Origin of the sequence: uncultured Helicobacter sp., from assembly GCF_937893305.1 — a bacterium.
Classification (GTDB): domain Bacteria; phylum Campylobacterota; class Campylobacteria; order Campylobacterales; family Helicobacteraceae; genus Helicobacter_D.
In genome coordinates this window covers 1-57671 of record NZ_CALBGN010000020.1, presented here as the reverse complement: position 1 = coordinate 57671, position 57671 = coordinate 1, and the positions used below count along the sequence as shown (strand labels likewise).

General features: G+C 35.0%; 55 protein-coding genes (1 of these 55 running past the window's edge). 30 read left to right on the top strand and 25 right to left on the bottom strand.

Features of this window, described 5'->3' with window-relative positions; translation table 11 throughout:
* The 7 genes from Q0358_RS07825 to Q0358_RS07795 all read left to right on the top strand — a co-directional run.
* On the top strand, positions 1-611 hold the 3' portion of the coding sequence (locus Q0358_RS07825; RefSeq protein WP_299549830.1) for a HAMP domain-containing sensor histidine kinase. It extends 1003 nt beyond the left edge of the window; the window shows 611 of its 1614 coding nt (coding positions 1004-1614); the start codon falls outside the window, past its left edge; it ends in the stop codon at positions 609-611.
* Positions 608-1279: a response regulator gene (locus tag Q0358_RS07820; RefSeq protein ID WP_299549827.1), complete on the top strand. Its 672-nt coding sequence runs from the start codon at positions 608-610 to the stop codon at positions 1277-1279. The genes Q0358_RS07825 and Q0358_RS07820 overlap by 4 nt, the downstream gene beginning before the upstream one ends.
* A 47-nt stretch (positions 1280-1326) precedes the next feature.
* Entirely contained in the window at positions 1327-3072 is a 1746-nt protein-coding gene (locus tag Q0358_RS07815; RefSeq protein WP_299549824.1) for a DNA polymerase III subunit gamma/tau, read from the top strand.
* Entirely contained in the window at positions 3063-3470 is a 408-nt protein-coding gene (gene tsaE, locus Q0358_RS07810; RefSeq protein WP_299549820.1) for a tRNA (adenosine(37)-N6)-threonylcarbamoyltransferase complex ATPase subunit type 1 TsaE, read from the top strand. Before Q0358_RS07815 ends, tsaE begins: the two co-directional genes overlap by 10 nt.
* Positions 3470-4192: an LPS export ABC transporter ATP-binding protein gene (gene lptB, locus Q0358_RS07805; protein ID WP_299549817.1), complete on the top strand. Its 723-nt coding sequence runs from the start codon at positions 3470-3472 to the stop codon at positions 4190-4192. Before tsaE ends, lptB begins: the two co-directional genes overlap by 1 nt.
* On the top strand, positions 4189-5508 hold the full coding sequence (locus Q0358_RS07800) for an RNA polymerase factor sigma-54 (RefSeq protein ID WP_299549814.1): 1320 nt from the start codon (positions 4189-4191) through the stop codon (positions 5506-5508). The genes lptB and Q0358_RS07800 overlap by 4 nt, the downstream gene beginning before the upstream one ends.
* An 84-nt stretch (positions 5509-5592) precedes the next feature.
* Positions 5593-6015, top strand: a complete 423-nt coding sequence (locus tag Q0358_RS07795; protein WP_299549811.1) for a DUF1104 domain-containing protein — start codon at positions 5593-5595, stop codon at positions 6013-6015.
* 4 nt (positions 6016-6019) lie between these two features.
* Here Q0358_RS07795 and Q0358_RS07790 read toward each other — a convergent pair whose 3' ends face one another.
* The 7 genes from Q0358_RS07790 to recA are packed head-to-tail and all read right to left on the bottom strand — an operon-like array spanning position 6020 to position 11776.
* Positions 6020-6883 (bottom strand): MqnA/MqnD/SBP family protein, encoded by an 864-nt coding sequence (locus tag Q0358_RS07790; protein WP_299549808.1) that lies wholly within the window; start codon positions 6881-6883, stop codon positions 6020-6022.
* 2 nt (positions 6884-6885) lie between these two features.
* Positions 6886-7953 (bottom strand): lipopolysaccharide heptosyltransferase II, encoded by a 1068-nt coding sequence (gene waaF / locus Q0358_RS07785; RefSeq protein WP_299549805.1) that lies wholly within the window; start codon positions 7951-7953, stop codon positions 6886-6888.
* The gene (locus tag Q0358_RS07780; protein ID WP_299549802.1) at positions 7950-8441 is read right to left on the bottom strand and encodes a shikimate kinase; all 492 of its coding nucleotides are present in this window, start codon (positions 8439-8441) and stop codon (positions 7950-7952) included. Before Q0358_RS07780 ends, waaF begins: the two co-directional genes overlap by 4 nt.
* Positions 8428-9219 carry an AMIN domain-containing protein gene (locus Q0358_RS07775; RefSeq protein WP_299549799.1) on the bottom strand — a complete coding sequence of 264 codons (792 nt, stop codon included), beginning with the start codon at positions 9217-9219 and terminating at the stop codon, positions 8428-8430. Before Q0358_RS07775 ends, Q0358_RS07780 begins: the two co-directional genes overlap by 14 nt.
* Positions 9216-9461, bottom strand: coding sequence for a hypothetical protein (locus Q0358_RS07770; RefSeq protein ID WP_299549796.1), 246 nt, complete (start codon positions 9459-9461; stop codon positions 9216-9218). The genes Q0358_RS07775 and Q0358_RS07770 overlap by 4 nt, the downstream gene beginning before the upstream one ends.
* On the bottom strand, positions 9461-10732 hold the full coding sequence (gene eno, locus Q0358_RS07765) for a phosphopyruvate hydratase (RefSeq protein ID WP_299549793.1): 1272 nt from the start codon (positions 10730-10732) through the stop codon (positions 9461-9463). Before eno ends, Q0358_RS07770 begins: the two co-directional genes overlap by 1 nt.
* A gap of 12 nt (positions 10733-10744) precedes the next feature.
* Positions 10745-11776, bottom strand: coding sequence for a recombinase RecA (gene recA, locus Q0358_RS07760; protein WP_299549790.1), 1032 nt, complete (start codon positions 11774-11776; stop codon positions 10745-10747).
* Positions 11777-11936: 160 nt separating this feature from the next.
* Here recA and Q0358_RS07755 point away from each other — a divergent pair, with 160 nt between their 5' ends.
* Genes Q0358_RS07755 through Q0358_RS07735 form a run of 5 tightly spaced genes read left to right on the top strand, consistent with a single transcriptional unit; the run spans position 11937 to position 16185 of the window.
* Positions 11937-12350, top strand: a complete 414-nt coding sequence (locus Q0358_RS07755) for a hypothetical protein (RefSeq protein WP_299549787.1) — start codon at positions 11937-11939, stop codon at positions 12348-12350.
* Between the two features lie 9 nt (positions 12351-12359).
* Complete coding sequence (gene fliN / locus Q0358_RS07750; protein WP_299549784.1) at positions 12360-12719, top strand: flagellar motor switch protein FliN; 360 nt, start codon at positions 12360-12362, stop codon at positions 12717-12719.
* On the top strand, positions 12716-13204 hold the full coding sequence (locus Q0358_RS07745; protein ID WP_299549781.1) for a hypothetical protein: 489 nt from the start codon (positions 12716-12718) through the stop codon (positions 13202-13204). The genes fliN and Q0358_RS07745 overlap by 4 nt, the downstream gene beginning before the upstream one ends.
* The gene (locus tag Q0358_RS07740; protein WP_299549778.1) at positions 13194-14057 is read left to right on the top strand and encodes a TonB family protein; all 864 of its coding nucleotides are present in this window, start codon (positions 13194-13196) and stop codon (positions 14055-14057) included. Before Q0358_RS07745 ends, Q0358_RS07740 begins: the two co-directional genes overlap by 11 nt.
* A gap of 28 nt (positions 14058-14085) precedes the next feature.
* Positions 14086-16185 (top strand): UvrD-helicase domain-containing protein, encoded by a 2100-nt coding sequence (locus Q0358_RS07735; RefSeq protein ID WP_299549775.1) that lies wholly within the window; start codon positions 14086-14088, stop codon positions 16183-16185.
* 69 nt (positions 16186-16254) lie between these two features.
* On the opposite strand, the gene Q0358_RS07730 is transcribed toward Q0358_RS07735, so the two are convergent.
* From Q0358_RS07730 to Q0358_RS07705, 6 genes are all read right to left on the bottom strand, one after another.
* Positions 16255-17058, bottom strand: a complete 804-nt coding sequence (locus Q0358_RS07730) for a hypothetical protein (protein WP_299549772.1) — start codon at positions 17056-17058, stop codon at positions 16255-16257.
* Entirely contained in the window at positions 17051-18592 is a 1542-nt protein-coding gene (locus Q0358_RS07725) for a hypothetical protein (protein ID WP_299549769.1), read from the bottom strand. Before Q0358_RS07725 ends, Q0358_RS07730 begins: the two co-directional genes overlap by 8 nt.
* Before the next feature lie 9 nt (positions 18593-18601).
* On the bottom strand, positions 18602-19999 hold the full coding sequence (locus tag Q0358_RS07720; protein ID WP_299549766.1) for an OmpA family protein: 1398 nt from the start codon (positions 19997-19999) through the stop codon (positions 18602-18604).
* 76 nt (positions 20000-20075) lie between these two features.
* Positions 20076-22691, bottom strand: a complete 2616-nt coding sequence (locus Q0358_RS07715) for a calcium-translocating P-type ATPase, PMCA-type (protein ID WP_299549763.1) — start codon at positions 22689-22691, stop codon at positions 20076-20078.
* Positions 22692-22724: 33 nt separating this feature from the next.
* Positions 22725-24008, bottom strand: a complete 1284-nt coding sequence (locus Q0358_RS07710; RefSeq protein ID WP_299549760.1) for a coproporphyrinogen III oxidase family protein — start codon at positions 24006-24008, stop codon at positions 22725-22727.
* A 120-nt stretch (positions 24009-24128) separates the two neighbouring features.
* Positions 24129-24335, bottom strand: a complete 207-nt coding sequence (locus Q0358_RS07705) for a hypothetical protein (RefSeq protein WP_299549757.1) — start codon at positions 24333-24335, stop codon at positions 24129-24131.
* A 166-nt stretch (positions 24336-24501) separates the two neighbouring features.
* Between Q0358_RS07705 and Q0358_RS07700 the strand changes: the two genes are divergently transcribed.
* From Q0358_RS07700 to htpG, 8 genes are all read left to right on the top strand, one after another.
* Positions 24502-27033 carry an AsmA-like C-terminal region-containing protein gene (locus Q0358_RS07700; RefSeq protein WP_299549754.1) on the top strand — a complete coding sequence of 844 codons (2532 nt, stop codon included), beginning with the start codon at positions 24502-24504 and terminating at the stop codon, positions 27031-27033.
* A gap of 9 nt (positions 27034-27042) precedes the next feature.
* A complete protein-coding gene (locus Q0358_RS07695) occupies positions 27043-27795 on the top strand; it encodes an exodeoxyribonuclease III (protein WP_299549751.1) in 753 nt (250 codons plus the stop codon).
* Entirely contained in the window at positions 27788-28228 is a 441-nt protein-coding gene (gene ybeY, locus Q0358_RS07690; protein WP_299549748.1) for an rRNA maturation RNase YbeY, read from the top strand. The genes Q0358_RS07695 and ybeY overlap by 8 nt, the downstream gene beginning before the upstream one ends.
* Before the next feature lie 14 nt (positions 28229-28242).
* Complete coding sequence (locus Q0358_RS07685) at positions 28243-28824, top strand: metal-dependent hydrolase (RefSeq protein ID WP_299549745.1); 582 nt, start codon at positions 28243-28245, stop codon at positions 28822-28824.
* Between the two features lie 9 nt (positions 28825-28833).
* Positions 28834-29496, top strand: coding sequence for a response regulator transcription factor (locus Q0358_RS07680; protein ID WP_299549742.1), 663 nt, complete (start codon positions 28834-28836; stop codon positions 29494-29496).
* Between the two features lies 1 nt (position 29497).
* Positions 29498-30775: a HAMP domain-containing sensor histidine kinase gene (locus tag Q0358_RS07675; protein WP_299549739.1), complete on the top strand. Its 1278-nt coding sequence runs from the start codon at positions 29498-29500 to the stop codon at positions 30773-30775.
* Between the two features lie 120 nt (positions 30776-30895).
* Complete coding sequence (gene flgE, locus Q0358_RS07670) at positions 30896-33172, top strand: flagellar hook protein FlgE (RefSeq protein WP_299549736.1); 2277 nt, start codon at positions 30896-30898, stop codon at positions 33170-33172.
* Between the two features lie 257 nt (positions 33173-33429).
* Complete coding sequence (gene htpG / locus Q0358_RS07665; RefSeq protein ID WP_299550044.1) at positions 33430-35322, top strand: molecular chaperone HtpG; 1893 nt, start codon at positions 33430-33432, stop codon at positions 35320-35322.
* 57 nt (positions 35323-35379) lie between these two features.
* On the opposite strand, the gene corA is transcribed toward htpG, so the two are convergent.
* From corA to Q0358_RS07640, 5 genes are all read right to left on the bottom strand, one after another.
* Positions 35380-36336, bottom strand: a complete 957-nt coding sequence (corA, locus tag Q0358_RS07660) for a magnesium/cobalt transporter CorA (RefSeq protein ID WP_299549733.1) — start codon at positions 36334-36336, stop codon at positions 35380-35382.
* 77 nt (positions 36337-36413) lie between these two features.
* A complete protein-coding gene (locus Q0358_RS07655) occupies positions 36414-37622 on the bottom strand; it encodes a phosphoglycerate kinase (protein WP_299549730.1) in 1209 nt (402 codons plus the stop codon).
* Between the two features lie 67 nt (positions 37623-37689).
* Positions 37690-38700, bottom strand: a complete 1011-nt coding sequence (locus Q0358_RS07650) for an ATP-binding protein (protein WP_299549727.1) — start codon at positions 38698-38700, stop codon at positions 37690-37692.
* Positions 38701-38702: 2 nt separating this feature from the next.
* Positions 38703-39026, bottom strand: coding sequence for a rod-binding protein (locus Q0358_RS07645; protein ID WP_299549724.1), 324 nt, complete (start codon positions 39024-39026; stop codon positions 38703-38705).
* A 10-nt stretch (positions 39027-39036) separates the two neighbouring features.
* Positions 39037-40119, bottom strand: a complete 1083-nt coding sequence (locus tag Q0358_RS07640; protein ID WP_299549722.1) for a flagellar basal body P-ring protein FlgI — start codon at positions 40117-40119, stop codon at positions 39037-39039.
* 146 nt (positions 40120-40265) lie between these two features.
* Here Q0358_RS07640 and Q0358_RS07635 point away from each other — a divergent pair, with 146 nt between their 5' ends.
* The 6 genes from Q0358_RS07635 (at position 40266) to Q0358_RS07610 (ending at position 45014) form a co-directional block, all read left to right on the top strand.
* Positions 40266-40886 carry a hypothetical protein gene (locus Q0358_RS07635; protein ID WP_299549719.1) on the top strand — a complete coding sequence of 207 codons (621 nt, stop codon included), beginning with the start codon at positions 40266-40268 and terminating at the stop codon, positions 40884-40886.
* An 18-nt stretch (positions 40887-40904) separates the two neighbouring features.
* Positions 40905-41738 (top strand): site-specific DNA-methyltransferase, encoded by an 834-nt coding sequence (locus Q0358_RS07630; RefSeq protein WP_299549716.1) that lies wholly within the window; start codon positions 40905-40907, stop codon positions 41736-41738.
* A 64-nt stretch (positions 41739-41802) separates the two neighbouring features.
* On the top strand, positions 41803-42150 hold the full coding sequence (locus tag Q0358_RS07625; protein WP_299549713.1) for a hypothetical protein: 348 nt from the start codon (positions 41803-41805) through the stop codon (positions 42148-42150).
* 9 nt (positions 42151-42159) lie between these two features.
* A complete protein-coding gene (locus Q0358_RS07620) occupies positions 42160-42828 on the top strand; it encodes a response regulator transcription factor (protein WP_299549710.1) in 669 nt (222 codons plus the stop codon).
* Entirely contained in the window at positions 42819-44075 is a 1257-nt protein-coding gene (locus Q0358_RS07615) for an ATP-binding protein (protein ID WP_299549707.1), read from the top strand. Before Q0358_RS07620 ends, Q0358_RS07615 begins: the two co-directional genes overlap by 10 nt.
* Positions 44076-45014 (top strand): phosphatase, encoded by a 939-nt coding sequence (locus tag Q0358_RS07610; RefSeq protein WP_299549704.1) that lies wholly within the window; start codon positions 44076-44078, stop codon positions 45012-45014.
* On the opposite strand, the gene Q0358_RS07605 is transcribed toward Q0358_RS07610, so the two are convergent.
* From Q0358_RS07605 to Q0358_RS07575, 7 genes are all read right to left on the bottom strand, one after another.
* A complete protein-coding gene (locus Q0358_RS07605) occupies positions 45004-45888 on the bottom strand; it encodes a DMT family transporter (protein ID WP_299549701.1) in 885 nt (294 codons plus the stop codon). The two genes, Q0358_RS07610 and Q0358_RS07605, sit on opposite strands and share 11 nt — an antisense overlap.
* Positions 45879-47354, bottom strand: a complete 1476-nt coding sequence (locus Q0358_RS07600) for a sugar phosphate nucleotidyltransferase (protein ID WP_299549698.1) — start codon at positions 47352-47354, stop codon at positions 45879-45881. Before Q0358_RS07600 ends, Q0358_RS07605 begins: the two co-directional genes overlap by 10 nt.
* Positions 47351-48469, bottom strand: a complete 1119-nt coding sequence (locus Q0358_RS07595; RefSeq protein WP_299549695.1) for a CDP-glycerol glycerophosphotransferase family protein — start codon at positions 48467-48469, stop codon at positions 47351-47353. Before Q0358_RS07595 ends, Q0358_RS07600 begins: the two co-directional genes overlap by 4 nt.
* Entirely contained in the window at positions 48466-48963 is a 498-nt protein-coding gene (locus Q0358_RS07590) for a hypothetical protein (RefSeq protein WP_101313106.1), read from the bottom strand. Before Q0358_RS07590 ends, Q0358_RS07595 begins: the two co-directional genes overlap by 4 nt.
* Entirely contained in the window at positions 48960-50945 is a 1986-nt protein-coding gene (locus Q0358_RS07585) for a motility associated factor glycosyltransferase family protein (protein WP_299549688.1), read from the bottom strand. Before Q0358_RS07585 ends, Q0358_RS07590 begins: the two co-directional genes overlap by 4 nt.
* A 67-nt stretch (positions 50946-51012) precedes the next feature.
* A complete protein-coding gene (locus tag Q0358_RS07580) occupies positions 51013-52590 on the bottom strand; it encodes a flagellin B (RefSeq protein ID WP_299549684.1) in 1578 nt (525 codons plus the stop codon).
* A 73-nt stretch (positions 52591-52663) separates the two neighbouring features.
* The gene (locus tag Q0358_RS07575; protein WP_299549681.1) at positions 52664-53332 is read right to left on the bottom strand and encodes a class I SAM-dependent methyltransferase; all 669 of its coding nucleotides are present in this window, start codon (positions 53330-53332) and stop codon (positions 52664-52666) included.
* A 123-nt stretch (positions 53333-53455) separates the two neighbouring features.
* Here Q0358_RS07575 and Q0358_RS07570 point away from each other — a divergent pair, with 123 nt between their 5' ends.
* From Q0358_RS07570 to Q0358_RS07555, 4 genes are all read left to right on the top strand, one after another.
* On the top strand, positions 53456-53611 hold the full coding sequence (locus Q0358_RS07570) for a hypothetical protein (protein ID WP_299549678.1): 156 nt from the start codon (positions 53456-53458) through the stop codon (positions 53609-53611).
* Between the two features lie 10 nt (positions 53612-53621).
* Positions 53622-54767 (top strand): radical SAM protein, encoded by a 1146-nt coding sequence (locus Q0358_RS07565; protein ID WP_299549675.1) that lies wholly within the window; start codon positions 53622-53624, stop codon positions 54765-54767.
* Between the two features lie 72 nt (positions 54768-54839).
* On the top strand, positions 54840-56912 hold the full coding sequence (locus tag Q0358_RS07560) for a hypothetical protein (RefSeq protein ID WP_299549672.1): 2073 nt from the start codon (positions 54840-54842) through the stop codon (positions 56910-56912).
* Between the two features lie 23 nt (positions 56913-56935).
* Positions 56936-57671: class I SAM-dependent methyltransferase (locus tag Q0358_RS07555; RefSeq protein WP_299549670.1), on the top strand; the 736-nt coding region annotated here is incomplete at its 3' end.

The following is a 57671-nucleotide window of genomic DNA, read 5'->3' as shown; positions in this document are numbered from 1 at the left end:
AAGATTTTAGAAATTTTTTTAATTCTGCAAGCGAAAAAGAACCTTTTAATTTAAAAGAAAATATTTACGATTCCATCTCTTTGGTGGATACATTTTTAAAACAAAATGAAATCGAAATTCTTGTAGATTGTGCAGAAGATATTATGCTTTGTGGTTATAAAAGTGCATTTTCTCAAGTGTTATTAAACTTGATAAAAAATTCTGAAGATGTTTTAAAGGCGCGTGAAGTTGTGTCAGCAAAGATTAGAATCGTTGTAGAAGTTTTGCGGGAGAGTGAAGATAAAGACAATCCTATAAAAGAATGTGTTAGGATTCTATTTATGGATAATGGTGGCGGAATCAAGCTTGATGATATTCAAAAGGTTTTTGAACCCTATTTTACAACAAAGCATAAATCTGTAGGTACAGGAATTGGGCTATATATGTCTAAGCAAATCATAGAAAAACAAATGCAAGGAAGTATTGAAGTGCGTAATGTGCGTTATGATGACGCGTTTAATATTGTGTGTAATGGCGGAGAGTGTGTGCAAGATTGCAAGTTAAAAGATGGCACTTGTGGAGCGCAGTTTATGATTACAATTCCATTAGAAACACAAAAGGAGCAAGCGTGATTAGTAAAAATGATGAAAAAATTTTAAAACACCTTAAGATTTTGTATGTTGAAGATGAAGAAGATATTTTAAAATTTGCTTCAATGGTGCTTGAAGATTATGTAGATAAGCTTTTTGTGGCGCGTAATGGCAAAGATGCTTTAGAGATTTTAAAGCAAGAAAATATTGATTTAGTAATTACTGATATTTTAATGCCAAAGTTAAATGGTATTGATCTGATTAAAGAAATTCGTAAAAATCCACTTTTAGAAGTTGCAATTATTGTGGTTACTGCACACACAGAAACGCATTATTTATTGGATTGTATTGAGTTGCGTGTTGATGGTTATATTTTAAAGCCTATTGATGTAGAAGAACTTTTAAGGACGATTTTGCGTTCTATTTTGCCAAAGTTTCAAGCTAGTGAAATTAAAATGCAAAATGCGCTTTTAAATGCAATTTCTATTTTTGTAGGGGGCAAAAAAATTGAGATTATTAAGTATCTTATTGAGCATAGTGATGATGAAAATATTTTCTATGGCTCTTATGAAGATATTGTTCAAGAAGTAGGTGTAAGTAAGCCCACGGTTGTAAAGACTTTTCGTCAGCTCATTGATACGGGATTGCTTGTGCGTTTAAAAAACAAAATTTATAAGTTTCAATCTGACATCACGCCTTATAAAGAGTGATTAAAATATAATTAATGTAAAATTGCGCTTTTAATTTAGGATAGGATATGGAACAACAAGCATTAGCCTTAAAATATCGCCCAATGGACTTTGATGAGCTTGTGGGACAAGAAGCAGTTAGTCGCACGCTCTCTTTAGCATTAGATAGTAAGCGTTTATCGCATGCTTATTTGTTTTCTGGGTTGCGTGGGAGCGGGAAAACTTCTAGTGCTAGGATTTTTGCTAGGGCTTTGCAATGTGATAATGGTCCTAGATCTAAGCCTTGTGGCACTTGTCCAAATTGTTTGGCTGCAAATCCACACAAAATGAGCCATATTGATATTATGGAGCTTGATGGTGCGTCAAATCGTAAAATTGATGATATTAGAGATTTGATTGAACAAACAAAATATCATCCAAATATGGGGCGTTTTAAGATTTTTATTATTGATGAAGTGCATATGCTAACGCGTGAAGCCTTTAACGCATTATTAAAAACACTAGAGGAACCCCCAGAGTATGTGAAGTTTATCCTAGCAACAACAGATCCATTAAAGCTGCCTGCTACGATTTTGAGCAGAACGCAACACTTTCGTTTTAAGCGTATTTCTGATAAAAGTATTTTTGAGCATTTAAAAAAAATTTTGCAAAATGAGCAAATCCCTTATCAAGAAGAAGCGCTTGGAATGTTAATAAGAAGTGGGGCAGGTTCTTTGCGTGATACGCTAACTTTGCTTGATCAAGCCATTATTTATTCAAGCTATAATGTAACTTCTGAAGTGTGTGCAAATATGCTAGGGCTTATTAATGCGGAGAATTTGAATAAGTTTTTTGAAGGGATTTTTACGCAAGATAGAGAAGCATTACTTAAAACCTTAGAAGGCTTTTTTGAATATGAATGTGGAATGCTCTTAGATGAGATGAGTATTTTTCTTAAAGAGAAGCTTTTAAAAGGAGATGATTCTCGCTATTCTAGCTTGCTTGTAGATCGCTTTTTTAGGATTATCACGCAGGCAAAAGAATTGTTATTTTTAGGTTCTGATAATGAATTTGTGCTAACTTTAAGTGCATTTAAAATGCTTGAGGCATTACAAATTGAAAGCATTGATCTTGCTATTAAACATTTAGAAAAAGGCTTTTTTGAGAATTTGCCAAAACTTCAAAATCCACAACAAGATTCACAAGAGCAAAAATTGGAATCCAAAATGGAGGTTTTGCCAAAACAAGAAGCGTTAGAACAGGAATTAGAAAAAGTTGAGCAAGCATTGCCAAATACAGAATCTAAAAATTTAGATTCTAATACCATACAACAAGATTCTCCGCAAAAACACGCAATTGATCTTTTTGAACTTGTGAAAAAAAAGATTTTTGCGCATAATTATGATTTAGGAGAGATTTTTGCTAAAGATGTGCGTTTTGTGAGCTTTGAAGATCCTGTGCTAACTTGGGAAACGCTTGCTGCAGGCAAAAATAGAGAGCGTTTAATTGGAGCATATAGCATTATTAAACATTATGTTTTTGAGATTTTTGGTATGCAAACACAAATTAAAAATATTAGCAAACCACAACAAGAGAATAAAGAAGAGCCACAAGAGTTGGAATCCAAAACGCCGCAGTTTGAAAAAATCCAAGAAAAAACACAAGAAATTTCACAAAAGTTGGAATCTAAGCATTTAGATTCCGCATCACAAGTGCAAAGAGAAGTTACGCAAGCCTTACAATCTCCGCTTTTGCAAAGCGCACAAGAATTGCTAGAAATTAAGCAAGTTAATGTGCGACCGCTAAATTACACAGAAGGTGCAAAATGGAACTAATCTTAGCACAAAATGAGATTTCTCAATTCTTAGATATTCTAAATTTGCCAAAAAATCGTGGAATCTATTTGTTAAATGGCACTTTAGCAAGCGGTAAAACAACACTTGTCAAAGAAATGGTAAAGACACTTGGAGTAAAGGTAGATGTAACTTCTCCTACTTATCTAACGGCTTTGGAATATGGAGAAGGAGTGTATCATTATGATATTTATCAAAAGGACCTAGATACACTCTTTGCTCTTGGGTTTTTAGAAGAAATTGAAAAAGAAGGTTGGCATTTTGTAGAATGGGGAGATGAAAATTTAGCTAAAATTCTAAAAGACATTGGCTTGCCCTTTCGGCAAATTTCTATAATGTTGCAAGGGAATAAACGCAAATATAGCATAGAGGAACATTAATGCACACATTAGAAGCAAAGCAGTTAAGTAAAATCATCAAAAAAACACAAATTCTTAAAGAGATTTCTATTCGTGTGCAAAGTGGTGAAGTCGTAGGACTTTTAGGTCCAAATGGTGCAGGTAAAACTACAACTTTTTATATTATTTGTGGGCTTTTAGAAGCAACAGGGGGAAGTGTTAGCTTTGATGGTAAGGATATTACTAGGCTTAGTTTGCATAAACGCGCGCAACTTGGAATCGGGTATTTACCACAAGAATCTAGTGTTTTTAAGGATTTAAGTGTAGAAGAAAATTTACGCATTGCCGCTGAAGTGTGTTTTGATGGAGAAAAAGCACAGGATAAGCGCATTGAAGAGCTTTTGGAGGAATTTAATATTGAGCCTATTAGAAGCCGTAAAGGTGTGAATTTAAGCGGGGGAGAGCGGCGCAGGGTTGAAATTGCGCGCGCATTGGTCAAAAAGCCAAAGTTTATTCTGCTTGATGAGCCATTTGCTGGGGTTGATCCTATTGCTGTGCTTGATATTCAGAATATTATTAAAAAGCTGCTAAGTTTTGGAATTGGTGTGTTAATTACAGATCATAATGTTCGTGAAACATTAAGCGTGTGTGATAGAGCGTATGTGATTAATAAAGGCACACTTCTTGCAAGCGGTGATGCAAGTGCGATTTATCAAAACGAGCTTGTGCGCAGACATTATTTAGGCGAGCATTTTAAAGTATGAAACTAAGAACCCAAACTTCTGCAACACTCAAGGCAAAACTCTCATCAACACTAAAGAGTTGGTTACCGATATTGCAAAGTGGAATGGGCGAGCTAGAAGAAACGCTAAATAGTTTTGGAGTGGAAAATCCATATTTTGAAGTAAAATCTGGAATTTCTGATTCTTTCAGTGCGCAAAGTGCCACATACAAAAAGCAACACAAAGAAAAAATGCGTGGAGCTAAAGGAGAAAGTGTTGATGGTATTGAGCAATTTTGCATTCAGGAAGAAAGTTTAGAAGTTGTGCTTTTACATCAAATTGAACCTCCTTTGTTCCCCACGAAAAATTCTCAAGAAATTGCTAAAAAGATTGTAGAAAATTTAGATAATGAAGGGTATTTTGATGGTGATTGCATAAGCATTGCTAAAGAATGTTCTAAAGAGCTAAACACAGAAATTCAGGCTAGTGAAGTAGAGAAAATTCGCTTGCGTTTTGCATATTTAGAGCCACCAGGAATTGGCGCTCTTGATGTTATGGAGTCTTTTAGATTCCAACTTGATTATTTAGATGTGTCAAGCGATGTGTATGGATTGTGTTTAGAAATCTTAGATAACCTGCAAGAACATACAAAATTTAAAAAAAAACCTTTATATCCTAAAGCAATGCGTATTATTCAAGGTTTTAAAAATCCACCTGCTTTGGATTTTTTTCAAAAAGAAGTTGCTGTAATACCGGATATTTTAGTGTTAGAAGACAAAAATAATATCCAAGTGCAAATTAATGATAGATATTATCCTAGCATTCTTATTCAAAAGCAAGAAAAAGATGATAAAAATAGTCTAAAAGACGCTTTTGTAAAAACAAAAATCAAAGAAGCGCGTGATCTTGTAGATGCACTTGAGATGCGTAAAGCAACTTTGTATAAAATTGGCTTAATGATTGTAGAGTATCAATATGAGTTTTTTAAAGGCGGAGAGATAAAACCCATGACGCTAAAGGATTTAGCAGAGGAATTTGGACACGCTCCAAGCACGATTTCAAGAGCGATTTCTAATAAATATTTAGAATGCGCACGCGGAATCTTTCCGCTTAAAAACTTTTTTGCAACTGCTATTGATGAGGAGACTTCAAATACCGCTATTAAAGACTTTGTAGCGGAGCTTATTCGTAATGAAAACAAACAAAAACCACTAAGTGATAGTAAGATTTTAAAACTTGCAACAGAGAAGTTTAAGATTACAATGGTGCGTCGCACAATCGCAAAATACCGATCTCAACTTAATATTGCAAGCTCAAGCGATCGCAAAAAACTCTATAAAATGCAAGTAGAGAACTAAACTTCACATTAACTTCATAGAGACTTTAGATATGCTTTAGACTTTAGGGCTAAAATTTTGCTATCTTAATTTTAAGGAGATATTATGAAAAAGTTAGTTGCTATCGCCCTTGTGGGTGCATTAGGTTTGAGTGCTTTTGGGGCAGATTTTTCTAAAGTTAGTGATGAAAAATTAATTGAAATGTCTGGAAGTGTTGCGCCAAAAGATTATCCTGATTACAAAATGGAAGTGTTTAAACGCACACAGGAAATGAAAGTTAAAGATGCGGAAATTTTTAATGAAAGATTGCGAGAACAAAGACATAATATATACGATACAATGAGTCTAAAAGAACGCCGAGAATATCGTGATGCAATTCGTATAGAAACACAAAAACGTATTGATGCTATGAGTGTTAAAGAAGCGCGTGAAAAAGGCTTATTAAAAGGACATCATCGCATTTATAGGGATCATAGAGATGGTTATCATAAGGGATTTAGAGACTGCGCACCTTGCCCTAGGAGATAGGTATTTAAGAATTGCGGAAGTCCGCGTATTCTAATGGGATTAAGCAGTCTTCTGCATTTAGAATTTGCGTGTAGAGCTTATAATCATAACCGATTTTAAAAAGTGTATTAATCGCATTAAGTTGTATTGGGCTAAGGGTTATGGAATCTTGATTTGCATAAAGGTTTAAATAGGTTTCAAGCTTTTTAGAATCCACGCGAATAAGATTGCGATCTTGTAGCATTTGTGATAAAAGAGGTTTGTTTTTTAAAGCAATTTCTACGGCTTTTGTTAGCATTTGTTCGCAAAGAATCGCAACACTTAACGGTAAGGATCTGCGGATACACATTCCTCCAAGAGGTAGGGGTAAATCTTGCTTGTTAAGCTCTTGCCAAATCTCCCAAATCTCTCTTTCTACTTCTAAACTTTCATCATATTGTAAAATAGATTCGTGAATTAAAACTCCTGCATCAACTTCATCATTTAAGACAGCCTTTTCAATTTCTAAGAAATTTTTATAAACGATTCTAGCATCTGGATATGCGATTTTAAAAAGCATTGCATTTGTTGTGTGTGCGCCACTTAGAGCAACTTTAAAATTGCGCTTCAAGCGTTTTGTTTTTTTCTTAATGAGTTTTGGACCATAGCCACTGCCAAAGCTAATTCCTGTTCTTAGCAAGCTTTGTTCTTGAAACAACAAAGGATACACGCCAAAAGAAATAGCAGAAATATCAAATGTGCCTTGCAAAGCTTTTTCATTAAGTGTTTGAATATCTAAGGCAAGGTTTTTAAAGGTAAGATCTTCATGGCTAACCCAACCAAACGCAATGGCATAATACATAAACAAATCATCAGCATCAGGGGAATGTCCTATTTGTAATACACGCATATTTACTCCTTGTGTGGGGTTTGATTTAAACTTATTAGAGATTGAATTGCTAAAATCACTAGCTCTGGCGTTAGGGAACGCATACATTTATGATAATCTTTGGAATCTTTTAAGAGTGGGCAGGTGCGTTGCATACAAGGCATACAAGGGAGCTTTTGTCCTAGAGTTTCTAAAGAAATTATTGTTGCTTTTGGAGCATAAAATGGAGCAGTTTCTTTTGAGTTTGTTGGACCAAAAAGAGCTAAAGTTGGAATTCCTAATGCTGCTGCTATGTGCATAGGTCCGCTATCATTAGTAAGCAACAAATCTAAATGTGAAAAATACGCCATAAGCTGTGGGATTGTAGTTTGTCCGCTTAAATTTAAAAGGGAATTGCTACTTTGTAAATCTTTTGGCAAATAATTTAGAATAGCTGTATTAATGGGTGCTTCACTCTCTATCCCAAAGAGTAAAATTTTGTAATTTTGTTCTAATAAATATTCTATACATTTTGCAAAATATGCTTCTCCCCAGCGTTTTGCTACACCAAATGCTGCTCCAGCGTTGATACCTGCGATTTTAGAGTTTGTAAAAGTGTTTGGAAGTGCAATGTTTGTAGGATTTGGTTGTAAATAAAGTTGTGTTTTAATTGTTGTTATTTGTTTTTTAAAGTGTTGGATTGCTTGGATAGCAAGTGTGGCAAAACGCATTGCTTCGTGCGTGTTTTTAGGCTTTTTAGGGCGAGAATGTAGCAAAAAACTTCGTAATTCTGCTGCAAAACCTATGCGAAATTTTGCACCATTAAAGAGAAGAAATAAGGCGGAGAGAAAGTTGTTTTGAAAAGTTAGCGCAAGATTGCAAGGTGGAATCTCTTTTGCAAGTTTATAGAGATTTAGAATTCTAAAACCACTCTTTTTGCTTGTGTCTTCTAGCGTGGTAACATTAGAGTAATGCGCAAAAAGTGCTATGCTAGCCTTGCTCCCAACAAAATAAAAATGTGCGTCTTTAAAATTTACAAATAGCATTTCAAGCGCATAAGTTGCCATTACGGCATCACCTAGCCAATTTGGAAGTCTAATTAAAATTTTCATAAGAAACTTAGGATCTCTTGTGTGATGTTTTGCACGCTTTGGTTTGCATTGATGCAATAATGTGCTGAATTTTTGTAAGCTTCTAAGCGTGCATTATAGAGTTTAAAGGCGGAATCTTTATCTTTAAAAAGTGGGCGTTTAGCAATTTCTTCAGCATTTAAACGCGTAAAAATTCTCTCAAAATCAAGATGCAAAAAAAACACTTTTCCCATTTTTTTCACATCACAAAACATCGGCATTCCACCACCTGTGGCAATAATAGTGTGTTGAAAGTTTTGTGCGACAAAGGAGCAAAATTTAGATTCTAACTCTCTAAAATATGCCTCACCTTTTGTTGTAAAAATTTCTGTAATGCTTAGGTTTTCTTGGTAAGAAATTAGTAAATCACTATCTAGTGCAAATGCTTCATTTGCTTGGCATAAAGCCTTAGCAATCGTGCTTTTGCCACTCCCCATAAAACCAATTAACACGCAGTTAGTAGAGTTCAATGTTGTAGTTTCCTGTTTTTGTGTCTTTAGTGAGATTATATTTGTATTGCCCATCTAAATTTAGTGTGATACGATAAAAGTCTAAATGTGTATCTAAGCTAACTTGTGGAATTGTTGGAATCTTTGGATAAAAAGAAACTTTAAGAGGTTTTTTACCTGGGGCTTTAAAGTCTAAAATTAAGCGTGTAGGAGAAGCAAGAGTAAAATCTCTAAGTAATGTTAGATGTGTGTTTAAAGAAACGCTATTTTTGGTGATTTCAAAATCAAAAAAATCTTCTAGGTTAAAATTTTCTTTTTCTGGAATATTTGGAGTTTTTGGCTGAACCTCTTGACTTAAAACTAAAGGAAAATGCCAATCAATATCGCCTTCTAATTCTTTTTCTAAAGTTGTGATAGAGCCATTTAGATTTTGGTATTCTAGTGTGATTTTTTTGATTTTTCTAGCAGTTGATGGCAAGATGAGTTCAGTTTTTGTAAATAAATCAAGTTGTGGAGCGTTTGTAATTTGTCCGCTATCTTTTGGCGTAATAATGGGCGTGAAAGGATCGCGCACTTTTTTTGTTGCATTGCTTTCTTGCGTGTTTGTGAGTGCTTTTGGGGCTAGATTTTCCATAATACCAGTAGGTTCTGTGGAGGCTTTATCAGGCGTTGGCTTTTGTGTAGAGTTTGTATCGTTGCTAATACTAAGCTCTGGGATTTTAGGCAGTGCATCTTGTGATTGTGTTTGTGCGTTTAAGAGTGTTAGGGCAAGGGTTAATATTAGGGTTAAACATTTCATTTCGGCTCCAATCCTTTTAATTCAAAAAGTTCCTTTTGTAAGGCGGCGTTTTCATGCATTAGGCGATTGACCTCTTGGCGCATTTGCGCTTCTTTTTGGTTGATTTTAAGCAACACACTAAAGGAGTTATTCCCAAAAAGTAAATTGCCAATATACACACCTATAATACAAATTAGCAAAATAAAGCTAAAAAAGGGTAAAAGCTTGTAAAATCCACCCTTTTTAAACTCTAGAGATTCCATTATTTAAAGAGTTGTTTTCCTAGATATACAGGCGCGTTAAGCTCGCTTTCAATAGCTAAAAGGCGATTGTATTTTGCCATTCTCTCACTTCTTGCAGTAGATCCTGTTTTAATCTCTCCTGTGTTTAAAGCAACAGCAAAATCTGCAATAAAACTATCTTCGCTCTCACCGCTTCTGTGACTCATAATGCAAGCATAGCGATTTCTTTGTGCTAGGCGGATTGTTTGCATTGTTTGACTGATTGTTCCAATTTGATTAGGTTTAATTAGCACCGCATTTGCAATGTTTTTGTCAATACCTTGTGCAAGGATTTTTGCATTTGTAACAAATAAATCATCTCCTACAAGTTGCACTTTATGTCCTAGTTTTTGCGTGAGTTTCTCCCAACCGCTCCAATCATCTTCGCTTAATCCATCTTCAATGGAAACAATAGGGTATTTAGCAATGAGTTTTTCATAATATTCAATGAGTTCTTCCGCACTTAGTTCTCGGTTTTCTCCTTTTAGACAATAGATTCCTTTGTCATTTACAAACTCGCTGCTTGCTACATCAAGTGCGATTGCAATTTGATCTCCTTCTTTGTATCCTGCTTTTTTGACCGCTTCTAAAATCACTTGGATAGGTTCTTCATTGTTTTTAAGATTTGGTGCAAATCCTCCTTCATCTCCGATACTTGTGATGTGTTTAGAGTCTTTTAGGATTTTTTTAAGATGTTGATAAATTTCAGCACTTGCGCGCATTGCTTCACTAAAGCTATCAAAACCTACAGGCATAATCATATATTCTTGAAAATCCACCGTGTTATCTGCGTGGCTACCACCATTAATGATATTTAGCATAGGCACAGGGAGAGTTAAAGCGTTTGCTCCACCTAAATAACGATATAAAGGGATATTTAAACTTTGTGCTGCTGCTCTTGCAACTGCCATTGAAACGCCTAATGTCGCATTTGCTCCCAGATTTGAGAAGTTTTCTGTGCCATCTAGAGCAATTAAAAGATTGTCAATTGCTGCTTGATCGTAGGGGCTTAAGCCGATGATTTCTTCTGCGATTTTTGTTTGAACATTTTCGCACGCTTTTAAAACACCTTTTCCTAAGAAACGCTCATCTCCATCTCTTAGTTCCAATGCTTCTCTTTTGCCTGTGCTTGCACCGCTTGGGACAATTGCGCTTGCAACGCTACCATCACTTAAAAGTGCTGTTGCTTTAATGGTTGGATTACCACGACTATCTAAAACTTCTTGTGCATTAATATCATCAATATAGATCATAATTTTTTCCTTTTATTCTTCTGTGTTGTCATCATTAGATAAATCATCAGTAATAGAGATAGAAGCTTTGATTTTTTCTTCAATCTCTTGTGCGATTTCTGGATTTTCTTTTAAAAATACTTTGGCGTTTTCTTTGCCTTGTCCTAGTTTTTTATCGCCATAACTTAACCAAGCTCCGCTTTTATCTACAATATCAAGTTTAACACCATAATCAATTAGTTCACCTTCCTTGCTAATCCCTTCACCAAACATAATATCAAATTCTGCTCCCCTAAAGGGTGGCGCAACTTTGTTTTTTACAACTTTTGCTTTTACGCGATTCCCAATATTTTGTTCTCCTTGCTTTAAAGCAGCGATTCTGCGCACATCAACTCTAACGCTTGCATAAAATTTTAATGCATTACCACCTGTTGTTGTCTCTGGGCTTCCATAGCCCATTACGCCAATTTTCATACGGATTTGGTTGATAAAAATCACTGTGGTATTCATTTTGTGGATCACACCTGTAACTTTACGGAGGGCTTGGCTCATTAAGCGTGCTTGAAGCCCTACATGTTGATCTCCCATATCGCCATCAATTTCGCTTTTTGGAGTGAGAGCTGCCACAGAGTCAATGACGATTAAATCCACGCCACCGCTTCTTGTAAGAGTTTCTAGAATTTCTAGTGCTTGTTCGCCAAAATCTGGTTGAGAAACAAGTAAATTTTCTACATCTACACCTAAACGCTTTGCATAAGTTACATCAAGCGCGTGTTCAGCGTCAATGAATGCACAAATCCCACCTGCTTTTTGACATTCTGCAACAATTTGTAAAGCAAGCGTTGTTTTTCCAGAGCTTTCTGGTCCATACACTTCAATAATCCTGCCTTTTGGGATTCCACCTATGCCTAGAGCAATATCTAATCCTAAAGAGCCTGTGCTAATAGCATCAATTTTTTCTACTGGCTTATCGCCAAGTCTTATAAGTGCGCCTTTACCAAAGGCTTTATCAATTTGTTTTATGGCAAGTTCAATTGCTTTTTGCTTGTTTTCATCTAAAGCCATTTCTTCTCCTAAAAATAAAAATTTTATTCTAGCTAAATAACATTAAAAAAAATACAATAATGTGGAATTTTTACCAAACATATAGATAAAGATTAAATAACTCACATAAAGATTAATAAATTTTAGCTATAATGCAAAATTTTACAAAAAGAGGGATATTATGAAATTAATTATTCAAAGAGCGTTTGTGCAGGTTCTTGAAGATACAATAGGCGCAATTCCATTGCGTATTGAGAGTAAGCTTTTAAAAGGTTATCTTTCAAATATTGATATTGCTTTTGAAGATGGCACGCGCAATACCATCACTTTTGTGAGCTCTAAGGAGTTTTTGGAGTCTTTGGGGACTGGTTTGTTTGGAGAGAACGTTTCTAGTGATTTAGAATTGCGTGATTTATCCCAAGAGTTAGCAAATCTAACCATAGGTTTAGCAAAGGTTTTAGCGGTAAAAGAAAATGTTAATTTTAATATAGCAACACCGCGTGTTTTTGGACTAGGTGAGTTTCAAAACGCACATTGTGAGAGTTTAAATTTCGCATTAAATGGCGCACCTTGTTCGTTGTTTATGCATACATAAAGGAGGAATATGCCAGCAGATGAATTTACGCTTGCAAAAATCCAAGCACCAAAGCAAGAGGATTTAGCGCGCTATTTAGAAGGGATTATGGAGAATTATGGCGGGCTTTTGGATATGGAGGTTGTGTTTCGCTCCGAGCTTGGCTCTACTAAAGTCCCACTTTCAGAAATTTTGCAATTTGAGAAAGGTTCTATTATTGATTTACAAAAGCCAGCTGGAGAGAGTGTTGAGATTTTTATTAATGGGCGGATTATTGGTAAGGGTGAGGTTATGGTCTATGAAAAAAATCTTGCAATCCGTGTCAATGAAATTTTAGACTCTAATGCAATTATTTATTATCTTACGCGCGAGAGTATTAGCACAGTATGAGAATTTTTATTGTCCTTGTTTTGTTTTTTGGAGTTTTTGTTTTTGGGAGTGCTGGAGATAATGCACCTAAGGAGAATTTAAGTTTTTTACAAGAACAAAAGTTGGAATCTAAAAATGAATTCCCCTTTGAAATGGGGCAGTCTCCACTTGCAGGGATTAGCGGGTTTCAATATTTTGGCGTGATTTTGATTTTATTAGGTTTGCTTGCCTTTTTATGGGTGGTGAAAAACCGCTTAAACTCTCCAAAAATTAAGGCGCGCACAAGTCCATTGAAGTTTTTTGATAAGGACGCTAGTGTTGAAGAAGTTCAGGTGCAATCTGTAACAACACTTAGTGTGCAGAGCAAGTTGATTGTTTTTGAAGCATATAATAAGCGATATTTAGTGATTTTAAACTCCAATGAAACAACGCTCATTGATTCTTATGAGATAAAAAATGTCTTTAAGGATATGTTAGAACAAGACAATACAAATAATGCGAAATAATTTAATTGCCCTTTTTCTTTCTTTACTGATTCACTTTCTTTTATTTGCGCTGCTTTTTTTGCGCTTTGAAGCAAAGCTTGAAAATGTCTATAATCCTCCACCTATGGGGAGTGAACAGGGTGAGCGTGTGAGTTTGAAGCGTTTTAGATTCCAAAGTGCGCAAAAGTTAGAATCTCAAACAAATACACAAGAATCACAAGAAAGTGTAGAGTCCAAAAAGAGCATAGAAACTAATATGGAATCTAAAACACGAGAAATCAAAAAAGAGATTTCACAACAAAAAATTCACATTAAAGAAACAAAAAAGGATTCCATACAGATCAAACAGTCAAGCAAAACTTCTTCTAAAATTCCTAAAGAATCCAAAGTTGCTAAAGACTCTAAAACATCCAAAGAATCCAAAGCGTTCAAATTTTCTAAAGCTTCTAAAGAATCTAGCAAATCTTCAAGCTCTAGTGCGCTAGAAAAAAGCCTTTCGTCGCCTTCTATTTATGATTTTGGAGTAAGCGAACAAACACAACAAATCAAAGACTTATACGGGATAGAATTTGGCTCTTTAAGTCCAAATGCGCAAAAGTTTATTAAAAGTAACCTAGACAAAATTGGAAAAATCACTCAACGCTATTTAAGATACCCAGCAGTTGCTGGCAAAGTTGGACAAGAAGGGGATAATATTGTGGAGTTTTATTTGTATCCAAATGGAGATATTACGGATTTGAAGCTATTGCATTCAAGCGGCTATACACTGCTTGATGATAATTCTTTACATACAATTAGAATTGCTTATAAAGACTATCCCTATCCAAGCGAAAAAACAAAAATCCGTATCCGTGTGATGTATCGGATTTATTAGATATAATTTGCATTTTTAAAGGTGAAATATGCAAGATTTTTTAAAGGATTTAAATCCTAGTCAATACGAAGCTGCCACAACAATTGATGGCGCACTTTTGATTTTAGCAGGAGCAGGTAGCGGCAAAACAAAGACAATCACTGCACGCCTTGCGTATTTAATTGACGCAGTTGGGATTCCGCCTAGTAACACTCTAACTCTAACTTTCACAAATAAAGCAGCAAGTGAAATGCAAAAACGGGCTTTAAGTATGATTCAAAGCACCACAATGCACCCGCCTTTGCTTTGCACTTTTCATAAATTTGGATTATTGTTTTTGAAGTTTTATATCACGCATTTAGGGAGAAAGGCAAACTTTATCTTAGCAGATAGTGAGGATACCAAACGCATTGTAAAGGATCTTAATGGAGATTTAGCACCACTTCCATTAGTTCTTAGTGAAATTTCACGCAACAAAAATGCTCAAATCTCACCAAATGAAGCCTTAAAATCTGCTCATAATGACACTTATAAACATCTTGCAAAAGTTTATGAAAAATACCAAGAGTTTTTGCTACAAAAAAATATGGTAGATTTTGATGATTTATTATTGCTCCCTTTAGAAATTATGCAAAATCATAAAGAAATCGCTAAAGAAGTAAGCGAAAAATATCAATACATAATGGTTGATGAATATCAAGATACAAACCATTTACAATATTTGTTGCTAAAATGCCTATGTTCTACACATCAAAACCTTTGTGTTGTAGGTGATGATGATCAGAGTATTTATAGTTGGAGGGGAGCAAATATTCAAAACATTTTGCAATTTAGCGAGCATTTTAAGGGTGCTAAGGTGATTAAATTGCAAGAGAACTATCGCTCCACACATACCATTTTACAAGCGGCAAATGCACTCATTGCAAACAACAAAGAGAGACTTGGCAAAACCCTTGTTAGCACGCTTGGTAAGGGTAAAAGTATAGAGATTTTTCACACAAGTAATGAACAAGAAGAAGTAGAAAAAATCGCAAAAACAATCCGCAATCTTTTAGATTCAAATGTTAATCCTAAAGATATTGCGATTTTGTTTCGCTTAAATGCGCTATCGCGCTCTTTAGAAGAGGGTTTTAATCGTTTTAAGATTCCATATATCTTAGTGGGTGCAATCCGTTTTTATGAGAGAAGTGAAATTAAAGATGTGTTGAGTTATTTTCGCGTGCTTGTTAATTTAGATGATGATTTTTCTTTAACGCGTATTATTAATAAACCAAAACGCGGAATTGGTAAAACAACGCTAGATAAGGTGTTACACCTTGCACAAGAGCATAAAACAAGTATTTATGGATTATTCAATGATTCCTCAAAAGATGGAATCCTAAAAGGTGCAATCAGCAAAAAAGCCTATGAAAGCTTTCAAGAGTTTTTTTCTACAATGCTAAGTTTGCAGGAGAGTTTAAAGCAGTCTAGTTTGGGGTTTATTGATGTGTTTGAAGAAAAAATTGGACTCTCTGAAGCATTAAGTCAAAGTAATGATGAAATTGATAGAGTAAGCAATATTGAAGAGTTCTATGGTGTGTATAGGGAGTATATTAAGCAAAATCCGCTAATGGAGATTGAAGATTTCTTGAACGATCTTGCCCTAAGAAGTGATCAAGAAGATGTAGAAATGCGCAAAGAGAGTAAGGGTGTGGAGGGTGTATCTTGTATGAGTGTGCATTCTAGCAAGGGATTGGAGTTTGATTATGTGTTTATTATTGGATTTGAAGAAGGATTTTTTCCGCTTGTGCGTGAAGATAGCAATATTGAAGAAGAGCGCAGGCTTGGCTATGTAGCTTTAACGCGTGCAAAAAAAGAGCTATTTTTAAGCTATGTGGATTCTAGGTTTTATCGTGGAAATCGTGCAACTTTAACACCTTCAAGATTTTTAGGGGAGAGTGGCGTGAGTGCCATTAAGATGCAATTTCAAAAAAGTTTAGAAGATGATTCTAATGGAGATGGCTTTAAAAAAGGAGATTGTGTAATGCACAAGATTTTTGGAGCAGGTAGAGTTTTAGAGGTTAGTAAAAGTGGGAGAGAACTTAAGCTTAAAATCAACTTTGGCGGACTTGTAAGAGAGATTTTGGGGAGTTATGTAAGTAGGGTGTAGAGTAAAACTTAAAAAGTTTTGATATGTAGAGATACAATTCTTTTCTAAAAAGAAAAGAATTGCTTAAAATTATCTAATAGTGTTCTTAAGTGCTGGTGTGCCAATGTCTTTTAGGATTGCGTTTGATTTGGTAAAGTATTCTTGCCAAAAACTTGTTAAAGCTCCTAACATTTTAGGATTAACATAGCTTTTCTTACTAGAAACACCCGTCCCTATAATAAACACTTCTGCTCCTCCAAAATCTGCAAAAAGGTTATTGTTAGCAACGATATTTAATTCTTTGCTAGAGTTAATTTCTCGCACAGCATTGTTTGTATAAAAGCTAGTGATTGCAGAGTTTTCTAGCATATCAGAAGCTAGAATAACGATTTTGCGTTTAGCATTTAATGGGGCAATAGCACTTTTAGCAAAATCTTTTAAGGCGTATAAAATATCTGATTTTGCAATATCATTTGTTCCAAAGGAGCTTTCAATAGAGTTTTTGACACTTTTTCTTGCAAAGCCTATTTGATCGTTCAAACATTTATCAATTTTATTGAGTGTGGATTTATTGATATCGTATCTTTCTTGATCGCTTAAGGGCGTATCAAGATTAAAGTTAAATAAAACTTCATTGTATTTACCACCAATTAGTGCAGAAAATTTACCGATATAAAGAGAGTTAGAATGCTTGACAAAAGAAAGCGCATTTGCAATGATTTGATCTTTTAGGCTTTGATCAAATAGAGTTGTTTCATCAATAAGAATAAAAACAGCTGTATCTATTGTGTTTTGTTTGTCTATTTTATACACTTCATAGCAGCTTTTAGGAGCGGCATTTAATGTGATTGTAAATCCTATAAGAAGAAGCAGCAGTTGTGTGATTTTACGCATTTTCCAATCCTTTTAATTTTTTTGTTAAAGTATCTATTTCATCTTCTAAATCTAAAATTTCATCATCAGATTTTTTAGCACCTTCTTCTATTAGTGCATTTCTTTTGCGCTCTAGTCGTGTTATTTTTTTCTGCAAAGTTTCAATCTCATCAGAATTTGTATTTTGCACGGATTCTTGTTGGTTTGTAATGTTTGGTTGTATAGAAGCCATACTTACTTCGTGATTGATATTTTTTTGTGTTTCAGAAAGTTCAAGCATTCTTTGTCCATCATTTTTAATGCTTTGGGTTTGTAATGTTGTATGCGTTTCGCTTTTGCGCGCCTCAATGATGAAGTTCTCAAAAGTTCTATAAGGATCATTGTCTTTATCAACTTTGAAATTTGCTCTTTTCTTAGCAATTTGATTAATTTGTCTCTTCATTTTGCTAAGTTTTTCATTAGCTTTTGCTGTGATTGCGCGTCTTTTTTGAGTGATGTAATTTTGATATTCTCTAGCAGTCTTAAATCTATGGCTAGCCTCATACGCATCGTCGCTATTTTTTCCGGCAAATCCCCATTTATAGCCAAACAGTATTCCTAAAATTTGAATAAAAATAAACAGCACAGCCAATACAATAAAAGTCGCCCAGCCACCTTTTCTGTCGGCGTCTTGTTGTTCTTTTAAGGCTTTAGTGTCTGCATCGCTTTGGATTTCCTCTAATTCTGTCGGTGCGGTATCATAGATATTAGTAGAAGTTGTAGAGATTTCTTGGATAAGTTGTTTTTCTAAAACTTGTCCGCGCACATAAGTTGAGCCAATGGCTACAAGCACTATAAAAATTGCTGTAATAATACTTAATATCCAGCTTTTGCTTTCTCCCCCATCAAATCTATTGTAGGCTTGTTGCCAGCTTGGTGCTTCATTGTCTTTATAGTCTTCTTGGATTACAATTTCATCTTTGATAAGATCGTTGCTACCACGATTTTGTAAGATTCTACCTATCACGCTATTTTTGTAGATTTCTCCCCCTGTGGAGTGCGTGAGAAAAACCAAGAGAGCTGAAATTACAAAAGCAATTCCAATTGCCCCTTTTTGCTGTAAGCTTTCACTTGCTCCGGGAATTGTATAACCTGCTAAAACATAGGCAAACCCTAGTGCTTCTGCAACAACTAATCCCAAAATTACAATCCATATAAAAAATGGCGTTGGACTTCTGCCTTGTTCGCCTATTTTTCTAAGATAAGAAACGCATTTGTTGTAGTATTCTGGATCTTCAATTTCTTTGTCATAGTAGCCTAAATATTTATAGCACAAATTTGTCTCACAATCACGCCAAATTGTATTTGGTTGAATTGCCGCATCGTGAGGAGAGACTCTAGCAATTGTCCCAATACCCGGAAAATCTGTTTTGAAGTTTAACCACCAAAAATCGACAGCATTTTTAAACGCTTTATTAAAACTATATAAAGTAATCAATAAAGCAACAAACAAACCTGCTACAATAAGCCCTGCTAGCAGTCTGTTTAATAAAATCCACGCCAAAATTTCTTGCATTTTTTCTCCTTATCTTTTAATGGGCAGTAATTGAAATTCTTTTTCTAGCAAGCTTCCATTTGCACTATAATACATATATCCCTTAGCCTTGCTTGCGTCTTTGTGATCAAAGACTATATCCATACACTCAAAAGGAGAGTTTTGATTTTCTGTATAAACTCTATAAAGCAAACCATTGCTGCCTTGATAAGTGTTGATTTTAGCAGGGATTATTGCATTTGCTTTTGCTTTTGAGCCTGTAATATAGTCTTTATAGAGAAAAACTTTTGGATTTTTAGCTGCTTTGCCATTGGCTAGCACCGCAACAGGGGCTACACCGATTAAATGATTTCCAGCTTTTGCACTCCAAGAGCTTGCGTTAAGACCTTTTTTAAACTTTGAAGTTTTTGGTAATTCTTTGTCATTTGCTAGAGATTTAGCAGGAGTGTTATCTATATATTTGGTATTCGCACAATTTAGCATAATATTGTTATCTGCGTATGCTTTAGTGGCTAAAGAAAAGAAACCATTTTTTTGTGCGTTTCCAAATTCATCTTTTAATGCTAGAAGCATATTTTTACTTTCTGTTCCATCAAAATCAATCCCTTTTGTTTGATTTTGTGGAGCTTGAGCTAGAGTTTTCTTCGGATCTTCTTTATAAGATTGCTTTGAAGTTTTTGGAGAATCCTTTTTTGTAGGTTTGGTGAAATATTTTGTGTTTGTAATATTTTGCGAAGCATAGAGAGCTACATCGGCTTCACTATCAAGCTCTATAATCTCTATGCGACGATTTTCTGCTCTACCTTTTTCTGTATTATTATCTGCTTTTGGTTTGGTTGAACCTGCACCTTGATAGTAAATGTTTTTCACGCTCACTCCATTTTGCGAAAAGATTTTTCCAACAGCTCTGGCGCGTTTTTCGCTTAATTTTTGATTATAAGTGCTATTGCCTGTATCATCTGTGTGTCCTACAATAAGAATTTTTTTGTCTTTTTCTTGATAGGTTTTAGTAATTTTGGTGTAATAATCCCTTGCGTTTGGATTAAGGGTTGAACTAGCGGATTTAAATTGATGATTGTCGTTAATAATGACTTTATCATTTTCTTGTTTTGCGCCATCTTTTTTGATGTTTTCAAACTCTATTTGGACATTGCTTGCTTCAGAGATTTTGCGTTGTTCTGCACGCCTTTTATCAATATAATCTCCGATAAAAAACCCTGCTATCCCACCAGCTAATGCTCCAATTCCCGCTCCAACTAATGCGCCACTCTTGCCACCTACTTGTTTGCCAATAACAGCACCAACTCCAGCTCCTATTAAAGTTCCCCCTGTTGTTCCTCCAACTTTACCTATATTTTGTTGATTAACTGCACAGCCACTTAATATTAGTGTAAGAGTAATGCAAGTAAAAATCTTTTTAAATACCATATTGCAATCCCTCTGAAAAAATAAAAGATTTCATTTTGCCTAGTGTCTTTTTAAAAGTCAATAAAATTTTATGAATTTAAGAAGCGTTTTTTATCGTTTTATAGCGCAATAAAAAACGTGAAATTTCACCTAGTAAAATTACACTAAAGCCCACACAAATAATCTTGCACCAAAGAATAAATTCTAAAGATTCCGTTTTAAAAGCACTCCCGCCAAACTCCACAATTAACACTTGTAAGGCAAAAGTTAGCACAAAAGTCCCTAACATAAGGCGATTTCCTAAGAGATTGCTAAAAATGCTATGATTATTAAGTTCTCTTGCATTAAAGGCATTAAAGAGTTGAAAGACAACAAAAAGCGTGAAAAGTGCTGTGCCTTTTTGTGTTTCTTTTGCGCCTAAAAAGTTTGTGAAATACTGCAACAAACAAATCACTGCAATAAAGATTCCACCGCTTAAAATAAGCCAAAGCATATTGTGTGTGATGATGTTGGAATTGCGTTTTGTGGGCTTTTGATTTAAAACATCTTTACAAACGGGTTCTAAGCCTAGTGTTAAAGCTGGTGGTCCGTCCATTATGAGATTAACCCATAGAAGTTGTAATGCGCTAAATGGTGCGGTAAATCCACATACAACGGTTGCTAGCACGATGAAAACAGAGCTTAAATTCACGGTGAGTTGAAATTGGATAAAGCGTTGAAAGTTTTGATAAATTCCTCTTCCCCATTCTATTGCTTTTACAATGGTTGCAAAACTATCATTAAGTAAGATAATATCGCTTGCTTCTTTAGAGACTTCTGTGCCAGAAATCCCCATTGCAATGCCTACATCAGAATGCTTAAGTGCTGGAGCATCATTGATCCCATCGCCTGTTAGAGCGACAACATTACCTTGAGATTTTAAAGCATTTACAATTTGCATTTTTACACTTGGCGTGGAGCGGGCAATAATAGTAATATTTGGGAGTATTTTTAAAAGTTCTTCTTGGCTTAATTTTTCTATTTCTTGTGCTTCAATGGCAATAGAATGTTCGTTTAATAAGTGGAGTGCATTGCCGATTGCTTTGGCTGTTTCTAGATTATCACCTGTTAGAATCTTAAGAGCAATGCCAGCTCTTTTGCACTCCATAATTGCTTCATAGGCATCTTCGCGCAAAGGATCAGCAATTGCCACAAAACCACAAAAATCCATTTCCGATTCCAACTTTTCACGCTCTATTTCTGCAGTATTAATATTTAATAGAATCTCTTTTTGAGCAAAAGCAATCACGCGATAGGCTTTAGCTTGATAAGATTTGATTTGCTCTTTTATGGAATCCAAATTTGTAAATGCCTTGCATTGTTTTAAAATCTTTTCTGGTGAGCCTTTAGAATAGCACATTAGCTGATTATCAAAGCGTGCTAGAGTGGTCATATTTTTTGTTTGTGAAGCAAATGGAAAAGAGTGTAGAATCTCTGCTTTTCTGCGTAAAGGCTTATAATCAAAATCTAGCTTTTTAGCATACACTAACAAGGCACATTCTGTGGGATTGCCGATAAATGTATCATTATTTTCAAGATTTGCTGTGGAGTTTAGGGAGCAATTTTCTAAAAAGCGTTGCAAGGAGTCTTTTTCAAGGTAGCAATGCTCCACTGACATTTTGTTTTGTGTGAGAGTGCCTGTTTTGTCGCTACAAATAATATTTACACAGCCGATTGTTTCGCACGCAATAAGCTTTTTAACAAGGGCGTTTTGCTTAGACATTTTAATGATATTTAAGGCTAAAGAAATTGCAACGATTGTTGGTAAGCCCTCTGGCACAGATGCTACAATTAAAACAATACTAGAAATAAATGCTTGTGCGATGTTAGAAAAAGCAATTTCGTCCCTAAAAATAAAGAATCCTATTTGGATAAAAAACGCTAACATTGCGGCACTTGCACCAAAGAGAGTGATTTTGCCACTTAGGGTTTTTAGTTTTTCTTGTAAAGGAGTGGTGGATTTTTGCTTAGAATCAAGGGCAGCTGCAATTTTGCCAAACTCTGTGTTATCTCCTGTGGCAATACACAATGCTTTTGTGTTGCCTTGTGTGATAAAACAGCCACGATAGAGCATTGTTTGATTTGTGAGTTCTGTATTTTCTTCTAAAGACTGCTTGAGGCTTGGCACACTCTCACCTGTTAGGCTTGATTCATCACAAAGTAAGCTTTGCGCGTGAAGAATCGCACAATCGCTTGGGATTTTATCACCGCTTTCTAAGAAGAGAATATCACCTACAACAACTTCTTCTTGTGGGATTTGTGTGATTTCACCATTGCGTAAAAGACGCACTTTATTGCCTTGTGTGATGGCGTTTAATGTTTCAAAGGCTTTTTGACTACGGCGTTCCATTATTAGTGTAATTGCAATAGAGAGAAAAATTGCAATAAAGATTCCAACACATTCTAAAAAGTTTGCATTGCCGTGTGTTAAAAATTCATAAGTGTTAATGCTAAGTGCTAAAAATGCAGCAAAAAGAAGCAAAAGCACCATAGGCTCTTTAAAGGCTTCAATGAGTTCTTTTAAAAGTGTGGGAGGTGGAGTTTTGCTAAATATATTTGCGCCGAACTTTGCGCGATTAGATTCTACTTGCGCTTGTGTTAAACCAAAGTTAGAATCAGTTTTTAAAGCAGTTTGTAAGGGAGTTGTTTCTAGCAAATCTTGATTTGTAATCAATCTTAAATTCCTTTTGTAGCAAATGCTATTGTGCTACATATCTTCTTCTTTTAGCATTGCGCGGGATTCTTCGCGCACTCTATCCATACCGATATAAAACTCCTTCATCATTGAGAGAAATAAATATTTACCCTGTGTAGTTGGATAGTAATCTCGTCCTTGTTTGTAAATATTGCCACTTAAGCGCAAAAAGGCAAGCTCTTTAAATAAATCCCAATCTAAGTTTGCGTTATAGCGTTCTTTAAAGCGGTCTGCACTTGCTTTGCCACCAAAGAGTTCTACCATTAAGCGGTATTGCAATTGCGATTTTTTGGAGTATTTTCTCTCTCTTGCAACGCCCATTTGCCCACTTTGGATTTTTTGTGCATATTCTTTTAGAGAAAATGTATTTGTATAAAGTGTTCCATTTAAGAAGCTAAAAGAACCTGAACCAATCCCTACATACTCATCGTTATCCACAACATATTCATCAAAAATTTCACTCCCTTTATGAGAGAATGCCCAGCTTGAAAGCGGAGTGAAGTCATCTTGCAAACTTTCTAAAATTTGCTGATAAAGTGTAGCTTCATTTTGCAAGCTTACTTCTCCTATGGAGCGTTTTAGGATACTTTTAACAGAGGGAGAGGACATTAGCGGATAAGTTGTGAGTTGGTTGGGCTTTAATTGCTTGATGAGATCTAAGTCCTTTGCTAGCATTTCTTGTGTTTGATTGGGGAAGTTAAAGATTAAATCCACATTTAAAATCGGTAAGATTCCAATAGCGGCTTCTAGCTTTTTGTAGGTTTCTTCGCCACTACCAAATTTCTCATAGCGTCCAATTTTGCGTAAGATTCCATCATCAAAACTTTGAACGCCCACAGAAAGCCTATCTACTCTACCCTTAAAGGAATGTAGTGTTTCTTTTTGTAGGTGGTTAGGATCAGATTCACAAGAAACTTCTTTGATATTAAAAAGTGATTTTGCAAGATCTAGAGTTTTACAAAGTTCATCGGGCATTATAGAAGTTGTGCCACCCCCCACATACACTTCGCTAAAGTCATAGCCTAAGTCTTTTACCATTTGCATTTCTTTGCGTAGGTTTTCAAAATAGAGTTTTGCTTTTTCTTCTTGAAATAAAAAGCGGTTAAAAGAACAATAGGTGCAAAGAGTTGCACAAAAAGGAATGTGCATATATAAAAGATAGCTTCTATCTTGCACTTTTTTAGGATTTGGTGCTGGAAGTTTTGTTAAAGGGCTTGGACGCAAATGCAAGTAACGCTGTGTTGCATAGCGCATTATTGAATTAACAAGTGAGGTAGAAAAGTTTTGTTGTATCATAAAATCGCCAAAATTTAAAATCAATCGCGCAATTATAAGGGATAATTTTTAAATTGAGATAAATGAAAAACTGGAATCTAAAATGTTAAGAATTGCCTAAAGCACACTAGGTGCTTTAAGTTACGCCATAATATCTAATACATTATTGCTTTGGCTTGGAGTTGGTGTGGGTTGGCTTGGTGCTTGTTGTGTTTGCAGATTGCCTTGCGCACCTTCCATGCCACTTAGGATTGAACTCATAATCGCTTCTTCACTATCCATTGCTTTTTTAAGAACGCTTAGGTTTCCACTTAATGCAACTGCACTGCTGTCAATACCTGAAATCATAATAGACTCCTTTCTTATGATTTATCATTCTTTTGTCAAAAGAATTGACGCATTATATATCGGCAGTTTTTACAAAATCCTAAAGAATAAAAATTTTATTTCTATGGTTTAGGAATAATTTTGTTAGAATTACACTTTTTAATTTTGAGTAGAGAAAGGGTAGATTTTGAAAAAGTTTTTAAAGATTATTGGTGGTGTAATTGTTGTTTTGCTTTTGCTTGTTGGTGGCGTGTTAGCTTGGCTATTTTCTAGCAGTGGAAATGCGTTTTTAAAAGATAAAATCACAGAGATTGCAAATGAAAAAGCTCCCATAGGTTTAGAATTTACGCATTTTAATCTAGGGTTTAGTTCTTATGCCTTTGCTATTACAGATAAACAAAAATCTAAAATCGCAATTAATGGAGATTATTCTCTTTTCACACTTAATACTAATGCAAAAATTAATGCAGTGATTAAGGATTTAGCTCCTTATGAGAAGCTTTTAGGGATACGCTTAAATGGTGGCGTTAGTGTTAATGGTGATGTGATGAAGCAAGCAAGTCATTTGGGAGTTAAGGCAAATATTAATGCATTTCATAGTGTGATTTTTGCTGATGTGAGTTTGGAAGACCTTAAGCCTAAACGCTTATTTTTAAGCAGTAAAGAAGGCATTAGCATAGAAGCTTTACTTGCCTTTTTAAATCAGCCAAAATACGCAAAAGGTAGAATCCTATTAAATGCTGATATGGATATTTCAAACTTACAAGCTCCAAGCGGTGGATTTAATATTGTTTCAAGCGCGATTGTTCCAAACACGGCACTTTTGCAAAAGACTTATGGCATTATCTTGCCAAATGATCCTATAAAACTTACAATTCAAGGTAGCGCAAAAAGCGATGCTCTAACAACAGATTTACTTTTAACCTCAAGTTATTTAACAATGGAATCTAAAAATTTAAAAGCAAGCATTGTGGATTTTTCAAGCAATGGAGAGATTAAGACAAGTGTGAAAAATATCGGTTTTGGCGATTTTATGCTAAAAGCTCCACTTGTTGTAAGCACACATTTAAAATCTAGCAAAATCACAAATCAAGAAGCAACACTTGCTTTAAATATCCTAACAAATCCTATTTTAACACACATTACAATGCCAAATTACACACCGCAAAGTGTAACATTAAACGCAAAAGACTTAGATTTAAGTGAGCTTGTAAGTTTAGCAGGGGATTATGCTAAAGATTACGCATTAAAGGGAAGCATAAATCTAAATGCGCTTGTGGATAAAATCACTCTTTCTCCACTAAGTTATACGCTAAAAAGTGATGTAAAAGGTCAAATTGCAAGTTTAAGTTATCAAGGTTTAGAGCTTGGTAAGAATAATACGCTAAGTGCTGAAATTAGCGGGAATGCAAAGGATTTAAAAGTGCAAGCAAAGAGTGATTTGTTTGATTCTAAAATGCTTGCAAATGCGGAGCTACAAAACAATGCACCCAAAAATGCACAAGTAGAAATTGAAGATTTAAATTTACAAAAGCTTGCAAAACTTTTACAATACAATGCGCAAGGCACTTTAAATGCAAAAGTAGATTTGAAAAACTTTAAAGATTTTGATGGGGACTTTAGTTTGAATTCTAAAGGTATCACTTTGTCAAAAGCGACTTTAAATGCGCTAAGTGGAATGCAGTTTAAAAAAGACTTAAGTTTTTCTTTAAATGGTAATGGTAAGCTAAAAAATGGAGAAGGCACAGCGACTTTAAGCGTTGATGGCAAAGATCTTCAAGCAGATCTTAAAAATGTAAAAATCAATATCAAAAACAATGCATATTTTGCAGATTTTTCTCTAAAAACACCAGAGATTGCAAACATTAATCCTTTAGAAATGCAGTTAAAGGGCGCATTTTCTCTTAGTGGGAGTGCAGGTTTAGAAAACAATAAGCCAAGTTTAATTTTGCAAAATAGAGATTTTGGAAGTTTAGATGTGGCATTAAAAAATGAAAAATTACTTTTAAGTGGCAAGGATTTAGAGATTAAAAAAATTGCAGCTTTCACAGGCAATGGCAAATTAATCAAAGGTGGAATCGCAAATGTTAATGCGGATTTAAATCTTCAAGGAAGTGAAGCAAAAAGCATTATTAAGCATTTAAATGGGAGTGTGGAGTTAAACACTAGAGATTTAGAAATTTATAGCCTTGATATTGATGCGCTTGCTAAAAGTTATGAGAATACAAATAGCGTGAATTTGCTTGATGTTGGAGCATTTGTGTTAGCAGGTCCGCTTGGGATTGCAGCGACAAAAGGGAGTAACGCAGGAATGCTTGGCTTAAATTCAGTGGTTAATTCAAAAAGCGTGATTAAAGAATTAGAAGCGAAATTTGCTCTTAAAAATGGAGTAGCACACGCACAAGATGTCGCTTTTGCAACAAATAAAACTAGACTTGCTGCAGTTGGTGCAATTAATCTTAATAATAATGCCTTTGAAAACTTTACTATTGGGCTTTTAGATGAGAAAAATTGTGCAAAATATTCTCAAAAAATTAAAGGAACGCTAGAAAATCCTAAAATTGAAATCACGCAAACCACAATTAAAACAGCAGTCAATCTTGCAAACTCTATCTTTAAAAAGCTAAAAAAAGGGACAGAAGTTGTTACTAAACCTGTTTTAGGAGAAGCTAAGGCTTGCACGCCGTTTTACAATGGGCGCGTAAAACATCCACAATAAAGGAGCAAAATGCGATTAATTTCTTGGAATGTCAATGGGCTAAGAGCGTGTATGAATAAGGGCTTTATGGAGTTTTTTAAGGCAGTTGATGCTGATGTGTTTTGTATCCAAGAATCCAAAATGCAAAAAGAGCAAGCAGATTTTGACTTTAGCGGTTATTATGAATATTGGAATAGTGCGGAGAAAAAGGGCTACTCTGGAGTTGTGATCTTTAGCAAGCAAAAGCCTTTAAGCATAGATTATGATATGGGGATTGCCCACCACGATAAAGAGGGGCGTATCATCACAGCAGAATTTAGTGATTTTTATCTTGTAAATGTCTATACGCCTAATTCTAAACGCGATCTTGAACGCTTAGAATACAGAATGGAGTGGGAAGATGATTTTAGAGCGTTTTTAAAAAACCTAGAATCTAAAAAGCCTGTGATTGTGTGTGGGGATTTAAATGTCGCGCATAAAGAGATTGATTTGAAAAATCCTAAAACAAATCGCAGAAACGCTGGCTTTACTGATGAAGAAAGAGAGAAGATGAGTGCGCTACTAGATTCTGGCTTCACAGATACTTATCGCCACTTTTATCCTGACAAAGAGGGAGCTTATACTTGGTGGAGCTATATGGGCAAAGCTAGAGCAAACAACACCGGGTGGCGGATTGATTATTTTCTTTGTTCTAACATTTTGGATTCTAGGCTAAAGAGTGCTAGCATTTACCCCGAAATTTTGGGGAGCGATCATTGCCCTGTGGGGATAGAGATTGATTGATATAGATAATCAAACACAAATCAAATTAGATTCTAACTTTTTAGCAGTTTTGGATTCCATCTTTTTGGAGATTTTAAAGGACTTAGAATTAAAAGATAAACAATGCGAACTTCTATTTGTGGATAATGCAAAAATTCAAGCATTAAATTTAGAATTTAGGGGGATTAATCAGCCAACTGATGTGTTGTCTTTCCCTTTAGAGTTTTCTCCACTTTTAGGCAGTGTTGTGATTTCAGTAGAGTTTGCAAGCAAAATCGCACAAGAATTAGGGCATAGTTTAAATGATGAAATTGCCTTGCTTTTTATTCACGGAGTGTTGCATTTACTAGGGTTTGACCACGAAGTGGATAAAGGAGAGCATAGGCAAAAAGAAGCAGAGATTGTAGAGAAGTTTTGCTTGCCTAAGAGCTTGATAACCCGCACACAAGGTTAAAGCAAGGATTAAAAATGCTAGGTAAAACACATATTGCTTTTGCGCTTGGACTTGGTGCGCTTGGAGTGGTTGGGTTTTCTGCGCTTACACAAACTCCACTTAGTATTAAGGATCTAAGTGCATTTTATAGCGCGATAGCCTTAGGTGCTTTGCTGCCTGATATTGATGAGCCAAACTCTACGATTGGCAGAAAAACTATTGGTGTTTCAAATGCAATTAAAGCAGTGTTTGGGCATAGAGGGATAACACATAGTCTTGTGTTTTTGTTAATTGTTGGAGTGATCTTATTGCTTGTAAGTGCTTTTGGGGCGGAGTTTTTAAAAGGGATTCCATTTGTTAGTGGGTTTGTTAAGGACTTAGATGAAGCAGTGCTTGAAATTTTTATTTTTGGAGTTTTGCTTGGCTGTGTTTTTCATTTAATGGGAGATATGCTAACACCTAGCGGAGTGCCCTTGTTTTTGCCATTTAGCGCAAAACCTGTGCATTTAACACCTGTATTTTTACGCTTTAAAACAGGTGGAGTTTGGGATTATGCAGTTGGTGCTTTTAGCCTTTTTGTTTTTGGGGTTTTAAATGGTTTTGGATTCCAACTTTAAGGGGGATTTGTGAAAGCAAAAGTATTGTTATTAGAAGATGATGTGGCATTACAAGAGATTATTGCAGAATGTTTAGAAGAAGAAGGTTATTTTGTGGTGTGCTGTGATAATGGATTAGAAGCAGCAGAAAAGGCGTATGAAGAAGATTTTGATTTGTTATTGCTTGATGTAATGGTAGATGGGCAAAGTGGTTTTAATGCTCTAAAAGAGATTAGAGAAAGTGGCAAGGATACACCAGCAATTTTTATTACAGCATTAAATTCACTAAAGGATTTAGAGATTGGCTTTAAAAGTGGCTGTGATGATTATTTGCGCAAGCCTTTTGAGCTTTCAGAGTTGCTTTTACGCATTGAAGCGCAATTAAAGCGCAAGAGCAAAAGCGCGCTTGTAGATTTTGGCAATGGATATTGTTTTGATAGCAGAACTGAAATGCTTTATTTAAAAGATAAGGTGCAAAAAATCTCCGCAAAAGAAAGAGAATTGCTTAAAGTTTTGCTAAAGCATGAAGGAGAATTTGTGCGTTTAGAGCAGATTTATTCTATGCTTTGGGGATATGATGAAGAGCCAAGTGAGCTTAGTTTGCGCGTGTATATTAAAAATTTGCGTCAAATTGTGGGTAAGGATAATATTTTAACAAGACGCGGTGAAGGGTATTGTTACAAAAGGAACTAAAATGGAGATTAGTAAAAAAACTGCTTTTAAGATTTTAATATTGTATATGCTAACAAGTTGTGTTTTTCTAGCTCTTGTGTTTTATGGTTGGTATCAAACAAAAAAGGATTCCATTATGGAATCCAAAATTAACGCACTTTTTGAAAATGCGCATTCTTTAGTGGTGTATTTGTATGAACATGCGCAAAACTCTAAGGATTTTGATTATAAAACCCTTTTAAGCGCAGCGCATAAAGAGCTTGGAATTGAATTTTTGTTGTTTAGAGATGGTGAGATTCTCTTTAGCACATCAAAACAAACAGGCAAACAAATCCAAGAAATTTTTAGCGCAAAACCTTTGCTAAAGCCAAATCACAGAAGCGATAAAGTGGTGCGTTTAGGAAATGAAATGTATCTTATTACGCAGCGCATTGGTAGAAGATTTGAGCATTTAATCCAACAAAATTTTGAAAACTCTAGCGTGAAGTTGGAATCTAAAATGTCAATACTGATTGTTTCAAGGGGCATAGAAGTTGAGCTTAATAGGCTACTTAGCGTGATTTTTGCAAGTTTTGTTGTGGCACTTTTGATAATGAGTGTTGTGGCGTATTTTTTGGTTTTATTAAGCCTTAAGCCACTAAAAGAAAAAATCCAGCAATTAAACGCGTTTATTAAGGACTCCACACACGAGATAAATACGCCTTTAAGTGTGATTTTAATGAGTATTGAACGCATTAGAATCTATGAGTTAAGCACACATCAGCAACAAAAGTTTGAGCGTATAAAATTAGCTGCACAAACACTAGAGCAGATTTACCAAGATTTGCTGTTTTATACCTTTGATGAAGCTAAAGATTTAAAGCTAGAGAGCGTTGCTTTAGGGCAGTTGATGACAGAACGCATTGCGTATTTTGAGCCATTTTTTAAAAAAAAGAATATTGCGATTTCTTTTTCTTTGGAGCTTGAAGGAAGTGTAGAGAGTGTCATTAGTGCAAATTATAGCAGGATTGTGCGTGTGGTGGATAATCTTTTGGACAATGCCTTAAAATATACGCAAAATGGTGGGAGTGTAGAAGTTATTTTGGGTGAGAATTTTTTAAGCATAAAAGACAATGGTTGCGGAATCCCAAAAGAAAAAATGGATAAAATTTTTAACCGCTATTACCGCGCAAACACTACTCAAGGTGGTTTTGGGATTGGACTTGCTTTAGTGCAACAAATTTGCGCGCTTTATAAAATTGCAGTAACTTGTAAAAGCGAAGAAGGCAAGGGGAGTGAGTTTAGATTAGAGTGGAGCTAGAAGTAACACTTTAAAAATTGGACTTTTTTGTGTTTAATCCTAAAATTTTTCATAACATCAAAAAATGGAATAGTAATTGCTTGATACTTTGCAAAAGACTTTATTTTTAAAGGATTGCAAATGTTACGATCTTTATGGTCAGGCGTTAGTGGTATGCAAGCGCATCAAATTGCATTAGATGTTGAGTCAAATAATATTGCAAATGTCAATACAACAGGCTTTAAATATTCAAGAGCAGATTTTTCTACGATGGTTAGTCAAACAAAGCGTTCTGCTACAATCCCTTATGCAGGTTATGGTGGGGTTAATGATTACTCTGTGGGCTTAGGAACAGGAATTGAAACAACAACAAAAGTTTTTGAGCAAGGTTCTATGCAAAACACAGATAGAAAAGGCGATTTAGCATTGCAGGGTAGGGGATTATTTGTCGTTAGTAATAATGGTGGATATTCTAATATGTATACAAGAGATGGTGCATTTATGTTTGATGCAGTGGGAAATCTTGTTAATACAAGTGGATTTATCGTGCAAGGTTGGGTTAGGGATTTATCTCAGTTAAATTGTGCGTGTGGAAGTGATTCTCTAAATCGCGTGGATTCTACAGGACCTATTGGAAATATCACAATTGATCCGCGCCTTACAATTCCAGCTAAAAAAACAGGTGTAGTTGTAGGTAATATTAACTTAACAAGTGGTAATAAGACAGAAAATATCGGTTGTCCAAGTCCTCTTGATAGTTCAAGTGCGAATAACTATGTAGCAGGAGGCTTAGATAGGCTTTATGATACTTCAGATAAACAACACGAAATCCCACAAGATATGGGAGTGATGTTTAATGACGCTGGAGAGGCTCTACGCTTGCAAGAAGGACAAGGTGTTTGGATTAGCTATCAAACAGCTACGGCACAGCCTTTACAACTTGGCGGTAACATACCAGCTGGTGCAGTTACTACAACAGTTACTATTAATGATCAAACTATCACTTGGACAAATGATCCAACAGCAAATGGCTCTAGCCACTTACTAGCTGCACAAAGAGCGATTAATAACTATAAAGACAAAACAGGTGTTGAAGCAATCATACAAAATGACACTCTAGTTTTACAGAACAAAAACCAACTAGATGGTGATGGTAGAACTAAAAATATTCGCGCAACAGGGTTTGATAATGGAATTTTTCAAGGTGGTGGGTTTGGAGGTGCTGATGCTGATGCAACTGTTACTACTGCTTTTGAATACAGATATAGCAAGCAAACAACTCCAAGCTTAGATGATGGGCAGTTTAGAAGCACAGAAGATTTACGCATACTTATGCAGCACGATGCAAACCGCGTAAAAGCATTTGGTGGGGATTCTACAGCGTATGGAAATGCAGCAGGCAATAATGCAGGTAGGGTGCCAGATAACTATGGAGAAAGTGCCTATGGAGTGAAAATTACTTTAAATAGTCTTGGACAATTTGAGATTAATAACCAAGATGATGGGATTAAAGCAAGTGCCGCAGCTGGTCCGGGTGGATTTCATAATCCAGAGTTTGATAGCTTAAATATCTTTGTTTCTGCCTTTAATGATGAAAATAACACAACAAATGTGCTTTTCAAAAATCAAATGAAAGCAATGAATACAGGCGTGTTAGTAGAAGGTGGTCAAGTTACTACAACGGCAGGTTTAAGAATGGCTACATTTGCGCAAACTGTGGATATTTATGATAGCTTAGGTAATAAACACGAATTTACAATGCAGTTTGAAAAAGTAGGCGAAGCAGAATGGAGCTTCCGTATCATCGTGCCAGAGCCTGCAGAAATCATCGGTTCTAGTGCGCAACGCCCAAATATTTTAGAGGGTGGTAGTGTAACCTTTGGAGAGAATGGAGAGTTACTAGGAGTGAATCCATCTAGTATCCAGTTTAAGCCAAACACAGGAGCGTCCTTCCCGCAAAATATTGAACTAGACTTTGGAAAAGGCGGTGGATTTGATGGTCTTACAAGCACTTCTAGGGAGTCTCAAGCGCAAAATGTTAATGGCGATGGCTATCCATCTGGGACATTGAAAGAATTTTATTTTGATAAAACAGGGACAATGATAGGAAGCTTTGATAATGGACAAAATCTAGCTTTAGCACAAGTTGCAGTTGCGACATTTGCAAACTATGAAGGTTTGCAAGAAGCAGGGAGCAATCTTTATGCAGAGTCTGCAAACTCAGGGCGTGCAACTTATGGGACAGCAGGGACAGGTGGTCGTGCGGATATTGCAGCATCTAAGCTTGAGATGAGTAACACAGACTTAAGTCGTGGTCTAACGCAACTCATCGTAGTGCAAAGAGGATTCCAAGCAAACTCAAAATCCATCACCACAGCTGATCAAGTGCTAAACACACTGCTAGGTTTAAAACAATAATTCAGACTTTAGCTACATCTAACTTCTTTGATTACAACTCTACGATTTTGTGGAGTTGTAGAGCTTCTTTATAAAACTTTTTATCATTTACTTTTAAATTTGGTATCTAAAATCATCGCGTTTATGTTTGTAGGTTTATAACAAATTAAATATGAAATATTATTTTAATAAACTAAATAAAGTTGATATTAGTCATATAAACTTTATTGATTTTTTTCTATTTTTTGCTATAATGCGCGAAAATTTTTTAAAAAAGGATATTTATGGCAAAACATACTTTTCAAACAGAAGTGAATCAACTCTTAGATTTAATGATTCACTCTTTGTATTCTAATAAAGAGATTTTTTTGCGTGAGCTTGTGAGTAACGCTTCAGATGCACTAGATAAATTGCAATATTTAACGCTAACAGATGAAAAGCTAAAATCCCTAAATTTCACACCAAGAATTGATATTTCCTTTGATAGTGAGAAAAACACGCTTACAATCAGTGATAGTGGCGTGGGTATGAATGAAGCAGACTTGATAGAAAATCTAGGGACAATTGCAAAAAGCGGGACAAAAAACTTTTTATCAAAACTTAGTGGTGATAAGAAAAAGGATTCTGCACTTATTGGGCAGTTTGGTGTGGGGTTTTACTCTGCATTTATGGTGGCAAGCAAGATTATTGTAACCACTAAAAAAGCAGGGGAGAGTCAAGCATATGCGTGGATTAGTGATGGGAGCGGAGAGTTTGATATTGAGCCTTGTGAGAAAGAATCGCATGGAAGTGAGATTAAGCTGTATTTAAAAGATGATGAAAAGGAATTTACAAGCAGATGGCGCATAGAGGAGATTATTAAAAAGTATTCTGACCACATTCCTTTCCCGATTTTCTTGCATTTTACTGAAACAAAAAGTGAGGGTGGAAGCGAGGATAAAGAAGGGGATAAAAAAGAAGTCATAGAGCAAAAATGTGAGCAGGTTAATAAAGCTTCTGCCCTTTGGCGTGTGGCTAAAAAGGATTTAAAAGATGAAGAATACAAAGAATTTTATAAGACTTTAAGTTATGATTCTAGCGAACCACTTTCTTGGGTGCATACAAAGGTTGAAGGGACTTTGGAATACACAACTTTATTTTATCTTCCACGAAGCGCACCTTTTGATCTTTATCGCGTGGATTATAAAAGTGGCGTGAAACTGTATGTGAAGCGCGTGTTTATTACAGATGATGATAAGGAACTTTTACCGCCTTATTTACGCTTTGTTAGGGGGATTATTGATAGTGAGGATTTGCCTCTTAATGTAAGCCGTGAGATTTTACAACAAAATAGAATCCTAGCCACGATTAAGTCTGCTTCAACAAAAAAGATTCTAAGTGAGATTGACACCTTACAAAAGGATACAGAAAAATACGCTAAATTTTACAAAGAGTTTGGCAGATGTTTAAAAGAGGGTGTTTATAGTGATTTTGAAAACAAAGAAAAGCTTTTAGAGTTTTTGCGTTTTTCTAGCACAAAGAGTGATGGTAAAGAGATTTCTTTAAAAGAGTATAAAGACAAAATGATTGATGGACAAAAGGCAATCTACTATCTACAAGGCGAAGATTTAGAATTGCTTAAGAGTTCTCCACTGCTTGATGCATTTAATAAAAAGGGCATTGAAGTGCTATTTTTTAGCGATGAGATAGATGGGATTGTAATGCCTATGGTGCAAGAATATGATAAAACGCCATTACGCGCAATCACTTCTAAAGAAGCTTTAGAAGATTTAGGTGAAAATAACATTGATGAAGCTACACAAGAGAAGTTTAAAGACTTATTAGAGAGCTTTAAAGAAGCTTTAGGAGATGAAGTGCAAGAAGTGCGCTTGAGTGCTAGACTAGTTGATGCGCCATCTTGCGTAGTAGAATCTGATGATCAAAACAGCGCAATGCTAAAAATGATGCGTCAAATGGGTATGCAAGGAGATATGCCAGAATCCAAACCGATTTTAGAGCTTAATCCAAACCATGCAATTTTGACAAAAATGCTTGCAAGCAATGATAGTGAGAAGACAAAAGAAGTTGCGCACTTGTTGCTTGAAGAGGCAAAACTGCTTGAAGGTGGCAAGCTTAAAGATGTCAATGCGTTTGTAAAACGCTTAAATGCACTATTGCAAGCTAGCCTTTAGAATTAGATTCCAACTTTTAGTTGGATCTAAAATGTTATTTAGACTCTTTAAAGTCGCTTACAGCCATTTTTTCTTTTTAAAATATAAAATTGGAAGCACGGTTGAAATAATCATAACTCCTAAAACGATAGGATAAGAATAAGTCCATTCAAGCTCTGGCATATATTTAAAATTCATTCCATAAATTGTAGAAATTAGCGTTGGAGGCATCATTGCCACAGTTACGACGGTGAAAATTTTAATCGTTTTGTTTTGTTCAATATTAATTTGGCTGGAAAAAAGTGTTTGAATGTTATCTAAAATATTCATATTAACATTTGTAAATTCTACTAGAGAGTTAATGTCTTTTAGCACGATCCCTAAGTCTTTTTTGACTTCTGAATCCGCTTTATTGGTGCGTAAAAGTGCGGTGATTGCAAGTCTTTTATCAAAGAGACTATCGCGCAAGCTTAGGTGCATTTCTTGCAAAATTGATAAGTTCTCCAAAATATCATCACCTAGCTTTTTGTCAAACACAACAGCACGGCGCAAAAGGCGCGTTTGTTTAGCGATACTTTCTAGCATATCCGCATCTTTTTCAACTCTTAGTTCAAAGATTTTTGAAATTAAATCAAATCCATCTTCAAAATTTTTTGGGCTTGCAAGCACTCTTTGTTGGATTTCATCAAAGACTTTAAACTCACTATAACGCACGGTAAAAAGGATATTGTGTGTGAGCAAAAAGGTGATGGTTTCATTATGTAAAATGTTTTCTTCATTAGGGCGAGTTAAGAAGTAGGTGTTGATTGTTACGCTCTCACTATCTTCCCAGTAGCGTGCGGATTCTTCAATCTCTTCTCTTTCTTCTTTTGTTGGAATATCTAAAAGGTAGGTTTTTGAGATGTAGGCAATCTCTTGAGTGCTTGGATGTAGCAAGTCAATCCAAAGCACATCAGAACTTGCATCAATGGCTTCAACGGATTGAATGCTTTCTCTTACAACCATTCCATTGCGTTTAATAAAAAGATTTAACATTATTACTCCTTTAAAATCTAAAGGAGAATAATCTCCTTTAGATTAGTGTTTCAGAAATTTCTGGGGTTCGTCCATTTTTATGCTCTTTTATCCAAAACTTCAAATGCTGGCAATACTTCACCCTCTAAGAGTTCTAGGCTTGCTCCACCACCTGTTGAAGTAAAACTCATACTATCTTTATTTCCTGCCTTATCCACTGCATCTGCGGTATCGCCACCTCCAATAATGCTATAAGCATAAGTATCAGCAATTGCGTGTGAAATGCTAAAAGTTCCGCGTGAGAATTTTTGTGTTTCATAAGCCCCTAGCGGTCCATTCCAAATAATTGTTTCACAATCTTTAATAACTTCATTAAAGAGTTTTACGGTTGCTGGTCCTATATCTGCTGCCATTAAGCCTTCTGGTATATCTTGTGCTGGGATAATTTTGACAACTTTTGGATCTTTAATATGGTCAGTCGCCACAACATCTACAGGCAAGTAAATCTTAACACCTTTTTCTTTTGCGCTTCTTAGAATATTGCGTGCATCTTCTAGCAAGTGATCTTCTGTTAAAGATGCCTTTGTATCGTAGCCAATTGCCTTTAAGAAAGTATTGCTCATTGCCCCACCGATGATGATTTTATCCACCACATTTAAAATGGAATTTAAAAGTGTAAGTTTAGAAGAAACTTTAGATCCACCAACAATTAATAATAAAGGACGCAATGGGTTAGATAGAGCAATCGCAAAAGAATCAATTTCTTTTTTAAGCAATAATCCTGCAACTTTTTCTTTAGCGTATTGTGCTATTCCATAGGTAGAAGCGTGTTTGCGATGAGAAGTCCCAAAGGCATCATTGACATACACATCACAAAGATTTGCTAGTTTTTGGGATAATGTGGAATCGTTTTTTTCTTCGCCTTCATAAAAACGAATATTTTCTAATAAAACAATACTGCCATCAACAAGCGTGTTTAGTGTAACTTGTGCATTTTCTAAACTATCTACAAAAACAACATCTTTCGCAAGCAGGCGTTCTAGGCGTTTTAGAATATTTTTTAAAGAGAAAGCATCACTTTTACCTTGAGGTCGTCCTAAATGGCTAACTAAAATAATGGATTTTGCGCCATTATCAATGCAATAGTTAATTGTAGGGATTGCTTCACGAATTCTTGTATCATCGCTAATATTCAATTCGCTATCCATAGGAACATTGAAATCTACGCGGATTAAAACGCGTTTATCTTTGAGATTGATTTCACGAATACTTTTGACGCTTTGCATTTTTTGGATATTTTCACTCATATTTGCCCTTTTTTGTAAATATAGTTAAGGGAATTTTAACTAAAAATGCCTTAATTCTAAGCAAAATTTAGGCGTTTGGGATTTTTATCGCAAAACCTTTTTTGCCATTTTGTAAGAGCGTAATTTCTCCATTATGTGCTTCAATGATTTGTAAAGATAGCGCAAGTCCTAAGCCATTTCCTTTAAGCTTAGTGCTTTTAAAGGGTTCAAAAAGAATCTCTGGATTTTCAATAGGTTTGCCATTGTCATAAATTTCAAAAAGCGCGTGTTTATCTGTGTTATAGAAGTAAATTTCTACAAGTCCATTTTCATTTTCTCCTTCTTCAATGGCATCAATAGCGTTAAATAAGAAGTTTTGTAACACAATGCAAAGCAAGTCAAAATCCGCTTGAAAATGTGTTTTGTCAAATTTAAACACAAAAGAAATATCCTTAGAATAAGTGTAATATCCAATGGATTCATTGAGTTCATCTTCAATATTTTGTGGGTCAATGTGAGTGCGATTGCAATGCACGCCTTTTGAAAAAAGTAAAGTTGCTTTCACAATGCGTTCAACGCGCCAAATGGATTTTTTAATCTCTAACACAAGGGATTTGTTCTTTAAATCCACGCGATTAATGAGTGTGGAAGCAAGCAAAGCGACAGACCCAACAGGATTTCGGATTTCGTGTGCTAAGTGTGCGGAGATTTGCCCCATAGAAGCTAGGCGTTCTTTTCTCTTCTCGCTCGTAATATCTGTTGCAGATATAATGCGTTTATTGAGCTTTGTGTTAGATTGCACAAGATAAACTTTGTTGTTTTCAAGTTCAATTTCTTGGCGATTGTTTTGAGAGAAATCAAGTTTTTCTAAAAGTTCTGGTATTTCGCAAGCTAGGCTATTTTGATAAAAAATCTCTCCTTCTTGTTCTAGCACCCAAACAGCTGTTGGTAGCACATCTAACACTTCTTCAAAAAGAGCTTTTAACTCTACAAATTCTTTTTCAACTTCATAAGTTTGTGTGATAAGCTCTTTCAAGCCTTTAGCAAAAGATTCTTTATCGCTACTGCTTAAGGATTCTAATAAATGTTCATCGATCACGCTTAAGCCTTAATGCCTTGTTTGCCTTGCAAATCTTTTAAATAATCAAAGAGTAAATCGCTAAAGCCAAAGCTACCGCTTAGAGATTCTGAAAGTGTGTCGCGATACATTGACTCATAAATATCGTGTCCGGGAGCTTTTGGATAAAGTGTATCGTCCATTTTTAAAGAAATGTCTAGCATTTGCTTTAAAATTAATGCTTCAAAGGCGTCTGTCTGCTCTCTTAATCTTGAGTCATCATCTGTTTTCTGAATCGTTGGCGTGGATTTTGCTGCATCAATTAATTCTTTAGAATATCCGCTAATTCCATTAAAATCAATTTGCATTTTCTCTCCTTTAGATGATTTCTAAATCCGCATTAAATGCGCCTGCTTTTTTCATTGTTTCTAAGATGGCAATCATATCTTTTGGTGTTGCCCCCATTCTTTGTAATGCTCTAGTTACACTTGAGATTGTAGGGTTGTTTTGCGCACTTACCATTGCCTCTGTTGCACTAAATGTTGCTCCATTTCCCATATTTACAGCTTCTGGGTCATTGATTGCTTCATTGCTTACTTTAATGGTGATGTTGTTGTGTGTAACAACTACTGGCGTAACTTCTACACCCATCCCAGCAATAATTGTGCCTGTGCGTTCATTAATAATAATTTTATCTTCTTTGATAGCGTCAATATCAATCTCTTGCACGCGCGCTAGAAATTCAACCATACTCATTTCTTGTGGGCGTTGGAGCTTAATGGTGCGTGGGTCAATGGCAGTTGCAATAGGTGTTTGTGTGTTTTGATTTTGTCCATCTTGTGGATTTGTGTTTGCAAATGCCGCATTAATGCTTCTTTGAATGCGGATTGCGTTTTGAAAATTGGATTCTTTTAAACTTAAAGTTGCGTTGATTTTGTTGTATAAATCATAGCTAACTTCTCTTTCTACCGTTGCGCCATTTGACAAAACACCTGCTAAAGGGTGATTTGCACTCCCACCTCTCTCACTTTTGCCCCCAATCCCAACTGCACCTTGTGCAACTGCATAGATTCTACCATCTAAACCGCTAAGTGGAGTTAAAAGAAGCGTTCCGCCTTCTAAGGATTTTGCATCACCTATGCTTGAGACTAAAATATCAATCTTATCACCTTGTCTTGCAAAAGCTGGGAGTTTTGCTGTTACCATAACAGCGGCAACATTTTTAGAACTAATGTCGTTTGCATCAACTTTAACATTAACACTATCTAACATATTTGAAATAGATTGCATTGTGAAGGCTGAAGTTGTTTTGTCTCCTGTTCCATTTAAGCCTACAACTAAACCATAACCAATAAGTTGGTTGTCCCTAACACCAACAATATTTGCCAAATCACTCACTTTCGCGCTAAAAGCAGGAAGTGCAACCATAGCGCAAAGCATTAGAAGTTTTGTTATTTTCATCGCGTAATGTCCTTATTTCGCTAAAATCTTTATAAAGTTCAAGCAATAAGTATTCCAAATTCTGAAATATCCTTTGTGTGAGAATCCTATAAATTTAAGAGATTTTAGCTAAAATACGCTAATAATAGGTGCAAAGGCGAAATAAAATGACGCAAAATTTACAAGAATTGATTAAAATTTATGCTTTAGATTCCCATATTAACTTTAATGCGCATTTGCTTGGGCAATCCAAAGATACTCTAATTGCTCTATTAAGCGAACTTATAACGCTATATATTAACGATAAAAATAGCTCTACAATTAGAGAGATCTTAAGTGTCTCTCTTGCGGGATATACGCATAATACAGAAAAAATTGGTTTTAATGGTTTTAGGCAAGATGGTTATGGTAAGCCTATTAATTGTGAGGCAAAACCTAAAAATATCCGCTCTGATTCAGAGAGAAAATTAAATGGTGGTGGAAATTTTACTGATTACACTTGGGCAAGATTTCATAGGGATATGCAATCGCATTTAAATCTGGTTATTAGTGGATTTGTAGATGGAAAAATGCTTTATTGTTTGGAATTTCCTTTTGTATCCACTAATTTTTTAACACATTTACAAGAGCAACTTACAAAGCGATTTCCAAATGGAGATGTAAAGGGACAATATTTACGGAGCGCAAGTTTTAGTTTTAAGCATTATAAAGACACACAAATACGCATTATTTATGTTTGCAAAAAATTAGAAGATTTATCAACAATTTTTAGAAAAAAGTCTTTTTGAGTATTTAAGGAATTTTGTATGTTAGTGTGTGGAGATGCGTTAAAAGAACTGCAAAAATTACAAAGCAATAGTGTAGATATAGGAGTAACTTCACCTCCATATAATAAGCAAGAAAATAAAAAGGGTTGGCTTGTAAAAAATGTGGTTTATGATACAACAAGCGATAAATTAGATGAAGAGTATTATCAAAGTAACCAAATTGATGTGCTTAATGAAATATATAGGGTAACAAAAGAAGGTGGGAGTTTTTTTTATAATCATAAGATTCGTTGGGAGAAAGGAAGATTGATTCATCCTTTGGAATGGATAAGCAAAACACGATGGAATTTAAGACAGGAGATTATTTGGGATAGGGGAATTGCTGCAAATATTCGCGGTTGGAGATTTTGGCAGGTTGAAGAGAGAGTTTATTGGTTGCAAAAACCAATGGGTAAAAATTTAATTGGAGAAGAGTTGCAAAGTAGGCACGCACTTTTAAGTTCTATTTGGCGCATACGACCAGAAAATAACAATACTCATCCTGCTCCTTTTCCTCTTGCTTTGCCCTTGCGGTGCATCTTTTCTCTCCTAAATGAAAAAGGCGGTGTTGTGCTTGATCCATATTGTGGAAGTGGCACAAGTGGAATTGCTGCAAAAATTTTAAATTGTAAGTTTATAGGAATTGATAATTCTCAAAATTATTTAGAGATTGCAAAGCATAGGATTGAAAATTATAAAGATTACATTCAAGAAGCACAAAATGAATTACAGCTTCATAAGGTTAAAGAAAGTTTCAAGGAAAAAAAACAGAAAGGCAAAACAAAAAATAGATTTTTAGTAACACCTTCTTTGTTTAATACCAATTCTAATTAGCTAATTTCTTAATTAAGTTGCTCTTAGGTAAAATTGCGCGATTTTTATTTCTTAGGGGAATTTTATGCGTTGGATTTTATCTTTATGTCTTATTGTGCAGTTAGCTAGTGCAAGGGATATTGCTGAGGTTTTACAAGGTATGCGCTTTGATAAGACAAAGCAAGAGTTGTTAAAAACTGCTATGGAAGATTTTTATGTCCAAAAGCGTGTTTATATCAAAAACAATGATCGTATTAGAAACAAAATCTTAATCGCATTGCAAGCTAAAGAAGAAAATCTTACGCCATATATGGAATCCTTAAAAGAAGTTAGCGAGCAATATATTGCGGCAAAGCTTGCCTTTTATCGTGCAGTAGTTGGAATCTTAGGGGAAGAGCAAACCCAAGAATTTATTGAGAATCTTAATGAATAGGTAAGCTTGATGTATAAGATTTTAATCGTAGAAGATGATTTAGAAATGCAAAAACTTTTACAAGATTATTTGCAACAAAATGCAATGGAAGTGGTAACAACACATAGTCCAAATACTGCGCTAGATTGGATTAAGCAGCAAAAAGGATTCCATCTTATTGTGCTTGATATTATGTTGCCTGAAATGGATGGCTTAGAATTGTGTGAAAGAATTAGAGAGATTAGCGATATACCTATTATTATGTCTTCTGCGCGCGGAGATATTAGCAGTAAAATGCTAGGATTTAAAAATGGTGCTGATGATTATTTAGCAAAATCTTATGAACCTTTAGAGCTCGTTGCGCGCATTAATGCGTTATTAAAACGCTATACACAAACACAAAGTGTGATATATAAGGATTTAGAGATAGATTCAACAAAGCGTAGGGTAAAGGTGCAAGGGGTTGAGATTGATTTAACACCGGCAGAATTTGAGATTTTAAATTTACTTTTTTTACATAAGGGCAAGCCTTTTTCGCGTAATTCTTTATCGCAAGCTATTGCAAGTATTGCGCCAGATTCTTCTCTTAGAAGCATTGATACGCATGTTAGAAATTTAAGAGCTAAGCTAGGAGATGATGCAAAGATGCCAAAATACATTCAATCTGTTTGGGGAATAGGATATAAATTTTGCGATTAAAATTTAAAAATTGGATTCCACCTTTATTTGTGCAAATTTATTTGTTTTTTATTTTGTCTCTTAGTATTGGTGGGGTGATTACTTATCTTGCTAATCTTAATATTTTGAAAAAAAACGAAGAAGCAATTTTGAAGCAAACTTCATTTTTTGCACAACAATCTTTAATGGAGTTAATGCGCGGTGATATAACGCGCCTAGAAGCAATTATGAAGGAGTTTCAGTTTCAAATCCTTAAAGAGATCCCACCTAATGCACAAATCTTGCTAGAGAGTCAAAATACTTTTGGTGTGATGCAAATTTTTAAGATGCAGCAACATTATGGGTTTCATCTTGAATATTTGAGTATGGATTTTATAGCATTTAGGGATTTTTCTGTGGAGCTTTCCGATAATCAAGGGTTAAATATTTGGATATTTTTAGAATTCTTGGTGTTGCTTTTGACTTTTTCTGTGATTTTAGCATTGCTCCACCCCTTAAAAATCTTGCAAAGTGGTTTAGAAGAGTTTGGAGCAGGGAATTATCAAATCCATATCCCTGTGCCAAAAGAACCCCAACAAGCAAAGCTAGCACAGAGTTTTAACACAATGTGCCAAAAGATTTCTAAGCTAATGTTAGCAAGAGAGTTTGTGTTAAGAAATCTCGCACACGAGCTAAAAACACCGCTTTCTAAGGCGAAACTAGCTTTAGAACTTATGCCTAAGAATCCACAAAAAGATTTAGTTGGAAAATGTATTTGTAATCTTGATAATTTAACAAATCAGATTCTAACTTTTGAAAAAATTCAAGAAGGCAAGGATTTGCTTCATTTAGAAGAATTTGATGTAGAGACGCTATTTCTAAAGACTTTGGAGCAGTTGTTTGTTGAAGAAGAAGAGCTAGAAATTCAATTAGAGAAAAATTTCAAAATTTATGGAGATTTGCAATTTTTATCTGTTGCTTTAAGAAATCTTATTGAAAATGCCTTTAAGTATAAAAATGGTGGAAAGGTTGTTTTAAGAGCTTATCAAAGCAATGGAGAGTTTAAAATTGCAGTGAAAAATAATGGATTGGCATTAAAAGAAAAGATCGCGTATTATCTTGAGCCTTTTTCACGGGATAAAACACACGCTTTCATCTCTGGTTATGGGCTTGGACTTGGGATTGTTAAGGGTGTGTTGGAGCTACATCATTTTGAGTTAGAATATTGTTATCAACAAGGTGTGCATTGTTTTGTGATAAAGTTGGAATCTAAAACGCAAGGGAAATAAGTGGAAGTTGTAGGGATTGATTTAGGGAGCAATTCGTTGCGCGGTGTGCGTATGAGAATGATGAAAGACACAAAGGAGTTTATGCCTTTAAAGGAGTGGGAATGCACGGTTCGCACAGCAGAAGGATTAGAGGAGAGTGGAGAGATTTGTAAAGCAGCGGTTTGTCGTATCATCAAGGGATTGTTGCAAATGCGTGAAGCCCTAGAAATCTCTAGTGCAGATAAGGTGGTGGCACTTACCACGCAAGCAATGCGTAAAGCGCGCAATAAAGAAGAAGTTTTGCAAGAAATTTTTGAAAAAAGTGGCATTAGATTTCTTGTGATTCAAGGGGAAATGGAAGCAAAAATCACAGCTTTAGCACCAAAAATCGCGTTAGAGAAATTAAAGGCACAAAATCCAAAATACAATAAAGACTGCTTTTTGCTTATAGATATGGGAGGAGCTAGCAGTGAGTTTATCGTATGTGATGGGCAAAATGAGTTTGCAAAAAGCTTTGAAATAGGTATTGTAAGTGCTAAAGATAGGTTTAAAAGTGTGGAGAATTTAAAGGCGCATAAAGATGTGTTTTTAAGAGAAATTATGGAGTTTATGGAATCTTGTAAAGCAAAGGGAAAAGTGCCAAAGTTTCTTGTGGCAAATAGTGGCACACCAACGCTTGTGTGTGCCTTTAAGCTTGGATTAAAGCAATATGATTCTAAGGCAGTGTATTGCAAAGAGCTTGTAAAAGCGGATTTTGATGAGATGTTAGAGAAGTTTTTACAACTTAATAAGGAGTTACAAATTTCTCTTGTTGGAGAATTTAAAGCAGATGTTGTACCTTTTGGGATTATACTATTTACTTGCTTTATGGAATTCTTAGGGTTTGAAGAATGCTTAGTGATTGATGAAGGCTTGCGTGAGGGGGCAGTGATTGCTTCTGTGTGTGGGGCTATAGAGTGATATGAAAAGTTTTTGAGCGTTTAGATTCTGCTAAGATTACTCCAAAAAGTGTTAAAAACACTCCAAATAATGCTAGAGTAGAAAGTGTTTCTTCTAAGATAAAAAAACTAGCAATAATAGTGATAATGGGTGTTAAATACACATAGATATTTGTTTTTACCGCTCCTATTAATAAGGTGGCGCGATTCCATAAGATAAAGCATATCCCTGATGCAAAAAGAGATAAAAAAAGAAGATTTAAAGCGATTTTTAAATCTAGCAAACTTTTTAGATTTGGCGAAAATTCTAAGAAGAAAAAGCTAGGGAGCATTCCCAAGATTCCATAGAAGATTATACGCCTTGTAACAAGAATAGGAGCATTTGTTTTTTGCATAATTTTGAGGATTAAAAGTGAGTAAGCAGCCCAGCCAAGTGCAGAAAGGAGTGCAAATCCATCGCCTAAGGAATTAAAAGAAAATCCTTCTTCTTCATAGTTTAAAAGCACGATTCCACCCATACATAAAACAAAAGCAACTAAAAAAACAAAAGAAAGTTTTTCAATCTTTAAAAAGCTTGCAAATAATGCAGTAAAAAGTGGTGCAGTAGCGATAATTACGCTCACATTTGAAGCTTTAGAATAATCCATTGCAAGATTTAAAAAGAGATTATAGATTGTGATTCCACAGAGTCCTGCTAAAAGTAGATAGATTTCATCTTTGAAGTTTGTTTTTAGAAGTTTTGGCGATAAAATTAGCAAGAAACAATAGCCAATGATAAATTGTAAAACTAAAAGTTCAAGTGGACTAAAGACTTCTAGGAGAATTTTCACGCTAACATAAAGACTAGACCAAAAAAACACGCTAGAAAAAGCTAGCAAATGCCCCACTAAATGCATTGTAGTTCCTTTAGAGTGTGATGGGTGCGCAAAAGATATTCTCTACCTAAAGGAATGCAATCATAATACCAGCTCCACAACGCCCACACATAGCTAGAGAGTAGCTTGCCTTGTAGAATTTCCTTGTAGGTAAGATTTGACACTAGCTTTAGGATAAGCTTAATTTGTTCTTTGCTCAATTCAAGTTCGCCTGCTAGATTTCCAAACTCCCAAATGGGAGTGCAAAAGCCTGCAAATTCAAAGTCAATAAGTTTGATTGTGGAATCTTGTGCATTATAAAGAATGTTTGGAAGCTGTAAATCTCTGTGACATAGCACAGATTCTTTTAAATCCGCCTCTTTTGCAATTTGGGTGATGATTTTGTGCTCTTGTTTGCTTAAAAGCGGGATCTTGGCTAGGGATTCATATGTCTTAATCTCATTACTTAAAAGAATTTTTGAAAAGTTAGGGTGGTTTTTGTGCTTAAAGTTGTGCAAGGTTTGGATTGTGCTAATAAGTTTTTCTAGTGTGGCTAGGTTTAGCTGCTCTCTTGTTAGAGGCTTATAGACTTGTAAAAAAGTTGTAAGTTTAATATTGCTTGGATAAAACTCTGCTTGGGGTGTGATGTTCTCTCCTAAAAGCTTTGTGATTTTTTGTTCTTGCTCTGTGTTAATGACTGCATCTCTGTTGTTGCGTGGAATCCTAATAACTTTCTCTTCTCCTAAAAATTTGATTTTATAATTCATATTTGTAACACTAAAAAGTCTTGTTGCTTCATTGTCATCAGCACATTGCTTTGCAATTTCTTCTGGAGTGATGAGTTTAGAAACAAGGGCGTCTTCAAAAGAGTCAATTTCGGTATATAAGGAATCTAAACCAAAAACATAAAAGTTAATTTTATCCATAGATTTTAAAATACAAGCTTCCCAATATTCGTTATCATCACATTGATTTAGGGAATTTTTTATAACTTCTAAATCTTGCTCATTATCAAAAAATGCGATTCCATCTCCATAACCGCTTGTTGCATTTATATCAATATCTAAAAGCTTACAATTTTCATCTGTGATATATCCCCAAGAAGGTGTTTCGTGCAGAATCTTTTGTGCTAGAAATTGTGAAGCACCCCATTTGATTTGTGTTTCAAAGGAGTCTTGAAAGGTGCTTGTTAAAAATAAATCCCCATTTAAAATAAAAGTGCCTTTTGTGATTTCCTTTTGCACGCATTTTAAAGAAGCAGCGGAGTTTGTGGAGGCATAGTTTTCAAACACCACTTTTTTAAAATTCAGCTTTTTTTCTAGCAGGTCAAAAAGATGGTGTTTATAGCCTGTAACTATGATAATTTCATCTATTCCACATTTTCTTAAATGCAAAATCGCATTTTCTAAAAGGGTTTTCCCTTTAATTTCCAAAAGGGGTTTAGGCTTGTTTAGGGTTAAAGGGCGTAATCGTGTGCCTTGTCCAGCGCACAAAATAATGGCTTTCAAAGCTTACCTTCTAAAATTTCTTCAATGTTTTGTAAAATTGCTTCAGTGGAGTGTCCAAGATTATACATATTTTCATCACGCAAGGCTTTAAAATATTGTGCTTCCTTGGTAAAGTCTATATTGTCTAAGAATGTTTTAAGTTCTTTTAGATTTTTTGCGTGATGATTTTCTAAGATATAACCCCCGTCATTTTCTAAATTAGAATCTAGGGGAGTTGGCATAAACATAAAACTAGGTCGTAAAGTGGTGTAAGAATAAGTAAAGCTTGTGGTGCTCCAATCTGTGATTAAAAAATCTGTGGAGTTAAAAAATGCATTCCCCATATTCGCATCAATGCTAAAGCGTGCTTCTTCTGCGAAACTTGCATTGATGAGTCGATAGAAGTAGTGCCCTATGCTGTAATTAAGAGGGTGGGCACGATATGAGATATTGTAATTCGTGTTTTCTAAAAGCCATTCTAAAAATGTGATTTCACTGCCTGCAAAGGCATTGAGACGCGCATTTCTGTCATTTTCAACATAGCGTAATGTTGGCGCATAGGTTATTGTATTTTTGGGAGTATATTGGTATTCTTGCAAGGCTTTGTCAAGTTGCGGATATCCGCTTGGAAGCAGTTTAACTTTTGGATTGTCTTTTAGGCGATATTGAAAGCCTTGCATTGCTGTTTTAGAGGGAACAATAATATAATCCATCGTAGCCGTTGCGCCACAAACGCAGGTTGCACGATGGGGAAAATAGATTCTTTTTGCGCGCTTGCTTAAAAATTCTCTATCAATTCTACCATCTTCATAGCCTACCTGATCTGCTACAATAATTAAATCAATTTCTTCAATATCAACATTAGGATAATAAGTTTGATTTGCTTCTGTAACTCTCCAAGGAAAAAACACATTGTGATGTCCGCTTTTTTCAAAATCATCATTTAAAACTCTATCAACAATAGTGATAACATTATATTTTTCTTTGAGTTTTGTAATAAGATTTCCAAATTGTGATCGATAAGTGGGATAGTAAGAAACTACAGCAATATTTTTCTTGTCCTTACTAATAAATCTTTGAATATGCCCTTTTGAACGCTGATTGAACTCCTCTAGAAGTTTTTGTTCTTCTGTCATAATAAATCTCCCTGTAAAAATTCTGTGATTTCTTTTAGTTTGGAATCTTTTGTGAATTCTAATGCGTTTAATGTGGCTTTTAGCTCTTTTAATGAAGTTGTAACAAAGGCAATTTTTTGAAGTGCTGCATAGAGTCTATCATTGCCAAAATCAACGGTGGTAAAAGCAGGAAGATATAAAAGACTAGGTTTTAAAAAAGACAAGCTAAAGGCTAGGGCAAGATTGGAAGTATCTGTGATTAAAATTTCTGCCTCTTTTGCTTTTTGCAAGTTTGAAATTTGTGTAATAGAGCAATAATCTAGGGCTTCTAAAATAACCTTATTGTATTTTGTGGGAGTTTTTGAGTGGGGCAGATAGAGGATTTTATTATGCCCCCCCCCCCCACATTTTTGAGTATAAAGTATTTCTAAAATTTGAAGATCATATGTGCAAAGGCAGTTTGCGTGAAGTAAGTCAAAATCCTCTCTAAAAGATGGCGCATAAAGGATTGTCATTTAGAATCCTTTTTTGGGTCTTGTTGTGATTTGTAATCTTCTTTAAGTTTTTCGATCTTTTCTAGTTCTTCTTTGCTAAACCAATCTTTAATAGCGCGTTTTGCGATTTCTAAGGTTGCATCCATTCCGCCAGCAAGGGAGAAAAGCCAAAATTTATGCGCATAAAGCCAATCAATTTGCTTAACTTGTTTTTCAATAAGTGTATGCACAGGACGCACAACGATTTTTGCAAATTCTAATTCTTGATGCACAATATAGCTTTGCACAGCATCAGAGAAGACTTTGATAAAAATATCTTCTTTGAAAAAATCTTTTATAGAATTAATTTTTTCTAAAATATCATCCATTTCTTTAAAATTGATTTCTTCTAGTCTATTTTCACGATTAAGATGTTCTAGTTCCTCTGTCATTTTTACAGCTCTTAAAAAAGTATCTTCTACAACTTTTTTTGTTTTGTAGCCGTATTCTAAAAATTCTTTAACTTTTTTCTTGATATGTTTTTGATAGTCTTTAATCTCTGCTTGTGTGGGTGATGTGAGTTTGATTTGCTCTTTTTTAATACTTGGTAAAGATTCTAGCACTTCTTTAAAAGGGATATCTTTTGTGCCCGGAATATGAGCCCCCCCTTCTGTTGCATTAATCACTTCTAGCGCATAAGGAGTTTGCGCAATATCTTTTTCAAAGAAATTTAAAAACATACTCCAAACTCTACTTGTTTCAACAACGCCTTCTCCTCCATAGGCAGGCACAAAGATTTTATCAAAAATATTGGTTGCAGGCTTGTAGTATTCTTCTTTTTCTCCAAAAATTGCGTCTTTGGAGTGTGTTTTACCATCTTCTCCAAAAGCTAAATCCTGTCCGATAAAGACACATTTTTCAAATCTGCAATGCACTACAAGTTCATAAGCCATATTTGCAGCACTCATCCCAATCCCAGCATAGCCATAATCTTTTAAATCAAAAAATCTTGTGTATCCAAAGGGGCGCATACTATATGTTTTAATACCTTGCGTGATTGCTGAATCTGTGGCTTTATGCACAATGCTAGTGAGCGCAAAAATAACATCTTTTTGCGCTTCTTGTGGAGTTTTTAAGAAAAAATCTGCAGTAGGCTCAACACGCTCTAGGGTTACAACAATATCAGGTTTAATTCCGTGCTTGACAAGGATGGGAAAACTTGCATCTACACTAAAGATTGTGATTTTATCAGCGTGTTCTTTAAGTAATGGGAGCTGTTTGTATAAAGAAGGTCCAGTTGAAACAATTACAGCTGTGCTTGTAGTCTTTGCGTTCTTTACAAAATTCTGTAAAGAAGGAGTTGTAATCATTGTGGGAAGATTTTGTAGATGGTGCTCTAGTCCAATTAGTGCATCTGCAGAATCATTGCCTACGGCAATAATATGATGCTCTAAGCTTCGTGTTAGAATTCCATTGATTTTTAGGCACTCTTCAGAATAGCGTCCATAGTAATTGTTAAATAAGTGAAGATTGTAAATGCGTGAGTAAATCCACTGCCCATCCAAAACTAAAAATTCGTCTAATTCTCCAAAAGTTGTTGTGTTTGTCCAAAAAATGAGAAATTTTCTATTGAGAATTTCTTCGGAGAAATCCGCAAAATTTAATGCAATATAAATGAGTTCTAATTCTGGTTCAAAAACAAAAATTTTTTGAATAGATTTATGGTCATCAAATAAAAGTCTATAAAAAATACCATTACCACAACCAAAAAAATAAAAAAATGGATAAAGTTTAAAAGACTCAAATTCTTTGAGCTTATCCAAGGTTTCTTCTAAAGGGCTTTTTTGATAAAGAGAAACCTTGTTTTCTTTATCATAAATATTAATATTAAGGGGATCTTTACCGATATAAACTTCGTATTTTTTATTAACTTCTAGTGTTTTTAGTTGTGCTGCAAGCAAGGGATTAACTTTTAAAAGTGCTTCTATATTTTTATCAAAACGAGGGTTTAGGGATTCTTGCATAATATGTCCTTAAATGCGATTATAATGGAGTTATTTTAAGAAAAAAGCCCTAAAAAAGGGCTTTAAGTTATTGAAGAAGTTTAAGAATATTTTGTTGCACTTGGTTAGCTTGTGCCATAGCAAAGCTTCCAGATTGTGCTAGGATATTTGTTTTAGAGAATGTGGCCGATTCTTCAGCAAAGTCAGTATCACGGATTTGAGATTCTGCGGATTTTACATTAACTTGTGTAACTGTGATGTTGTTAATCGTTGCGACAAGTTGTTGTTGCACAGAACCCAAATCAGCTCTAATTTTATCTAAATGCTCTTGTGCAGATTGTGCCATATCCATAACCGCCATTGCACCTTCTAAACTTGTAACACCAGCCCCAATTCCATTAGCATTAATTGCAGCAACTGCACCATTTGCATTGGCTCCAATGGCTGAAGCAATGTTTGCGTCAAACTCACCATTAACACTTCTTAGATTAACTGTATATTGTGCAAGTCCTGTTCCTGCTTGGAAAGCTGCTGCTGAGTGTAAGCCAACTTGTGAGAAATTTGTCCCAGAAACTAAAATATCTCTAGCATTTAGGCGAATTAGAGTTAAGCGACCAACAATTGCGTGTGTTGTCCCAGAAACTCCATCAAAAGAACCACCTGTTAGCGTTCCTCCACCTTGTGCTGCACCATTCATTACAGCAGAACCACTTGTAACTTGAACAGAAATTGCACGCCCATCTACACTTGTAAGTTGTAATGCTCCAGAGATACTAAGAGAAGCTTGCACCCCTGTGCGCTCTTTTTGTGCGTTGATTGCGTTGATTAATCTTCCATCGTAATCATTTTTTTGAACATCATTAATATCGCCAATTGAGATTCCATTAATCACTAAGCCACGGATTGTTCCAGAAGCAATTGGTCCTGCACCCTGTCCCATAACACTATAAGTTGCACGCACACCGAGTGTATCTGAGTTTTTATTGATTGCTTCTGCTAATGCACCAATCCCTGTTCCTGCACTTGTAGAGATTTTTACAGATTCAATGGCATAGTTGTTTGTCCCATCTGTGTTTAAGAACTTGAGTGTAACTTCACTTAAATTTGTAGCACCAGCACTTGGAGCTAAATCTCCGCCTGTCTCATAGCGAACATGCCCGATTTTGTGAGAGTTTGTAGGTTGGATAGAGGCTTTAACAGTGGTGTTAGAATATGCACCAATTTGAAACTCTTTGTTTGTAAAAGCACCTGATAGCATTTGCTGACCATTGAAGCTTGTGGTATTTGCAATGTTATCAAGCTCTTCCATAAGACGCAAAATATCACTTTGAAGAGCGTTTCTAGTTGTTGTTGTTTGACCATCTTGTGCTGCTTGAGTAGCTTTTGTCTTAATGGTGTCTAAGATTTTAATTTGTTCATCCATTGCTTTATCAGCAGTTTGAATAATACCGATTGCATCATTAGCATTTCTTGTGGCTTGCCCAAGAGCTGCTGCTTGTGAGCGCAAACTATCAGCAATAGCCATACCAGAAGCATCATCAGCTGCTTTGTTGATTCTAAGCCCTGAACTTAGCTTCTCGAGTGAATTTGCCATATTGCGGTTATTCACAATTCCTGAAGTATGCGCATTTAACGCATTAACATTGGTGTATATCCTATAACTCATTATGCATCCTTTGCAAAAATTTGAATTTGCAAGGGATAAAGCAAATGGTGTTCCACTTTTTAAATTTTAGAAGTTATTTTTCTAAAACTAGAGTAAAATAGGAGCTTTCAAGATGATTTAAAAGGTGAGAATGGATAGATTTTTCTCCCCATTTGAGTGTAAAAGGAGTTTGTTTTAACATTTCTGTGATGTTTTCTTGTGTAGAGTGAAAGACAATAGGTTTAAAAATGCTTTGATCTTGCATTGTATAACTAAGAGTGGAATCGGATTTACCAAGAAGCGTTAAAAAGCAATATTTTTGACTAACGCGCGCAATCTCATTTAAAAAATGGATTGCCATTTCAAAGGACATACAATTTAGCACGCCACAACTTATAGAAAAATCAAAAAAGTTATCTTCAAAAGGCAGAGTTGTGTGATTTGAGATTAAGAAGTTAGCGGAGAGATTTAGATTTTTTGCTAGAGCTTTTGCTTGGTTGATAGCAGTTTGTGAAATGTCGATCCCATAGGCTTGTATTTCAAATTCGGAGAGAAGCAAGGTTTGTCTGCCATTGCCACAGCCAAAATCTAGAGCTTTTAATGGGTTATTGGCGGGGGGGGGGGCGTAAATTGGCATAAATTGCTTCAAAGCAACTTGTTTTTTGATAAAGCGGTTTAGAAATCGTATGAGTTCATTGTGGGGATAGAAAATAGAGTTTTCACCATTAATAAAAGAAGTATCCCATTGATTTGTTGTTTGCATTGCTGTCCTTTTTGTATTGAATTATAGAGAATTGTTGTTAAAAATTGTTAATGCTTGGGAAGTTTTGTTATAATTTGCGGCAAGCTTTTGCAGTATATTTAATTATGATTAAGGGAGTTTTAAATGATACCTAAATTATTGAATGATGTTTTTTTGGAGATGAAACAAAAAGGGGAAAGTTTTTGTATTACAAATGAAAATTTCAATAAAACTCAAAGCATTATAGATGATGGTTTAATTAAAGAAAGCGGCGGGGGGGGGGGATATAAATTATCCTAATCATTCTTTGTTGCTTACACAAACTCCATGGGAGACAAAAAATAATTTTAATGGAGAAGAACCTAAGGTTTTACCTAAAGAGCAAATAGAATTTATCGCTAAATCCTTGCTTTCTAAATACAAAGCTACAAATGTCAAACTTTATCTAACAAATCGCTGTAATTATACTTGTCCAATGTGTCCTTATCACGGAGAAGGTTACTTAAATGGCAAATTTTTTGCAGATAATTCTGAGTTAAAACAAGATATGCCCTATGAGAAAGTTGTTGAAGTTGTAGATAAAGTTGTTGAATATGGGCTAAAAAGAATTTTGCTTTCAGCACCCGGAGAAGCTTTAATGCATCCTAAAATATTAGAGATTATTGCTTATTGTAAATCAAAGGGAATGTATGTTGTATTAGCAAGCAATGGGGCTTTAATGAATGCTGATAAAATTAAGCTTTTAAGAGAAGCGGGACTTGATGAGGTTGATATTAGTATTGATTCAATAACAGAAGAATCTTATAAGCAAGTAAGAAGTGCAAAAGAAGAGTATTATAAAACTGCAATTTTTGCTCCCATTCTTGCCAAAAAAAGCGGAATGCATGTTAGCGTTTCTTATGTGGAACAAGAAGCAAATAAAGGAGAGTTTGAGAATTTATTTGAGTTTTATTCTAAAGAAGGAATTAATAATATTCGTAAGGGATTCCAATGTGATCTTTCAGAAAAAGGGATTGTGAGAAGGGGTAGAGGATATAAAGGAGAGTATATTCACGGATTGTGTATGTATTACACGGTAATTGTTTTAGTAGATGGGACATTAGTTGCTTGTTGTTCTATGGAGGGGTTTTTAAAAGAAGTTAAAGATAAACTTCCTAATATTTTTGAATGTAAAAATTTTGAAGAAGCGATTTTGAAATTATATGATTTTATGGCTAATGATGTGTATATGTATTATAAATGTAAGCAATGTGAAACTTATATCCCTAATGCGACAAATATGAGAACAATGCAGGTTGAAAATGGGTTCGTAAAAATTTCTGGTTTTACAAATGCAATTTATGTAAATGTCCCAAAACAACTAAAGGGATTGTCAGATAATATTTTGCACTATCTTTATAAAAAACATTGGGTTACACAAATGAAAATTGATGGTTTATTTAAAGAAAATCAATAGTTTTACAAAAGACTAAAGTTTTGCTACAATCCGCCGATATTTAAACACGATAAAATATTTAAGAGAGTGGCAATGCAGTTTGAAACGCAAGAAATCATAGAACGCTTAAAGGTAACACAGAATAAACAAGAAGTTAATGCTGCTATGGCATTAATTATGGCTTTTGGACAAGAGTGGCAAGAGAATTTAAGCATAGAAGAATTAAAAGAGATTGTAGGGCTTATTAGAGACAAAGCCTTGGAAATCATTTTTAAGAAAGGCGATGTGCCAGATAGAGATTTTCTATGGGCGTATGGGATTTTTAAGAGTTTAGAGCAAAAAGAAGGCAAAGAGGCGTTAAGGGATTTAAGATTTCAAAATTATGTGGATCTTTGTGCGCCTTATGCAAAGGATTCTAGCTTATCTTATTATGAGAGATTATTATTTATTGATTGTTCTGCTGTGGCATTGTTATTAAGCGGCGATATTGAAAAGGCTATTAAGTTTTTTTTATCGCATATTATTTATTTAAGTTTGCGTGAGAATTATATTTTAGATTTAGAGCCTTTTACAAGAAGAATTGCTCAGTATTATTCTTTCCCTATTGAGTGGATTTTAGATATTCAAAAAGAAGCATTAAAAGCTGAAAATTATGATTGCTTAGATGATCATAGTAAAAAGTCAATTTTTTTATGGAATATGCATACTTTTTGGAATGTCCAATGTTATTATAATAACCTAAAGTGGAGAGAGAATTTTCCAGTTTGGCTTGAAGTTCTGGAGCGATTATTAAAGCAGGGTAATTTGGATTTGGCAATGTATGTGAGTTTTTATATTTATCATAAATTTGGAAACTCCGCACAAACACAAGAAGATTGGCAAGAATACAATGATAGAGTTGTGAAACTTATGGAACCTTATTTTGTAGAATACGGCAAAACGCTTCCAAAATGTAAAGATAAGGTTGATTTAAGCAATGGACGTAAAATCAAAATTGCACTTTTAGAGGAAAGAATGGTAGAAAATTCTCCATATAAAGTGGAGTATTCCTTATGCAAAGCATTAATGCAACATAAGGAATTTGCAGAAAAATATGAAATTATTGTATATTCTATGGCGTATATCCAAAAAAGTGCAGATGACATAGAGATTATGCAAAGTTTTGCAGAGATTGGTTGCTCTGTCTTTAGTCCTGCATATAAAATGGTGCGAGAACATAGCTATTATGTTCCTCATTTGCAAAAAGCTTTGGCGATTAGAGAATCTATTTTAAGTGAAGGGATTGATCTTTTGATTTCTACAAGCTATATAGATGTTAGTAATTTTCTTTTTGCGACAAGAAGTGCTCCTAAGCAGATTTTTTGGAGTCACGGCAATGGGAGATATGATATAGTTGGGATTGATGAGAGAATTAGTCATTTTGCGCAACAATCTCCTAATTTTATCTTTAAAGATTTTAAAGTGCCAATGGATGAAGAGAAATTTTATAATCCACCGCGCTCTAAAGAAATCATAGCGGCTGAGAGAGCAAAATATCCTATCAATGAAGACACGGTAGTTCTTGGTGTGATAGGTCGTTTAGTAAAAGTAGATAGTGATGAATATTTAGCGTGCATTGCAGAGATTATGCATAAATATAAAAATACGATTTTTCTCGCACCTGGCAGTGGGAATACTCCTGTTATTAGAGAGAAAGTAGAAAAACTTGGAATTTCAGATCGTTTTTTTATGCCGGGATTTGCCGATGCGCACATTTATGGACATATTATTGATATTTTTTGCTCGACTTTTCCCTTGGGGCAAGGAGAGAGTTGGTCTGAGTTTAAGGCAAAAGGAAAAGAAAAGAGAATCATTGGTTTAACTGATAAAGAACGCTATTCGGCCACATTTAAGTCTATTTTAGAAAATCATAAACAAGAAATTTGTAAGAGTTTTGGCAAAGAAGTCTTTGATGAAATGTTAGAGTGCATACCTAATAGGGGGAATAGTTGGATTGCTTTTAATAAAGAAGAGTATAAAGAAAAACTTTCTTTACATATTGAAACGCCAAAAGATCAAATCATAAGAAAAAGAGAAGATGTTTTGTATGAAGATTTATTGGAAATTAGACAAAAAACAGGGATCCAAAAAATTATTGATGTTTTTAATGAGATGGCAATAGTGTAGTATTTATGTGGTAAAGGATTTAGATGCTAGAAAAAGGTTTTTCTGAAATGTTGGATTTTGCTTTAGAGCAAATGCAATGCACAAAACAAGATAAGATTTTAGATTTTGGTTGTGGGAATGGAAGATTTGTTAGAGCTATGCAAGAAAAAGGGTTAAATGCTTATGGGTGTGATATTGCTCCTAAATTTAGGGGTGATTTATTTTTAGAACGACAGGGGGTTAATGAGAATACAAATAATATTTTTTACTACCATTTAGGAGAAAAATTGCCTTTTGGTGATGAAACATTTCAATCTGTTTTTTCTTACCAGGTTTTTGAACACATTAAGGATTTAGAATTTAGCGCAAAAGAACTTGCTAGGGTTACAAAGAGTGGAGGAGTTGTTTATAGTGAGTTTGCAGCTTCTTATCCTTATGTGGATTGCCATACGGGATTACCTTTTATCTATTTAATGCAAAAATCTCATTTTTCTGTATTAAATAAGATTTATTGTGCATTGGTAGTAAAACTTGGTTATGTGAAAAGAGAGGATATTCCAAAAATGTGGAGATTTTCTCGTAAATACTTGTTTTTTCGTCCTTATGCTTCTATGGATAAAATCTTTAGAAAAAACGGCTTTAAGGTATTGGATATTACCTACAAGAGAAGGCTTTTTAGATTCTTATTAGATGGTGTGGATAGCTTAAGGGATCTTTATCGCTATAAGAGAAGAGAAGAGAAGAGAAGAGAAGAGAAGAGAAGAGAAGAGAAGAGAAGAG

Coding starts and splice junctions, on each gene's coding strand:
- Q0358_RS07815 (WP_299549824.1), top strand. CDS start 1,327: ATGGAACAACAAGCATTAGCCTTAAAATATCGCCCAATGGACTTTGAT.
- tsaE (WP_299549820.1), top strand. CDS start 3,063: ATGGAACTAATCTTAGCACAAAATGAGATTTCTCAATTCTTAGATATT.
- lptB (WP_299549817.1), top strand. CDS start 3,470: ATGCACACATTAGAAGCAAAGCAGTTAAGTAAAATCATCAAAAAAACA.
- Q0358_RS07800 (WP_299549814.1), top strand. CDS start 4,189: ATGAAACTAAGAACCCAAACTTCTGCAACACTCAAGGCAAAACTCTCA.
- Q0358_RS07795 (WP_299549811.1), top strand. CDS start 5,593: ATGAAAAAGTTAGTTGCTATCGCCCTTGTGGGTGCATTAGGTTTGAGT.
- Q0358_RS07790 (WP_299549808.1), bottom strand. CDS start 6,883: ATGCGTGTATTACAAATAGGACATTCCCCTGATGCTGATGATTTGTTT.
- waaF (WP_299549805.1), bottom strand. CDS start 7,953: ATGAAAATTTTAATTAGACTTCCAAATTGGCTAGGTGATGCCGTAATG.
- Q0358_RS07775 (WP_299549799.1), bottom strand. CDS start 9,219: ATGAAATGTTTAACCCTAATATTAACCCTTGCCCTAACACTCTTAAAC.
- Q0358_RS07770 (WP_299549796.1), bottom strand. CDS start 9,461: ATGGAATCTCTAGAGTTTAAAAAGGGTGGATTTTACAAGCTTTTACCC.
- eno (WP_299549793.1), bottom strand. CDS start 10,732: ATGATCTATATTGATGATATTAATGCACAAGAAGTTTTAGATAGTCGT.
- recA (WP_299549790.1), bottom strand. CDS start 11,776: ATGGCTTTAGATGAAAACAAGCAAAAAGCAATTGAACTTGCCATAAAA.
- Q0358_RS07755 (WP_299549787.1), top strand. CDS start 11,937: ATGAAATTAATTATTCAAAGAGCGTTTGTGCAGGTTCTTGAAGATACA.
- fliN (WP_299549784.1), top strand. CDS start 12,360: ATGCCAGCAGATGAATTTACGCTTGCAAAAATCCAAGCACCAAAGCAA.
- Q0358_RS07745 (WP_299549781.1), top strand. CDS start 12,716: ATGAGAATTTTTATTGTCCTTGTTTTGTTTTTTGGAGTTTTTGTTTTT.
- Q0358_RS07740 (WP_299549778.1), top strand. CDS start 13,194: ATGCGAAATAATTTAATTGCCCTTTTTCTTTCTTTACTGATTCACTTT.
- Q0358_RS07735 (WP_299549775.1), top strand. CDS start 14,086: ATGCAAGATTTTTTAAAGGATTTAAATCCTAGTCAATACGAAGCTGCC.
- Q0358_RS07730 (WP_299549772.1), bottom strand. CDS start 17,058: ATGCGTAAAATCACACAACTGCTGCTTCTTCTTATAGGATTTACAATC.
- Q0358_RS07725 (WP_299549769.1), bottom strand. CDS start 18,592: ATGCAAGAAATTTTGGCGTGGATTTTATTAAACAGACTGCTAGCAGGG.
- Q0358_RS07720 (WP_299549766.1), bottom strand. CDS start 19,999: ATGGTATTTAAAAAGATTTTTACTTGCATTACTCTTACACTAATATTA.
- Q0358_RS07710 (WP_299549760.1), bottom strand. CDS start 24,008: ATGATACAACAAAACTTTTCTACCTCACTTGTTAATTCAATAATGCGC.
- Q0358_RS07705 (WP_299549757.1), bottom strand. CDS start 24,335: ATGATTTCAGGTATTGACAGCAGTGCAGTTGCATTAAGTGGAAACCTA.
- Q0358_RS07695 (WP_299549751.1), top strand. CDS start 27,043: ATGCGATTAATTTCTTGGAATGTCAATGGGCTAAGAGCGTGTATGAAT.
- Q0358_RS07685 (WP_299549745.1), top strand. CDS start 28,243: ATGCTAGGTAAAACACATATTGCTTTTGCGCTTGGACTTGGTGCGCTT.
- Q0358_RS07675 (WP_299549739.1), top strand. CDS start 29,498: ATGGAGATTAGTAAAAAAACTGCTTTTAAGATTTTAATATTGTATATG.
- flgE (WP_299549736.1), top strand. CDS start 30,896: ATGTTACGATCTTTATGGTCAGGCGTTAGTGGTATGCAAGCGCATCAA.
- corA (WP_299549733.1), bottom strand. CDS start 36,336: ATGTTAAATCTTTTTATTAAACGCAATGGAATGGTTGTAAGAGAAAGC.
- Q0358_RS07655 (WP_299549730.1), bottom strand. CDS start 37,622: ATGAGTGAAAATATCCAAAAAATGCAAAGCGTCAAAAGTATTCGTGAA.
- Q0358_RS07645 (WP_299549724.1), bottom strand. CDS start 39,026: ATGCAAATTGATTTTAATGGAATTAGCGGATATTCTAAAGAATTAATT.
- Q0358_RS07640 (WP_299549722.1), bottom strand. CDS start 40,119: ATGAAAATAACAAAACTTCTAATGCTTTGCGCTATGGTTGCACTTCCT.
- Q0358_RS07635 (WP_299549719.1), top strand. CDS start 40,266: ATGACGCAAAATTTACAAGAATTGATTAAAATTTATGCTTTAGATTCC.
- Q0358_RS07630 (WP_299549716.1), top strand. CDS start 40,905: ATGTTAGTGTGTGGAGATGCGTTAAAAGAACTGCAAAAATTACAAAGC.
- Q0358_RS07625 (WP_299549713.1), top strand. CDS start 41,803: ATGCGTTGGATTTTATCTTTATGTCTTATTGTGCAGTTAGCTAGTGCA.
- Q0358_RS07620 (WP_299549710.1), top strand. CDS start 42,160: ATGTATAAGATTTTAATCGTAGAAGATGATTTAGAAATGCAAAAACTT.
- Q0358_RS07605 (WP_299549701.1), bottom strand. CDS start 45,888: ATGCATTTAGTGGGGCATTTGCTAGCTTTTTCTAGCGTGTTTTTTTGG.
- Q0358_RS07595 (WP_299549695.1), bottom strand. CDS start 48,469: ATGACAGAAGAACAAAAACTTCTAGAGGAGTTCAATCAGCGTTCAAAA.
- Q0358_RS07590 (WP_101313106.1), bottom strand. CDS start 48,963: ATGACAATCCTTTATGCGCCATCTTTTAGAGAGGATTTTGACTTACTT.
- Q0358_RS07585 (WP_299549688.1), bottom strand. CDS start 50,945: ATGCAAGAATCCCTAAACCCTCGTTTTGATAAAAATATAGAAGCACTT.
- Q0358_RS07580 (WP_299549684.1), bottom strand. CDS start 52,590: ATGAGTTATAGGATATACACCAATGTTAATGCGTTAAATGCGCATACT.
- Q0358_RS07575 (WP_299549681.1), bottom strand. CDS start 53,332: ATGCAAACAACAAATCAATGGGATACTTCTTTTATTAATGGTGAAAAC.
- Q0358_RS07570 (WP_299549678.1), top strand. CDS start 53,456: ATGATACCTAAATTATTGAATGATGTTTTTTTGGAGATGAAACAAAAA.
- Q0358_RS07560 (WP_299549672.1), top strand. CDS start 54,840: ATGCAGTTTGAAACGCAAGAAATCATAGAACGCTTAAAGGTAACACAG.